Origin of the sequence: Klebsiella sp. GN_Kp190, from assembly GCF_040061795.1 — a bacterium.
In the GTDB taxonomy this organism is placed as follows: domain Bacteria; phylum Pseudomonadota; class Gammaproteobacteria; order Enterobacterales; family Enterobacteriaceae; genus Klebsiella; species Klebsiella michiganensis.
The window spans coordinates 171,886-228,706 of the sequence record NZ_JBEAFN010000028.1; the positions used below are offsets into that span (position 1 = coordinate 171,886).

Annotated in this window: 52 protein-coding genes and 2 riboswitches (1 of these 54 cut by a window edge); of the genes, 25 read left to right on the forward strand and 27 right to left on the reverse strand. The window is 58.8% G+C overall.

The window, feature by feature from the left end; translation table 11 throughout:
• Positions 1-123: 123 nt before the first annotated feature.
• Together ABLU67_RS17235 and ivy are read left to right on the forward strand one after the other, a co-directional pair.
• Positions 124-285, forward strand: coding sequence for a YqaE/Pmp3 family membrane protein (locus ABLU67_RS17235; protein WP_004102047.1), 162 nt, complete (start codon positions 124-126; stop codon positions 283-285).
• A 57-nt stretch (positions 286-342) separates the two neighbouring features.
• Positions 343-783 carry an Ivy family C-type lysozyme inhibitor gene (ivy, locus tag ABLU67_RS17240; RefSeq protein WP_348852412.1) on the forward strand — a complete coding sequence of 147 codons (441 nt, stop codon included), beginning with the start codon at positions 343-345 and terminating at the stop codon, positions 781-783.
• Between the two features lie 88 nt (positions 784-871).
• Here the strand turns inward: ivy and nqrE are convergent, their stop codons facing one another.
• Both nqrE and ABLU67_RS17250 read right to left on the reverse strand, forming a co-directional pair.
• Positions 872-1,483, reverse strand: coding sequence for an NADH:ubiquinone reductase (Na(+)-transporting) subunit E (gene nqrE / locus ABLU67_RS17245; RefSeq protein ID WP_009652200.1), 612 nt, complete (start codon positions 1,481-1,483; stop codon positions 872-874).
• Between the two features lie 120 nt (positions 1,484-1,603).
• A complete protein-coding gene (locus ABLU67_RS17250; RefSeq protein ID WP_046877562.1) occupies positions 1,604-3,139 on the reverse strand; it encodes a cyclic diguanylate phosphodiesterase in 1,536 nt (511 codons plus the stop codon).
• Positions 3,140-3,447: 308 nt separating this feature from the next.
• On the opposite strand from ABLU67_RS17250, the gene ABLU67_RS17255 reads away from it, so the two are divergent.
• From ABLU67_RS17255 to ABLU67_RS17275, 5 genes are all read left to right on the forward strand, one after another.
• The gene (locus tag ABLU67_RS17255; protein WP_162557345.1) at positions 3,448-4,737 is read left to right on the forward strand and encodes a glycoside hydrolase family 10 protein; all 1,290 of its coding nucleotides are present in this window, start codon (positions 3,448-3,450) and stop codon (positions 4,735-4,737) included.
• 51 nt (positions 4,738-4,788) lie between these two features.
• The gene (locus ABLU67_RS17260) at positions 4,789-5,241 is read left to right on the forward strand and encodes a nuclear transport factor 2 family protein (RefSeq protein ID WP_025108372.1); all 453 of its coding nucleotides are present in this window, start codon (positions 4,789-4,791) and stop codon (positions 5,239-5,241) included.
• Positions 5,242-5,367: 126 nt separating this feature from the next.
• Complete coding sequence (locus tag ABLU67_RS17265; protein ID WP_200913520.1) at positions 5,368-5,790, forward strand: hypothetical protein; 423 nt, start codon at positions 5,368-5,370, stop codon at positions 5,788-5,790.
• Between the two features lie 16 nt (positions 5,791-5,806).
• On the forward strand, positions 5,807-8,914 hold the full coding sequence (locus ABLU67_RS17270; protein WP_348852413.1) for a multidrug efflux RND transporter permease subunit: 3,108 nt from the start codon (positions 5,807-5,809) through the stop codon (positions 8,912-8,914).
• Between the two features lie 11 nt (positions 8,915-8,925).
• Entirely contained in the window at positions 8,926-9,543 is a 618-nt protein-coding gene (locus ABLU67_RS17275) for a TetR/AcrR family transcriptional regulator (protein ID WP_134897386.1), read from the forward strand.
• A 57-nt stretch (positions 9,544-9,600) separates the two neighbouring features.
• On the opposite strand, the gene ABLU67_RS17280 is transcribed toward ABLU67_RS17275, so the two are convergent.
• On the reverse strand, positions 9,601-10,161 hold the full coding sequence (locus tag ABLU67_RS17280) for an RNA polymerase sigma factor (protein ID WP_014229338.1): 561 nt from the start codon (positions 10,159-10,161) through the stop codon (positions 9,601-9,603).
• 5 nt (positions 10,162-10,166) lie between these two features.
• Positions 10,167-10,592 (reverse strand): hypothetical protein, encoded by a 426-nt coding sequence (locus tag ABLU67_RS17285; RefSeq protein ID WP_048263084.1) that lies wholly within the window; start codon positions 10,590-10,592, stop codon positions 10,167-10,169.
• A 200-nt stretch (positions 10,593-10,792) separates the two neighbouring features.
• Between ABLU67_RS17285 and ykgR the strand changes: the two genes are divergently transcribed.
• The gene (gene ykgR / locus ABLU67_RS17290; protein WP_004137159.1) at positions 10,793-10,894 is read left to right on the forward strand and encodes a small membrane protein YkgR; all 102 of its coding nucleotides are present in this window, start codon (positions 10,793-10,795) and stop codon (positions 10,892-10,894) included.
• Between the two features lie 60 nt (positions 10,895-10,954).
• On the opposite strand, the gene ABLU67_RS17295 is transcribed toward ykgR, so the two are convergent.
• Complete coding sequence (locus tag ABLU67_RS17295) at positions 10,955-12,097, reverse strand: alpha/beta hydrolase (RefSeq protein WP_049083673.1); 1,143 nt, start codon at positions 12,095-12,097, stop codon at positions 10,955-10,957.
• Between the two features lie 168 nt (positions 12,098-12,265).
• On the opposite strand from ABLU67_RS17295, the gene ABLU67_RS17300 reads away from it, so the two are divergent.
• The 9 genes from ABLU67_RS17300 (at position 12,266) to ABLU67_RS17340 (ending at position 22,220) form a co-directional block, all read left to right on the forward strand.
• Positions 12,266-13,300: a LacI family DNA-binding transcriptional regulator gene (locus ABLU67_RS17300; RefSeq protein WP_064404909.1), complete on the forward strand. Its 1,035-nt coding sequence runs from the start codon at positions 12,266-12,268 to the stop codon at positions 13,298-13,300.
• A gap of 184 nt (positions 13,301-13,484) precedes the next feature.
• Entirely contained in the window at positions 13,485-14,408 is a 924-nt protein-coding gene (locus ABLU67_RS17305; RefSeq protein WP_064404906.1) for a TIM barrel protein, read from the forward strand.
• A 14-nt stretch (positions 14,409-14,422) separates the two neighbouring features.
• Positions 14,423-15,595, forward strand: coding sequence for a Gfo/Idh/MocA family oxidoreductase (locus ABLU67_RS17310; RefSeq protein WP_025108379.1), 1,173 nt, complete (start codon positions 14,423-14,425; stop codon positions 15,593-15,595).
• Positions 15,596-15,747: 152 nt separating this feature from the next.
• A riboswitch (TPP riboswitch) is annotated at positions 15,748-15,849 on the forward strand.
• 69 nt (positions 15,850-15,918) lie between these two features.
• Positions 15,919-16,614 carry a TenA family protein gene (locus ABLU67_RS17315; RefSeq protein ID WP_186006195.1) on the forward strand — a complete coding sequence of 232 codons (696 nt, stop codon included), beginning with the start codon at positions 15,919-15,921 and terminating at the stop codon, positions 16,612-16,614.
• On the forward strand, positions 16,611-17,339 hold the full coding sequence (locus tag ABLU67_RS17320; RefSeq protein WP_025108381.1) for an ABC transporter ATP-binding protein: 729 nt from the start codon (positions 16,611-16,613) through the stop codon (positions 17,337-17,339). Before ABLU67_RS17315 ends, ABLU67_RS17320 begins: the two co-directional genes overlap by 4 nt.
• Positions 17,336-18,076 carry an ABC transporter permease gene (locus ABLU67_RS17325; protein WP_004850829.1) on the forward strand — a complete coding sequence of 247 codons (741 nt, stop codon included), beginning with the start codon at positions 17,336-17,338 and terminating at the stop codon, positions 18,074-18,076. Before ABLU67_RS17320 ends, ABLU67_RS17325 begins: the two co-directional genes overlap by 4 nt.
• Positions 18,077-18,100: 24 nt before the next feature.
• The gene (locus ABLU67_RS17330) at positions 18,101-19,036 is read left to right on the forward strand and encodes an ABC transporter substrate-binding protein (RefSeq protein ID WP_143439768.1); all 936 of its coding nucleotides are present in this window, start codon (positions 18,101-18,103) and stop codon (positions 19,034-19,036) included.
• Between the two features lie 307 nt (positions 19,037-19,343).
• Entirely contained in the window at positions 19,344-20,729 is a 1,386-nt protein-coding gene (locus ABLU67_RS17335; protein ID WP_009652210.1) for a diaminobutyrate--2-oxoglutarate transaminase, read from the forward strand.
• Between the two features lie 9 nt (positions 20,730-20,738).
• Entirely contained in the window at positions 20,739-22,220 is a 1,482-nt protein-coding gene (locus ABLU67_RS17340; protein ID WP_162557315.1) for an aspartate aminotransferase family protein, read from the forward strand.
• A gap of 342 nt (positions 22,221-22,562) precedes the next feature.
• Here ABLU67_RS17340 and ABLU67_RS17345 read toward each other — a convergent pair whose 3' ends face one another.
• Positions 22,563-23,351: an SDR family oxidoreductase gene (locus ABLU67_RS17345; RefSeq protein ID WP_032719072.1), complete on the reverse strand. Its 789-nt coding sequence runs from the start codon at positions 23,349-23,351 to the stop codon at positions 22,563-22,565.
• 116 nt (positions 23,352-23,467) lie between these two features.
• On the opposite strand from ABLU67_RS17345, the gene ABLU67_RS17350 reads away from it, so the two are divergent.
• Positions 23,468-24,016: a TetR/AcrR family transcriptional regulator gene (locus ABLU67_RS17350; RefSeq protein WP_025108286.1), complete on the forward strand. Its 549-nt coding sequence runs from the start codon at positions 23,468-23,470 to the stop codon at positions 24,014-24,016.
• Positions 24,017-24,018: 2 nt separating this feature from the next.
• Here ABLU67_RS17350 and ABLU67_RS17355 read toward each other — a convergent pair whose 3' ends face one another.
• The 10 genes from ABLU67_RS17355 to ABLU67_RS17400 all read right to left on the reverse strand — a co-directional run bounded on the left by ABLU67_RS17355 (position 24,019) and on the right by ABLU67_RS17400 (position 37,561).
• On the reverse strand, positions 24,019-24,762 hold the full coding sequence (locus ABLU67_RS17355) for a glutamine amidotransferase (protein ID WP_004850813.1): 744 nt from the start codon (positions 24,760-24,762) through the stop codon (positions 24,019-24,021).
• A gap of 104 nt (positions 24,763-24,866) precedes the next feature.
• A complete protein-coding gene (mrdA, locus tag ABLU67_RS17360) occupies positions 24,867-26,786 on the reverse strand; it encodes a penicillin-binding protein 2 (protein ID WP_049075896.1) in 1,920 nt (639 codons plus the stop codon).
• A 186-nt stretch (positions 26,787-26,972) separates the two neighbouring features.
• On the reverse strand, positions 26,973-28,769 hold the full coding sequence (atzF, locus tag ABLU67_RS17365) for an allophanate hydrolase (RefSeq protein ID WP_025108284.1): 1,797 nt from the start codon (positions 28,767-28,769) through the stop codon (positions 26,973-26,975).
• Positions 28,766-32,371: an urea carboxylase gene (gene uca, locus ABLU67_RS17370; RefSeq protein WP_348852414.1), complete on the reverse strand. Its 3,606-nt coding sequence runs from the start codon at positions 32,369-32,371 to the stop codon at positions 28,766-28,768. Before uca ends, atzF begins: the two co-directional genes overlap by 4 nt.
• A 168-nt stretch (positions 32,372-32,539) precedes the next feature.
• The gene (locus ABLU67_RS17375; RefSeq protein ID WP_009652130.1) at positions 32,540-33,175 is read right to left on the reverse strand and encodes an urea amidolyase associated protein UAAP2; all 636 of its coding nucleotides are present in this window, start codon (positions 33,173-33,175) and stop codon (positions 32,540-32,542) included.
• A 10-nt stretch (positions 33,176-33,185) separates the two neighbouring features.
• Positions 33,186-33,914, reverse strand: a complete 729-nt coding sequence (locus ABLU67_RS17380) for an urea amidolyase associated protein UAAP1 (protein WP_014838455.1) — start codon at positions 33,912-33,914, stop codon at positions 33,186-33,188.
• 4 nt (positions 33,915-33,918) lie between these two features.
• Positions 33,919-34,695, reverse strand: a complete 777-nt coding sequence (locus ABLU67_RS17385) for an ABC transporter ATP-binding protein (protein WP_009652163.1) — start codon at positions 34,693-34,695, stop codon at positions 33,919-33,921.
• Positions 34,692-35,507 (reverse strand): ABC transporter permease, encoded by an 816-nt coding sequence (locus tag ABLU67_RS17390; RefSeq protein WP_009652192.1) that lies wholly within the window; start codon positions 35,505-35,507, stop codon positions 34,692-34,694. The genes ABLU67_RS17385 and ABLU67_RS17390 overlap by 4 nt, the downstream gene beginning before the upstream one ends.
• A 24-nt stretch (positions 35,508-35,531) precedes the next feature.
• Positions 35,532-36,590, reverse strand: a complete 1,059-nt coding sequence (locus ABLU67_RS17395; protein WP_014838452.1) for a putative urea ABC transporter substrate-binding protein — start codon at positions 36,588-36,590, stop codon at positions 35,532-35,534.
• Positions 36,591-36,647: 57 nt separating this feature from the next.
• Positions 36,648-36,746: riboswitch (guanidine-I (ykkC/yxkD leader) on the reverse strand.
• A gap of 212 nt (positions 36,747-36,958) precedes the next feature.
• Positions 36,959-37,561, reverse strand: coding sequence for an XRE family transcriptional regulator (locus ABLU67_RS17400; RefSeq protein WP_014229319.1), 603 nt, complete (start codon positions 37,559-37,561; stop codon positions 36,959-36,961).
• A 43-nt stretch (positions 37,562-37,604) separates the two neighbouring features.
• Between ABLU67_RS17400 and ABLU67_RS17405 the strand changes: the two genes are divergently transcribed.
• Positions 37,605-38,297 (forward strand): B3/4 domain-containing protein, encoded by a 693-nt coding sequence (locus tag ABLU67_RS17405; protein ID WP_014229318.1) that lies wholly within the window; start codon positions 37,605-37,607, stop codon positions 38,295-38,297.
• Positions 38,298-38,342: 45 nt separating this feature from the next.
• Here the strand turns inward: ABLU67_RS17405 and ABLU67_RS17410 are convergent, their stop codons facing one another.
• From ABLU67_RS17410 to ABLU67_RS17420, 3 genes are all read right to left on the reverse strand, one after another.
• The gene (locus ABLU67_RS17410; RefSeq protein ID WP_014229317.1) at positions 38,343-38,975 is read right to left on the reverse strand and encodes a LysE family translocator; all 633 of its coding nucleotides are present in this window, start codon (positions 38,973-38,975) and stop codon (positions 38,343-38,345) included.
• 149 nt (positions 38,976-39,124) lie between these two features.
• The gene (locus tag ABLU67_RS17415; protein ID WP_025108281.1) at positions 39,125-39,592 is read right to left on the reverse strand and encodes a DMT family transporter; all 468 of its coding nucleotides are present in this window, start codon (positions 39,590-39,592) and stop codon (positions 39,125-39,127) included.
• A 9-nt stretch (positions 39,593-39,601) separates the two neighbouring features.
• Positions 39,602-40,036, reverse strand: a complete 435-nt coding sequence (locus ABLU67_RS17420) for a DMT family transporter (protein ID WP_004850792.1) — start codon at positions 40,034-40,036, stop codon at positions 39,602-39,604.
• A gap of 99 nt (positions 40,037-40,135) precedes the next feature.
• On the opposite strand from ABLU67_RS17420, the gene ABLU67_RS17425 reads away from it, so the two are divergent.
• Both ABLU67_RS17425 and katG read left to right on the forward strand, forming a co-directional pair.
• On the forward strand, positions 40,136-41,068 hold the full coding sequence (locus ABLU67_RS17425; RefSeq protein ID WP_038424490.1) for a LysR family transcriptional regulator: 933 nt from the start codon (positions 40,136-40,138) through the stop codon (positions 41,066-41,068).
• A gap of 265 nt (positions 41,069-41,333) precedes the next feature.
• Positions 41,334-43,517 carry a catalase/peroxidase HPI gene (gene katG, locus ABLU67_RS17430; protein ID WP_032695023.1) on the forward strand — a complete coding sequence of 728 codons (2,184 nt, stop codon included), beginning with the start codon at positions 41,334-41,336 and terminating at the stop codon, positions 43,515-43,517.
• A gap of 50 nt (positions 43,518-43,567) precedes the next feature.
• On the opposite strand, the gene mgtU is transcribed toward katG, so the two are convergent.
• From mgtU to ABLU67_RS17455, 5 genes are all read right to left on the reverse strand, one after another.
• Positions 43,568-43,654: a magnesium transporter protection protein MgtU gene (mgtU, locus tag ABLU67_RS17435; protein WP_251009858.1), complete on the reverse strand. Its 87-nt coding sequence runs from the start codon at positions 43,652-43,654 to the stop codon at positions 43,568-43,570.
• Positions 43,655-43,667: 13 nt separating this feature from the next.
• On the reverse strand, positions 43,668-43,760 hold the full coding sequence (gene mgtR / locus ABLU67_RS17440; protein ID WP_014229313.1) for a protein MgtR: 93 nt from the start codon (positions 43,758-43,760) through the stop codon (positions 43,668-43,670).
• An 18-nt stretch (positions 43,761-43,778) separates the two neighbouring features.
• Complete coding sequence (gene mgtA, locus ABLU67_RS17445; RefSeq protein ID WP_348852415.1) at positions 43,779-46,511, reverse strand: magnesium-translocating P-type ATPase; 2,733 nt, start codon at positions 46,509-46,511, stop codon at positions 43,779-43,781.
• 155 nt (positions 46,512-46,666) lie between these two features.
• On the reverse strand, positions 46,667-47,362 hold the full coding sequence (locus tag ABLU67_RS17450; RefSeq protein ID WP_025108277.1) for an MgtC family protein: 696 nt from the start codon (positions 47,360-47,362) through the stop codon (positions 46,667-46,669).
• 412 nt (positions 47,363-47,774) lie between these two features.
• On the reverse strand, positions 47,775-48,314 hold the full coding sequence (locus ABLU67_RS17455) for an anti-virulence regulator CigR family protein (RefSeq protein WP_032749146.1): 540 nt from the start codon (positions 48,312-48,314) through the stop codon (positions 47,775-47,777).
• Between the two features lie 288 nt (positions 48,315-48,602).
• On the opposite strand from ABLU67_RS17455, the gene ABLU67_RS17460 reads away from it, so the two are divergent.
• Positions 48,603-50,012 (forward strand): MFS transporter, encoded by a 1,410-nt coding sequence (locus ABLU67_RS17460; protein WP_009652270.1) that lies wholly within the window; start codon positions 48,603-48,605, stop codon positions 50,010-50,012.
• Between the two features lie 17 nt (positions 50,013-50,029).
• On the opposite strand, the gene ABLU67_RS17465 is transcribed toward ABLU67_RS17460, so the two are convergent.
• On the reverse strand, positions 50,030-51,193 hold the full coding sequence (locus ABLU67_RS17465; protein WP_348852416.1) for an MFS transporter: 1,164 nt from the start codon (positions 51,191-51,193) through the stop codon (positions 50,030-50,032).
• Positions 51,194-51,297: 104 nt separating this feature from the next.
• Between ABLU67_RS17465 and ABLU67_RS17470 the strand changes: the two genes are divergently transcribed.
• Entirely contained in the window at positions 51,298-52,197 is a 900-nt protein-coding gene (locus ABLU67_RS17470) for a LysR family transcriptional regulator (protein WP_232553323.1), read from the forward strand.
• On the opposite strand, the gene ABLU67_RS17475 is transcribed toward ABLU67_RS17470, so the two are convergent.
• Positions 52,194-53,099 (reverse strand): LysR family transcriptional regulator, encoded by a 906-nt coding sequence (locus tag ABLU67_RS17475; protein WP_014229305.1) that lies wholly within the window; start codon positions 53,097-53,099, stop codon positions 52,194-52,196. The two genes, ABLU67_RS17470 and ABLU67_RS17475, sit on opposite strands and share 4 nt — an antisense overlap.
• A 156-nt stretch (positions 53,100-53,255) precedes the next feature.
• Between ABLU67_RS17475 and ABLU67_RS17480 the strand changes: the two genes are divergently transcribed.
• The gene (locus ABLU67_RS17480) at positions 53,256-54,056 is read left to right on the forward strand and encodes an AraC family transcriptional regulator (protein ID WP_348852417.1); all 801 of its coding nucleotides are present in this window, start codon (positions 53,256-53,258) and stop codon (positions 54,054-54,056) included.
• A gap of 85 nt (positions 54,057-54,141) precedes the next feature.
• Complete coding sequence (locus ABLU67_RS17485) at positions 54,142-54,759, forward strand: LysE family translocator (protein ID WP_014229303.1); 618 nt, start codon at positions 54,142-54,144, stop codon at positions 54,757-54,759.
• 44 nt (positions 54,760-54,803) lie between these two features.
• Here the strand turns inward: ABLU67_RS17485 and ABLU67_RS17490 are convergent, their stop codons facing one another.
• Positions 54,804-56,821 carry the 3' portion of an FdhF/YdeP family oxidoreductase gene (locus ABLU67_RS17490; protein WP_109240337.1) on the reverse strand. Its footprint extends 283 nt past the window's final position, so 2,018 of the gene's 2,301 nt are visible here — the last part of the coding sequence; the start codon falls outside the window, past its right edge — the gene reads right to left on this strand; its stop codon occupies positions 54,804-54,806.

The window sequence follows — 56,821 nt, forward strand, 5'->3', positions numbered from 1 at the left end:
TAAATATGTAGTAACGAGGCGCGGGTAATATTAGCAGTCTTATTATTCAAAAAGTTAAAATTTGCAAAAACAGGCTCAACCGCTAAAATAATTATGAGCTAACTCACTAAACAGGGAGATATTATGGGTTTTTGGCGAATTGTGTTGACGATTATTCTACCCCCGCTTGGCGTACTGCTGGGTAAAGGCTTTGGTTGGGCGTTTATCCTCAATATTATTTTAACGATCCTCGGCTATATTCCAGGCCTTATCCACGCTTTTTGGGTTCAGACCAAAAACAGCTAATCAGAGCCATTATCACCGGCCATCAAACGGAATCAGAGAGTTCGCAGGAGCAATTTTATGCTTAAACACTTAACCGCTATCGCTTTTCTGGCTGCATCCACCCACGCCATGGCGCAAACCGATATGACGCTGGACGGTCTGGCCAAAAAGGAACCGGCAGCCTTTAGCCAGATGGTTAAAGGGCATACCCTGCCCGCCTGGATAAAGTCCGGCGGCACGGGCTCGCCTGCCCGGACGGTGAAGCTTGGCGCCGAGGTCTATCAGGTATTCAGCGTCTGCAAGCCCCACGACTGCGCAGCGGAGCGCTTCGCCGTGCTGTGGTCGGAAAAATCCGGAGAGATGTCCGGGCTTTATTCCGCCGTTGACGAAAAAACCGCCCTGGAGACACTGACCTGGCTGAATGTTAGCGATGAGCGCTCTATCGATGGCAAGACGGTGCTCTTTGCCGCCCTGAGCGGCAGCCTGGAGAACCATCCGGATGCGTTTAACTACCCGTAGTAAAACGCTGAGGCAATAATTTCGCGCCTTCTGCCGTACAACCCCAGGGTCTGGACGGCAGAATCACTCCCCCGACGTTCAGCGCAGCCTACAGCGAGATGCCGGCGAACGACATAAACCCCAGCGACATTAAGCCGGCGGTAATAAATACGCTACCTAAACCGCGTAAGCCTTTAGGCATATTGGCATATTTCAGCTTTTCACGAATGCCGGCCAGCGCCACAATCGCCAGCGCCCAGCCAATACCGCACCCGGTGCCATAAGTCAGTGATTCAAGAAAGCTGTATTCACGCTGCACCATAAAAATCGTCGCGCCGAAAATGGCGCAGTGGATAGTTAACAGCGGCAGGAACGGCCCCAGAGCATGGTTTAACGCGTGGAAATATTTGTCGATCACCATTTCGAGGATCTGCACCAGCGCCGCAAGAACGCCGATAAACGTGATGAAATCGAGGAAGCTCAGGTCAACCCCTTCGATCAGGGCGTTCTCTTTCAGCAGATAATGGTAAATCAGGTTGTTAATCGGCGTCGCAATGGCCAGCAGCGCCGTCACGGTTACCCCGAGGCGAAATGCGACATCGATTTTTTTGGAGATAGCGAGAAAAGTACACATCCCGAGGAAAAAATTGAGCGCCATATTTTCAACGAAAACCGCGCGGATAAAAATATTGAGATGAGATTCAAACAAGACAACCTCCATGTTGTTGAGTTGTTTCTCAATAATGCCAAATTTTCAGCTTGAACGGGTTATTATTACTCGGTTTTGCCGAGTCGATCACCTTTTAATTTCCTGTGTTTTGCGTGGGCAAGAGCGTCGCCTTTAGCGTCTTCCTGACTCGCTAAACGAGCGAGGAAGCATCTGAATAAACGCATCGACCGGCACCGGTTTAGAAAAGTAATAGCCCTGATAGAGGGTAATCCCCATATTTTTGAGCATCGCGAGCTGCTCCTTATCCTCGATGCCCTCAGCAATAATCTGGCAATGAAACTTCCTGGCCAGATTAACCATATTCTTCACCACCAGCGCGGAAGCCGTGTTGGTCACAATGTTGAGGGTAAAGACCTTATCGATTTTGATAATCTCAGGATTAAATTGCTGGATGTAGCTGTAGTTCGCGTAGCCGGTACCAAAATCATCCAGCGAAAACTGAACGCCGATACGCCTGAGTTTGTCCGTCACCGCTGATGTTTGCCGGGTATTTTCGATCGACTCCCGCTCGGTTATCTCCAGAACAAGGCGGACTTGCGCCTCTTTCATCTGCTGGATAAACGTCTGGCACAGGGTCACTATTTCGTCGTCCTGAAAGTTTACCGAACTGGTGTTAAAGCAAATAAACAGCCCTCCAGGGATAACGGATTGATGGCGCCGAAGCTGACGGATCACCTCGGCAAAGCAAATCGCCGTCACGTCTTTAATCAAGCCGGTCTGCTCTGCCACGGAAATAAATTTATCCGGCGCAATAAATCCCTGCTTCGGATGTTCCCAGCGCACCAGCACCTCACCGCCGATAACCGCTCCGCTGTCATTGTTGATAATTGGCTGAATATAGGGCTTGAGCTGCTTCAGTTCGATAGCCTTTCTGAGCTGATACTCAATCGTATTCCGGTAGCGGAGGTAGTTTCTGAATAAAAAGGTGAGCAGCAAGGAGGCCAGAATAATGGCGATAAGCGTGTGTTGCTCATAGCGGATAAACGCACCGACGCCAGAGGCGTAGCCGCGGTCGGCAATCACCGAATAGGTAAACAGCTCAGAGGCCAGGCGCACGGGAACCTTGATATCCGGCGTCGCCGTCACTTCCCCTTTGCGGGTCATTATCCGATCGCCAACCTGAAGATAGAGATGCGCATCGCCATCAAGAACGGTCAAAATGTTGTATAAATAATAGCCGTCAACGCCAACCAGAATCGTATTTCCCCGCTCATCCTGTTCGCTGTAAACCATCAAGGGATGAAATGGCGTGATTTCGCTGCCGCTCAGCAGGCGCAGAGCGCCATGCGTATACTGGCGGCGATCGAACTGAAATTTACGCCCGCCAAAAACCGAGGTGCAGTATATTTCGTTATCTTTACCTAAATTCACCGTGCGCACATCGGGAATGGTGGCCACCAGCGTGCGCAGCTCCGTCAGGACATTCTCGCTACAGCTTTTACCATAAAAAGGCTCAGCCAGATCGGCTGCCTGCTCCGCATGAGAGACGGTCACATCGAGGCTGGCTATCGCCTGCTGCAGGCGCGAATGGATATCTTGATCCACCTTTTTTTGCATTTGCCAGTAGCAAAGCCCGGTGCCCAGGCTCAGTAGCGCAAGCAGAAACAGGAGTATCCACAGACGATGGCGTGATGATGAGTAGTTCATTGTGCTAATCCAGTTTGACTCGCCGGAAAAGGCCAAAGGTCAATTGTTTGGCCAAATTTTAATAAATCCTGTTTATACTCGCCCTGAACCGATCAAGTTTTAATGCATATCAATGATATATCATGGCAAACCATTGCGCGGCGCAGGAGGCGTTTTCTGCGTCTGAGGTTTGCGTGCTTATGCCGCCGCATCTGTAGCTAAATGATTGACTTAAAGCCGAATAATATGAAAATGACTCTTTTGTGCGATGACCAGAAAAGCTGGCAAATATGATGACGATCCGCTCTCGTAAGTTTATTCTGAACAAGGTGAAAATATCCGCGGTAGCTATAGCTGCCGCGCTGCTGTTAGCCCACTGCGGTAGCAAACCGCCCGTTTCTCTTGTCACGCCCATGCCGCCCGCGGCCCGCCAGCCGACGTTGCCCAAAAGCCAGGAGCCGGTGCGCGGCGTCTGGCTGACGACCGTGTCGCGCCTCGACTGGCCGCCGCTGGAATCCGTCAATGGCGGCATTAGCGCCGAACGGCGCATCGCCCTGCAGCAGCAGGCGCTGGTTGCCAAGCTGGATAATTTAAAAAGCCTCGGCATTAACACCGTCTTCTTCCAGGTGAAACCGGATGGCACCGCGCTCTGGCCATCGAAGATTCTGCCGTGGTCCGATATGCTGACCGGCAAAATCGGTGAGGATCCGGGCTACGATCCGCTCAAGTTTATGCTGGATGAAGCCCATAAGCGCGGCATGCGCGTTCATGCCTGGTTTAACCCCTATCGCGTCTCGGTCAATACGCGGCCGAAAACCGTCACCGAACTGAACAGCACGCTGTCGCAGGTTCCCGCCAGCGTATACGTCCTGCACCCTGAGTGGATTCGCACCTCCGGCGATCGCTTCGTGCTCGATCCGGGCATTCCGGAAGTTCGCGACTGGATCACCAGCATCGTGGCCGAGGTTGTGGAGCATTACCCGGTTGACGGCGTCCAGTTCGACGATTACTTCTACACCGAATCACCGGGATCGGCCCTTAACGACAACCGGACGTTCCAGCAGTACGGCCAGGGCTTTGCCGCGAAAGCGGACTGGCGGCGGCACAACACGCAGCTGCTGATTGAGCAGGTTTCCCGCACCATCAAGCAGCTGAATCCCGATGTTGAATTTGGCGTCAGTCCGGCAGGCGTCTGGCGCAACCGCTCCCACGATCCGGCGGGTTCAGATACCCGCGGCGCAGCGGCCTACGATGAGTCGTATGCGGATACCCGCCTCTGGGTCCAGCAGGGATGGCTGGACTACATCGCGCCGCAGATTTACTGGCCTTTCGCCCGCGACGCGGCCCGCTACGATGTGCTGGCAAAGTGGTGGGCTGACGTGGTGAAACCCACCCATACCCGCCTCTATATCGGCGTGGCGCTGTACAAAGTTGGCGAGCCATCGAAGAACGAACCTGACTGGATGATTAGCGGCGGCGTGCCGGAGCTGAAAAAGCAGCTTGATTTGAATGAATCCATGCCGCAAATTCAGGGCACGATTTTATTCAGAGAGAATTACCTCAATCAGCCGCAAACCCAGCAGGCCGTTAACTACCTGAAAAGCCGCTGGGGAAGCTGATGCACTCACCTGACAGGCCAGGCGCCTGGTATCAACCCCACCGGAGGATGTATGTTGAAAAAATCGATCGTCGCCTTTTCCTTGTTCTGCGCTCTGACACCCGCCGTTTTTGCGGGCAACAGTGAAAATGAACAGCTGAATAAAAAGAATGTTATTGATTTTTATAATAAAGCGTTAAATGACAAAGACTTTGCCGCCGCCAGACCCTATCTGGGAGACCGCTACGTACAGCATAACCCGATGGCGAAAGACGGCGTTGCAGGCTTTGAGCAATTTATCGCCTTCCTGAAGAACAAATATCCCGACTCGCACAGCGAAATTAAGCAGGCGTTTGTCGACGGCGATCATGTGATCCTGCACGTTGAGGTCACCGGCCGCGAGCCGGGCGTGACGCGGGCGATTATCGATATCTTCCGCGTCGACGAGCAGCATAAAATCGTTGAACACTGGGACGTGACCCAGAACGTTCCGCAAAAAACCGCCAGCGGCAACGGCATGTTTTAAATCCTGAGCAGGCGTATCCTGCTCATCCCCCCTCGCTTTCCCCGTTTACTCTTCGTACAGATGAACGCTTGTTTAAACAGTTTATTTACTTTACTGTAAAGTAAATAAACTGGCGGAGTGAATCTGATGATTAACAAAGAAAAATGGGGAAAGCTTTTTTATTTCATTGCATTAGCCATTTTCCCCTGCGCGATGAACGCCGCTTTACCCAGCCTGCCCGCGCAGGGCGCCCCGCTCTATGACGCCTGCTCGCACCTACAAGAACCGTCCGAGGCCTGGCGCTGTCGCGCCCTGCTCATTAGCCAGCGCGTGGAACAGCGGCAACGCTATCTGCACTTTTTACTGCAGCAGAATATTTTCAGCATTCAAACCTACGACTATCTGTGGAGTGAGTACCAGCGTACGACGTCATGTTCTGAGATCGGCGCCTTCTTGATGAGCAAAGTCCACGATGAGGCATTCCATGGGCTGCCCTTTACCCCGCTTCCGCCCGACGATGCGATAAACGCGCCGCCCGCCGTGTTTGCTCTGCAAGCATCCCTTAACTGACCGAAGGTGCACCACGATGCTGGCTCGCTTTTTTGTGTTTCGCCCGGTTTTCGCCGTCGTCATCGCCATCTGTATTATGGCGGCCGGTGCCCTTGCCCTGCTGACCCTGCCGGTTGAACAGTATCCGGATATCGCCCCGCCCGGCGTCAACGTCACGGCAAACTACCCCGGCGCCTCGGCTGAAACCGTGGAAGACAGCGTGACGCAGGTGCTGGAGCAGCAGATTAAAGGCATCGACGGCCTGCTTTATTTTTCCTCCAGCAGCAGTTCAGCGGGCCAGGCGCGCATTAGCCTCAGTTTTGATCAGCGCATTAACCCTGACATGGCGCAGGTACAGGTGCAAAACGCCGTCAATCAGGCTATCACGCGCTTACCGCAGGAGGTGCAGCAGCAAGGGATCGCGGTGACCAAATCACAGGGAGACAGCCTGATGGTGGTGGCCCTGTATGACCAAAGCCGGTCGTTAACCAGCCTCGATATTAGCGACTTTCTCGTCAGTTCCCTGCAGGAGCCGCTGAGCCGGGTTGAAGGCGTCGGAGAAACCACCGTTTTCGGCGCCCAGTATGCAATGCGCATCTGGCTCAATCCGCTGCAGCTGACCAGCTATGGTCTGATGCCCTCCGACGTGCAGGCCGCCATCGAGGCGCAGAATTCGCAGGTCACCAGCGGTGAAATCGGCTCGCTGCCCACGCTGGAGGGGCAGTATCTGAATGCAACGGTCACCACCCAGTCCCGCCTTGAGCGTCCGGAACAGTTCGAAAACATTATCCTGCGCACCCACAACGACGGCTCGGTGGTCTATCTGCGCGATGTCGCCCGGGTGGAGATCGGCGCGGAAAACTATCAAAACCAAACCACGCTCAACGGTTTCCCCTCCGCCGGGATCTCAATTCAGCTGGCCTCGGGGGCTAACGCGCTGGCGACGGCGGAGAAGATCCGGGCGGAGGTCGAACGCCTGACGCCGCGCTTTCCGCAAGGCGTTGTCGCCGCTTACCCGCGCGACAGCACGCCGTTCGTGACGGTCTCTATTGAAAGCGTGGTGCGTACGCTGATAGAGGCGATTCTTTTTGTGGTGGCCGTCATGTACCTCTTTCTTCAGAGCTGGCGGGCTACGCTGATCCCGACGCTCACGGTGCCGGTGGTTCTGCTCGGCACCTTCGGCATCCTCAGCCTGCTGGGCTACAGCATTAATACCCTCACCCTGTTTGCGATGGTTCTGGCAATCGGTTTACTGGTTGATGACGCCATCGTGGTGGTGGAGAACGTTGAACGCCTGATGGCGGAGGAGGATCTTACCCCGCCTGAAGCCACCCTGCGCTCGATGAATGAGATCGCCGGCGCGCTGATTGGCATCGCGCTGGTTCTCTCTGCGGTATTTATCCCGATGGCGTTTTTCGGCGGCTCGGTGGGGATTATCTACCGCCAGTTCAGCGTCACCATCGTCTCGGCAATGGCGCTCTCTGCGCTGGTGGCGTTAACCCTGACGCCGACGCTGTGCGCCCATCTGCTTAAATCCGGGCACCTTAAAAAAGGGCGATTCTTCACCTGTTTCAACCGCGGCGTCGCCGCCAGCCAGAACCGTTACCTCGCCATACTCCGGCGGATAACCGTTCGCCCGCTCCGCTTTGTGCTGCTGGCCCTGACGCTGACGCTTTTGATGCTCTGGCAGTATCAGAAGCTGGCCAGCGGCTTTCTGCCCGAAGAGGATCAGGGCGCGGTGATGGTTCAGTTTACGCTCCCATCCGGTTCGCCGATGGCGATGACCGAGGCGGTCGGCGCGGACATTACCCGCTATTTCATGGCCGAGGAGGAGGATAACCTCAACGTCATCTTTATGGTCACCGGCAGAAACAACGCCGGCAGCGGGCAGAACGTCGGGATGGCCTTCGCCGAACTAAAGCACTGGGACGCGCGTCCCGGGGAACAGAACAGCGCGCAGGCGATTATCGCGCGGGCGAACCGGTACTTTTTAAAAAACGCCCGGCTGGCCACCATCAGCGTCATGTCGCCGCCTACCGTACGCGGACTCGGGCAGTCGAGCGGCTTTGAACTCTGGCTGCAGGACAGCGCGGAAAACGGCCGCCAGGCGCTCATCGAGGCGCAAACCACCCTCCTCACTGCCGCCAGGCAAACCCCGACGCTGGACGCCGTGCGAATTAATAGTCTGGAGGAGAAAGCGCAGCTGCAGGTGGATATCGACAGACAAAAAGCCCAGGCCCAGGGGCTGGATCAGGGCGCCATCAATAGCACCCTTTCTGCGGCCTGGGGCGGCGTGTACATCAACGATTTTATCGACCGCGGGCGCGTTAAGCGCGTGTATATGCAGGGGGATGCGGCCTGGCGTTCGACGCCGGATAATTTATCCGCCTGGTTTGTCCGCGGCGACAGCAACAACATGGCCTCCTTCGACAGCTTCTCATCATTCCGCTGGACCACCGGGCCGCAAATGCTCCAGCGGTTTAACGGACTGTCGGCCGTGCAGTTTCAGGGAAACGCGGCGCCGGGCGTCAGTTCCGGTGCGGCGATGGCGACGATGTCCGAACTGGTGGGCGAGCTGAGCGGGTTTGAAAGGCAATGGAGCGGTTTATCCTGGCAGGAGCAGACCTCCTCAGTGCAGACGTTATGGGTATACCTGGCGTCGCTGGCCTTTATGTTTTTGTGTCTCGCCGCCTTATATGAAAGCTGGTCGATTCCTGTCGCCGTACTGCTGATCGTCCCGTTAGGCATTCTTGGGGCCGTGAGCGCTTCGTTGCTCGCCGGATACGAAAACGATATCTACTTTCAGGTCGGTATGCTGACGACCATGGGGCTTTCCGCCAAAAACGCGATTCTGATCGTTGAGTTCGCCCTGGCGCGGTTTCAGCAAGGTAAAACGCTGGCCGACGCGGCGCTGGAGGGCGCTCGCCTGCGCTTGCGCCCCATCGTGATGACCTCACTTGCATTTGTTGTCGGCGTTATCCCTCTGGTACTCTCTACCGGCGCCGGCGCTTCCAGCCAGCGTGAGATTGGCGCCGCGGTGATCGGCGGTATGCTCACCGGGACGCTGCTGACCTTGCTCTTCGTTCCACTCTTTTTCCTGCTGGTACAGCAAGGAATGATGCGCCTTAAAGGGCGCAAACGGTAAGGACTCAATTGATGGGAAATCAACGCGGGCGGCCAATGAAAGCCCGCCCACGCATTTTACAAACCGCCCGTGAGCTGTTTCTCAGCCACGGGCTTGATGTGTCGCTGGATACCATTGCCGCCGAAGCGGGTACCACGCGCCCGACGCTGTACAGCCATTTTCCCGGCGGTAAAGACGCGCTGCTGCTGGAGACGTTCGCGTTTCTCAATGACACCATGCAGCCGCCCCTGCGCCAGCTTTTGCAGGATCGTCAGCAGGATCTTCCCGCGCTGCTGCGCGGGTTTGCGAAAGTGGTGCAACAACACTTTTATGCGCCGGAGAATATTCACTTTCAGCGCCTGCTGATCCAGGTGCTGGTGCAAAGGCCCGAGCTTTACGTCACGCTCGAACAGCGCCCTTCAGGCCGCGTACTGCAGGCGCTGAGCGATATCCTGGCGCAGAAACAAGACGAAGGTCTGCTGACCCTCAGCGAGCCGGAGCTAGAGGCGACGGCGTTTCTCGGCGCGATTATGGGCTATCCGCTGCCGGGGGCCTTAATTGCGCAAAAAGCGGTGGCGCCAGAGAGGCTGGAGCAGCTCGCCGAATGCGCGATTAGCGCCTTCCTCACGGCCTGGGGCTACAGGCAATAATTCAATCAGCGGTTTAAACGCACCTCTCCGGCCCCTGCAGCAGGAGCCGGAGAATGCCTAACTGGCCAGCAGTTCATCGTACAGCGCGCGCAGGCGGGTACGAAGGTAGAGTACCGCTTTATGCTTACGTGAGAGCAGCGCCTGTTCGCTGACGCCGGACTCCTCTGCCAGCTCCCGGTAGCTGTAGCCATGCAGTTCGGTTTTCTCAAAGGCTTCACGCTGGGCAGGCGGCAGCTCCGAGAGCGCCTGACTTAACTCCTCCCAGAGCAGCGCTTTCAGATACTCATCCTCCGGCGTTTGCGCAACGCCAAACAGCGTTTCGGCCAGCTCATCCTCGGGAAAATCGCCCTCCTCCTCGTCGCTGAAACCGCCCGCCAGCGGCAGCTCGCGCTTTTTTCTCGCCCTGTCGGTCATCTCGTTACGCGCCGCCCGGAACAACCAGGCGGCGATATTCTCCACCGGCTGCTCGACGCGAATGAGCTGATACGTCACTTCCTGCAGGATATCGTCCGCCTCATCGCGTAGCGGGGTCCGTCCGCGAATAAAAGCCTTCAGCCGCGAGCGGCAGGCATCGAGGGCGGAAACAAGCCGTGATGGCGCCACGATCCTGTTTTTCATTGTGCTCACTCGGGATCCGCGCTTTTAGCCGAACTCTCCTGCTGCGGAGCATGCTCGCTGCGGCGGTCGCGCCAGCCGCAGTGGCCGCGATGCCCGCGGTGGCCAAAGCGCTGCACAAACTCATCGCGCTGCTCCGGGCTCATGTTCATCCAGCGTTCATGCATCCGACGCCGGGCGTGCCCCATGCCAAACATGCCCGGGCGAAAACCGAGGCCGCCGAACAGGATCCGCGACAGCGCCAGCACACCTAACGCCTGCCAGAAGCCAATGCTCTTCACCCCAAGGATGGCCGGCAGCAGCGCATTCCACAGCGACATCACCAGCAGCCCAAGAATGGCGATTAGCGCCACGCCGATAAGAAGTGGCTTCGCCATTCTGTGGCGGCCAAAGCGGTGATGGTGGTGCTGACCGTGCATATCGATATCTCTCATCGTCTGTTTACCTCATTACGCTATTGAATAATTACCCTGTGCGGAGGTAGACGAATGAGCGGGCAAAATATTGCTGAGAAGAGTAAAAAAATTGACACACTTTATTTGTATGACAAATATTTTTTATGTGATCTCTATCACCTACATGCAGGCGCGACGGCGGTAACGTTACCCTGTGATTCATTGAAAAAGAGGAACTTATGAACGCGGTAAAATCACTAAAAGCCGACTGGGCGATTATTACGCTGATGATTGTTGTCGCCGTCGTTATGTATGGCTATCTGATCCCCAAATACTGGTAATCGACGCCATACCTGTACTGAACCGCCCCTTGCTCAGGGCGGCTCATCATCCCTTCGCCGCTACCGCTTATCGTTGAGCGTCTTAATCAAAAACGGCACCGAGTCGCGTAAAGACGGGTTAACCGTACCGCTATGATCCAGCCCCTCATAAATATGCACGTCCGCACGGGTTCCCGCGCTTTTCACCGCGTCCGCAAAGCGTTTTTGCATTGCCGTCGGCACGTTAATATCCGCGCTGCCAATACCGATAAACACCGGGTGATCGATTTTCAGCGTCGGGTAGAGCATGGCGCCCACGCTGGCGTTTAACAGCGAATCCACCCCCGGCTTCAGGGCATTAGCCGCATTCAGACCGGCCTTCATCACTTCATCGTTGAGCGGCGTAATGCATAAATTGCTCGCCTCTTTCAGCAGCGGCAGCGCTTTATCCTGGAAATAATCAGCCGGATTGAGCTGCGGGTTGCTATCGGCAGCCGAGAGGTAAATATAGAAAATATAGGGTATTTTCGGGTCGCCGCCGATCGGCGCTTTGCCGCCTGCCGGCGGAAGAATGTCGGCTGCGGTGGTCCCCTTCTCAAAATACGGCGTCCCGGTCAGCACCGTTGCGCGAACATTCAGCTCCGGCGCGTAGTGGGGTTGATATCCGGCGCTGGCGAACGCGGCGTGCGCGCCCTGCGACTGTCCGACCAGAATGAGTTCATTTTTCAGCGGGAACTGTTTCAGGGCGGCGCGAACGCTATCAAGCACGCTCCACGCTTCGCCGCGGGCATTAAGATAATGGTGCAGGCCAGACGAACCCAGACCGGCATAATCCGGCGCGACCACCGCGTAGCCCAGCGACAGCCAGGTGTTCAGGTACTGCTTATCGCGATCGCTGCGCGGGTTTAACGACGGCGCGCAGTGATTAGCCACGCCCACGGTACCGTGGGCCCAGACCACAACCGGCCATCCCCCTTCCGGGGTGGCGCCAAACGGAATAAAGACCGCGGCGGTATCTTCGCGGGCGGTTTTGCCGTCCACGCCGCTGCGGGAGGGATAGCGCAGGAGATACTGCTTTGCCGCTTCGCTTAAGCCATTTCCGGCGCTGAGCGGAGAGACCGCGTCGCTATTATCGGCGGCGGCGCTGGCCGGGACCGCGCTCATGGAGAGCAGTAGCAGCGCAGAGGTGGCGGCGAGGAATTTTTTTGAGAGGGAATACGTCATAACATCCTGTTCCTGAGTGGGGATGCACTTAGTGTAGACCCTGGCGGTTGAATATCAGGTCAATGAAGCCAGTGCGGCGAAATGATTTTCCTGAAGTCTGACCCGCCTCGCTGTTTGCCTGTCACAATAATGATAGCTTTTTATCATTACCCTCAAAGGAAGAGAATCATGTCAGCAAAAAAAGTCACCATGGCGGATATCGCCAAAGAGGCCAGAGTCGGTATCGCGACGGTGGACAGGGTGCTCAATAAACGCACGCCCGTGAAAGAGAGCACCGAACGTAAAGTGCTGGAATCCGCGCGGCGCTTAGGCTTCGCGCTGGAGCAATCCCGCTATCGGCTGGCGGCGGATCGGCCGGCGGTAGCCCTCAGAATGGGCTTCATTCTGCTACAGCAGTCACACTCGTTTTACCATCAGCTGGCGCAGGCGCTGGAGCAGGCGGCGTTACCGTGGCATAGCCCGGCGCAGGCCCCCGCTTTCCTGCATTATGATATTAACGCCATCGACGATATGGCCGCCGCGATCGCCCGTCTGAGCGATACGGTCGACGTTATCGGTATTGTCGCGCTGGATAATCCGCTTATCCGCCATGCGGTCGTGCAGGCCATCGAAAAAGGCGTCCGCGTCTTCACCCTGCTCTCCGATATGAGCATCCCGCAGCGTACCGGCTATATCGGGCTGGATAACCAGAAAGCGGGCCGCACCGCCGGTTGGGCGGTGGACAGGCTGTGCCACGACGACGGCGAAATTGGCATTATCGTCGGCGATAATCGGTTTATTTGTCAGGAAAGCTGCGAGATAAGTTTCCGCTCCTACCTGCGTGAACAGGGCAAAGGCGATCGGGTGCTTGAACCGGTGCGCAGCCACGAACGCGCCGATGTCGCGCGCCAGGTTACGGAAGAGATGCTGCAACAGTACCCCGATCTCAAGGCCATTTACGCGCCCTGCGGCGGCGTGGAAGGGATTGTCGCCGCCCTGCGCGCGCGCCAGCGCCAGCATCAGGTCACCCTGATTTGTCATGGCCCGGTGGATAGCGGCGAGCTGGCGCTAATTGACGGCACTATCGATCTCATGCTTACCCATCGGCTTGACGAATTTGCCGCCGCCACCATCAACGCGTTTGTCCACGCCGCCAGCCAGCCGCAGGTGGCGTTTATCAACGCTCTGCAGCCGTTTGACCTCCTCACTAAAGAAAACCTCTGATTGCCGCAGGCGCGGGTAAAGTCGCCGCGCCCCGCTTCAGCGCTGCATTTGATAAAAAACTATCATTTATGTTATCAAAATAAACCTTGAATACCATCAAAGAATTTAAATTTCATCATTGTTGGATATGAAATTTTCATTCAATACTGGTCATGTTTTCTCCTCATCTGAAAAGGAAGCCATCATGACCATACATATTGCCAACGCGCCGTGCAGCTGGGGCGTCGATGATCCCAAAAACCCTTATCTGCCGCCGTGGTCCAAGGTACTGGAAGAAGCGGCGACCGCCGGTTATAAAAGCATTGAACTGGGCCCGTGGAGCTATCTGCCGACCCGGGCCGATGAACTCAGCGCAGCGCTGAATAAACAGGGGCTGTCGCTGGTTGCCGGAACGATCTTCGACGATCTGGTCAGCGAAGAGAACTTCGCGAATATTGTCGAACTGACGCATAACCTCTGCCGCAACCTTTCGCAGGTGCCGTCGGCGGAAAAGACGCCGGGCAACCCCTTCCAGCCGCCTTATCTGGTCATTATTGATTTCGGCAATCCGCAGCGGGCGAAATATGCAGGGCGCGGCGAGCGGGCTCCCCGCCTGTCACCCGCCGACTGGCAGCGGATGGTCGACCACATTGTGACCATCAGCCGACTGGCGTGGCAGGAGTACGGCGTTCGCCCGGTTATCCATCCTCACGCCGGCGGCTGCATTGAGTTTGCCGATGAAATCGATCTGCTGGCGGCGCAAATCCCCCATGACGTAGCCGGTTTATGTCTCGACACCGGCCATCTCTTCTATTCGGGCATGGACCCCATCAGCTGGCTGGATCGCCATTTTGATCGCCTTGACTACCTGCACTTTAAAGATGTCGACCCGCAGGTGTTCAGGAGCGTGATTTCCCGCGGAATCGACTTCTTCTCCGCCTGCGCGGAGGGGGTGATGTGCCCGCTCGGCAGCGGCGCCATTGATTATCCGGCGGTGCGCGCCTTTCTCGACAAGCGGGGCTATCAGGGCTGGATCACCATTGAGCAAGAGCGCGATCCGCGCAACGTCGAGGGCAGCCTGCAGGCGGTCACGGAAAGCCTGCGCTACCTGCGCTCGGTTGGTTTTTAATCGGGAGAAAACACATGATTAACGGTATTAAACCTGTTGGCCGCTCCTTGCGCTGGGGCATGGTGGGCGGCGGCGGAAGCAGCCAGATTGGCTATATTCACCGCTCCGCGGCGCTGCGTGACGGATCGTTTACCCTGCTGGCCGGAGCCTTTGATATTGACCCACGGCGCGGGCGCGAGTTTGGCCAGCAGCTGGGCGTGGAGGCCGGGCGCTGTTACCCCGACTACGAAACGTTGTTTCGCGAAGAGGCGGCGCGGGAAGACGGCATTGAAGCGGTCTCCATCGCCACGCCAAACAACACCCACTACGCCATTTGCCGCGCGGCGCTGGAGGCCGGACTGCATGTGGTCTGCGAAAAACCGCTCTGTTTTACCGGCGAAGAGGCCGATGCGCTGGTGGCCCTGAGCGAAAAACAGCGCAAAATCATCGGTGTCACCTACGGCTATGCCGGGCATCAGCTGATTCTGCAGGCGCGGCAGATGATTGAACAGGGGCTGCTGGGCGAGATCCGCATCATCAATATGCAGTTCGCCCACGGTTTCCATAACCAGCCGGTAGAGCAGGATAACCCCAGCACCCGCTGGCGGGTGGACCCGAAATTCGTCGGCCCCAGCTACGTGCTGGGCGATCTGGCCACCCACCCGCTGTTCCTGGCGGAGACCATGGCGCCGAAGCTTAATATCACTCGCCTGATGTGCTCCCGCCAGAGCTTTGTCAAAAGCCGCGCGCCGCTGGAGGATAACGCGCATGTGCTGATGGAGTACGACAACGGCGCCGTAGGGTCGATGTGGTGCTCGGCGGTCAACAGCGGCTCAATGCACGGACAGAAAGTCCGCATCGTCGGGGAGAAAGCCAGCCTGGAGTGGTGGGATGAACAGCCGAACCAGCTGCGCTACGAAATTCAGGGCGAGCCGGTGCGCATCCTCGAACGCGGAATGTCCTATCTCGATCCGCTGGCCCTCCAGGACGACCGGATCGGCGGCGGCCATCCCGAAGGGCTGTTTGAGGCCTGGTCGAATCTGTATCGCCGCTTTGCCATCGCCATGGATGCCACCGACCGTCGCGACGCGGCTTTGCTGGAAAACTTCTGGTATCCGGATGCCAGAGCCGGGGCGCTCGGCGTGCACTGGGTCGAGAAGTGCGTACGTTCAGCAGACAGCGGCGCCAGCTGGGTAGAATTTCACTGATCCTTTGATAATACGCGCCCGGCAAGGCATCAGCCGCCGCCGGGCTGCCGCGATGTACAAAGCCCTTTCTCGCGACACTCACACGTGACAACGTCACCTTTCCTCATAAAATTCACAGCATTGTAATCAAAAAGGGAATGTCGTATAACAGGGGCCAAACCGAGGGGTGTCCCGTGAGGGCTGAGATGGCGTAAGCCGAACCCTTTGAACCTGATCTGGGTCATGCCAGCGAAGGGACGGGTCGGCATTTCCGCCAGTTTTGCGCCATTGCCTGTTCACACTTCTTTCAGCACGCCCGGATCTCCCTTTTTTCAGGAGGTCCTGTGATTCTTCCCGCGTTTACCCAGGGTATTTATGGTCGTCTGCGTCAGCAGGCCGGCGCCGACTGGCAGCACTACGTCGCCCACCCCTTCCTGCGCCAGCTCGCCAACGGTACCCTCCCCGAGCCCGCTTTTCGCCGCTATCTGACGCAGGACTATCTGTTTCTGATCCACTTCGCCCGCAGCTACGCCCTGCTGGTCAGCAAGCTGCGCACCCTGGCGGAAATGCGCGCTGCCGCCGCGTCGATGAACGCCATTCTCGACGAACTGCCGCTCCACGTTGGCTACTGCCGGGAATGGGGGCTGGATGAAGCGACGATGGCCGCCGCAACGGAAGCCGCGGAAACCGTCAACTACACCCGCTACGTACTGGACATTGGCCACTCCGGCGACGCCCTGGATCTGCTGGCGGCGCTGATGCCCTGCGTTGCCGGCTACGCGGAAATCGGCCTCGGCCTGCTGCACGATCCGGCGACCCGGCTGACCGCCAATCCTTATGACTCGTGGATCCGCAACTACGGCGATGAGGGTTACCTGAACGGCGTCAATAACGCCATCGGCCTGCTGGAAACCCTCTGGCGGCAGCGCGGCGGCGAGGCGCGTTTCGCTGAACTCAGCGCTATTTTCACCACCGCCACGCGTCTGGAGGCTAACTTCTGGCAGATGGGCCTTAACGCCGTCGCGGAGCGCCCGGCGTGACGGCTCCCGGAATTGAGGTGCACGGCCTGGGCCTGCGCTTTGGCTCGCGGCAGATCTTCGACAATCTGACGTTCACTATCCCCGGCGGCCAGTGGGTATCGCTGCTGGGGGCCAGCGGCGCCGGAAAGACCAGCCTGCTGCGTATTATCGCCGGGCTGGCAAAAGCCACCGCCGGTGAGGTTCGCGCCAGCGACGGGCAGCCAATAAACAAGCGGCTGGCGTGGATGGGGCAAAAAGATCTGCTGTATCCGTGGTTAAGCGTGCGCGACAACGTCTCGCTTGGCGCGCGTCTGCGCGGGGAGCGCGTGGACCATCGGCGGGTTGCCGAGCTGTTACAGCAGGTTGGCCTTGAACACTGCGCCGGCGACCGCCCGGCCGCCCTCTCAGGCGGCATGCGCCAGCGTGCGGCGCTGGCGCGTACGCTCTACGAAGACCGGCCCATCGTGCTGATGGACGAGCCCTTTTCCGCGCTCGACACGATTACCCGCACGCGCATTCAGACCCTTGCCGCCGGGCTGCTGGTAAACCGCACCGTCGTGCTGATCACCCACGACCCGATGGAAGCCTGCCGCCTGAGCCACCGTCTGCTGGTCCTTTCCCCCGCTCCCGGCGGGATTGACGACGGGCATCACCTCTCCGGCATGCCGCCGCGCGCGCCGGACGACCCGGCGCTGTTGGCCAGCCAGGCGGAGCTGCTGCAACAGCTCATAAGGGCTAACGGATGAGCGCAAAACTGTTTCGCGCCGCCGTGGTGTTCTGCGGCCTGCTGCTGCTCTGGTGGCTGGCGACCCGCAGCGGCATTCCCGCTTTCCTGCTGCCTTCACCCTCGGCGGTGGCAAGCGCTCTGTGGGTCAACCGCGCGTACCTCGGCGAACACACGCTGATCACATTAAGCGAGATCCTCAGCGGCCTCGCGCTCGGCGTTCTGCTCGGCGTGATCCTGGCGCTGTGCATGATTGTCTCGCCTCGCCTTCAGCGCTGGCTGATGCCGCTGGTGCTGACCAGTCAGGCGATCCCGGTTTTCGCCCTTGCCCCGCTGCTGGTGCTGTGGTTCGGTTTCGGCATGAGCGCCAAGGTCATGATGGCGGTGCTGGTGATTTTCTTTCCCGTCACCTCGGCGTTTTTTGACGGTCTGCGCCGGGTTAACCACGACTATCTCGATCTGGCGCGCACGATGGGGGCCTCTTTTGGCGCGCAGCTGCGCCACGTTCGCCTGATGGCCGCCCTTCCGGCCCTCGGTTCCGGCCTGCGGATGGCGGCCGCCGTCGCCCCCATCGGGGCGATCATCGGCGAATGGGTCGGTTCAGCCGAAGGATTGGGCTACGTGATGCTTAACGCCAACGCCCGTCTGCAAACCGATATCTGCTTTGCGGCCCTGTTTATTCTGGTGCTACTGACCGTCCTGCTCTGGCTGGCGGTGGATGCTTTCTTACACCGGCTGATTAACTGGACGCCGGAATAACGCTCTTAAATAAAAGGACTAACCATGCGTAAACGTGTTTATGCCGGTATGACGCTTGCCGCGCTGTTCAGCGGTCAGGCGCTGGCCAACGAGAAACTCACCCTGGTGCTGGACTGGTATATCAATCCCGACCACGCGCCGATCCTGGTGGCCGAACAGATTGGCGCCTTTAAAGACGCGGGGCTGGACGTCAACATTGTGCCGCCGTCCGACCCGGCGCTGCCGCCGCGGCTGGTCGCCGCCCGCCAGGCGGACCTGGCGATTACCTACCAGCCGCAGGTGCATTTTTTTGCTGATGAAGGGCTGCCGCTGGTCCGCGTCGGCACGCTGATTAATTCGCCGCTGAATACGGTGATCGCGCTGGATAAAAGCATTAAATCTCCCGCCGATCTGCAGGGCAAAAAAGTGGGGTATTCGGTGAGCGGCATCGAACAGGCGACGCTGGCCACCATGGCGCAGCATGCGAAAATCGATCCCAAAAGCATCAAGCTCATCAATGTTAACTTCCAGCTGACCAGCGCCCTGCTGGCCGGACAGGTCGACGCGGTCATTGGCGGCTATCGTAATATCGAAGCGCTGGAGCTGAAGCTGCAGGGGAAAGATCCGCAGGTGATGAACGTTGAGGATTACGGCGTACCGGCCTACGACGAGCTGGTGATTGTCGCCAACCGGGATGAAGTCCACGCGGCGAAAATCAGGGCCTTCCTCAAGGCGCTGCAAAAAGGCGTCGCTTACCTGCGCGCTCACCCGCAGGAAACCTGGCAGACGTTTGCCGCCGCGCATCCCGAGCTCAACACCGAACTGAACAAGCAGGCATGGCTGAAAACCCTTCCTCTGTTTGCCAGCGATCCGGCGGCGCTGGATAAACCACGGTATGAAGCTTATGAACAGTTTTTATATAACAATAAGTTGGTGAAAAAAGTCACACCTTTAACAAATTATGCGGTTGAGCTGCATTGAGTCATGCCATTGCTGGCGGAAACTTTTCGCCAGCAATGCCCGCGCGGCAGTATTAAAAAACGAGAAACTCCCTCACTAATAATTACAATTTTAAAGGTCTTTTATCCTTTAAAACACCTGATTTAAATCAAATGGTTACGTTGGTTTTTGCCAGTGTAAAAATAACGTAAATATACCTTAATCAATAAAACGTTGAATGCGTATCTAAAAAGCCATATATTGTGCCCGCTTTAATGCATGGCGATTCAATTTCTTACACCAATTTATTCAACCAGCGCTCAACCGTAACGCTGGTTGTGGGAGTGATATGATGACGGATAAAGTCCGTATTGATACTTTAGGCGCAGATTTATTAGATGCAAACAACGATACCTTTTTGGCCCGTCAGGCTGAATTCGAATCGAATGTCAGGAGCTACCCGCGCAAGCTGCCCCTTGCGATTACCAAAGCGGAAGGCGTCTGGCTGACCGATGCGGATAATAAACAGTATCTGGACTGCCTTGCCGGCGCAGGTACTCTGGCACTCGGCCACAACCACCCTGATGTGCTGCAGAGCATCCAAAGTGTCATTACCAGCGGCTTGCCGTTACATACTCTCGATCTGACCACTCCGTTAAAAGATCGCTTCTCTGAATACCTGCTTTCCCTGCTGCCGGGCGAAGGCAAAGAATACTGCCTGCAGTTCACCGGTCCGTCCGGCGCTGACGCCGTGGAAGCGGCGCTGAAGCTGGCGAAAAAATACACCGGCCGTTCTTCCGTGATCAGCTTCTCCGGCGGCTACCATGGAATGACCCACGGCGCGCTGTCCGTCACCGGCAACCTGTCGCCAAAAGCGGCGGTTAACGGCATGATGCCGGAAGTGCAGTTTATGCCTTACCCGCACCAGTACCGCTGCCCGCTGGGTATCGGCGGTGAAGCCGGCGTGAAAGCGCTGACTTACTACTTCGAAAACCTGATCAATGACGTCGAAAGCGGCGTGCGTAAACCGGCGGCGGTGATCCTGGAAGCCGTTCAGGGTGAAGGCGGCGTGAACCCGGCTCCGGTCGAGTGGCTGCAGCGCATCCGTAAAGTGACTCAGGAACACGGCATTCTGCTGATCATCGATGAAGTTCAGGCTGGCTTTGCGCGTACCGGTAAATTCTTCGCCTTCGAACACGCGGGCATCGAGCCGGACATTATCGTGATGTCGAAAGCCGTTGGCGGCGGTCTGCCGCTGGCCGTTCTCGGTATCAAAAAGCAGTTCGACGCCTGGGAACCGGGTCACCATACCGGCACCTTCCGCGGCAACCAGCTGGCGATGGCCACCGGCCTGACCACCCTGCGCCACCTGAAAGACAATAACATTGCGGATAAAACCGCCGCTCAGGGCGAATGGCTGAAAGGCAAGCTGGCCGAGATGCAGAAACGCTATCCGGTTATCGGCCACGTTCGCGGTCTGGGCCTGATGATCGGCATCGAGATCGTTAAACCGAACGAAGCGCCGGACCACATGGGCTGCTACCCGGCGGATGGCGAACTCTCCGCGCTGCTGCAGAAGAAATGCTTCGAAGCGGGTCTGATCCTCGAGCGCGGCGGTCGCCACGGCTGCGTGCTGCGTCTGCTGCCGTCCCTGCTGATCAGCAACGCTGAGCTGGAAATTTTCTTCGACAAATTTGAACAGGCCCTGCTGGCCGCCGGCGTAAAACCGGTCTGAGTGGAGTAAGTGACCGCAATGTCCAAGTTGAATCCGATTCTTGCTGGTTCCGCGCAAAGTATTGATGCCTACCAGCAAGCGATCGCCCAGACCAGCCAGGCGGTAGCGCAGTGGCTGCAGCAGCCTGAAATGTATCAGGGGAAAAGCGTTGACGAACTGCGTGAGCGCATCACCCTTGATTTCAACGAACAGGGTCTGGGCAACCAGGCGGCGATTGAACGTGCGATCGAGTACTTCCTTAAAGACAGCCTGTCGGTACATCACCCGCAGTGCGTGGCGCATCTGCACTGCCCGAGCCTGGTGATTAGCCAGGCGGCGGAAGTGCTGATTAACGCCACCAACCAGAGCATGGACTCCTGGGACCAAAGCCCGTCAGCCACCATCATCGAGATCAAGCTGATTGAATGGCTGCGCGCTCAGGTCGGCTACGGCGCCGGCGATGCGGGCGTTTTCACCAGCGGCGGCACCCAGAGCAACATGATGGGCCTGATGCTGGCGCGCGATGCCTTCTTTGCCCGCCGGGGTCATTCCATCCAGCAGGATGGTCTGCCGGGCGATATTCGTCAGTACAAAGTGCTGTGTTCAGAAAACGCCCACTTCTCGGTGCAGAAGAACATGGCGCTGATGGGCCTCGGCTACCGTTCCGTGACGCTGGTGAAAACCGACGAATTCGCGCGGATGGACGTGGCGGATCTGAAAGCGAAAATCGCCGAGGCGCAGGCTAACGGCGAACAGATTATGGCCATCGTTGCCACCGCCGGCACCACCGACGCGGGGGCAATCGACCCGCTGCGCGAGATTGCGGCCGTCGCGGCTGAGCACCAGATCTGGCTGCACGTTGACGCGGCCTGGGGCGGCGCCCTGCTGATGTCCGACAAGTATCGCGATCGTCTGGACGGCATTGACTTAGTGGACTCCATCACCCTGGATTTCCACAAGCAGTTCTTCCAGACCATCAGCTGCGGCGCGTTTCTGTTAAAAGAAGCCCGCCACTATGAGCTGATGCGCTATCAGGCGGCCTATCTGAACTCTGAGTTTGATGAAGAGCACGGCGTACCGAACCTGGTATCCAAATCGCTGCAGACCACCCGCCGCTTCGACGCGCTGAAGCTGTGGATGGGCCTGGAGGCGCTGGGCCAGAAGCAGTACGCGGAAATCATCGATCACGGCGTGACGATGGCGCTTAACGTGGCGGATTACGTCAAAACGCAGCCGACGCTGGAGCTGGTCATGCAGCCGCAGCTGGCGAGCGTGCTGTTCCGTTCCCGTCCGCAGCAGATGGCGGGCAGCGACGATGCCGCGATCGCCCTGCTCAACCAGCGGGTTGGCGATGCGCTGCTGGCTTCCGGTCGCGCTAACGTCGGCGTGACCGAGCACAACGGCGTCACCTGTCTGAAGCTGACGCTGCTGAACCCGATCGTGACGTTAGAGGACGTGAAGGTGCTGCTGAGTCTGGTAGAACGTACCGCCCAGGAGCTGCTGGCGCAGTAAATTTGTTTTCGCATTAACCTTGAAAGCCGATAACTCACCTTATCGGCTTTTTTATTGGTTTTTCGCCCTGAATTTGTGACGTTGTCACGATGTTGAGGCTACCGGCCTGAAGATGGCTGTGAACCTGTAGCCCGGACAGGTGCGCAGCACCGCCTCCGGGTATTCTGCCACTCAGCGCTCTTCTCCCGGGGGCGGCGCAAAGCGCCTGCCCGGGCTACCGGCCCGATGATAGCTGTGCGCAGCACCGCCTTCCAGAGGCGTTGTATCTGCGCCGGGCGTGACATGGCGGGATGTTGTCGCACCGTGTATCGACTCTCCTTTCCGATACACGGTGCGACAAACTCACGATCGCGACAGGTAACGGGCCGCGGGTTCAGATTGCGCAAAGCCGGGGAGCATGGCCTGACGCGTCGCGTTCAGCGTCTGCCACTGCGTTTCATCATGCAGCGGCGGTATGGTCACCGATTCGCGGCGGTCGAACCCCACCAGGGCGGCATCCACCAGTTTATCCACCTCCATGACGCCGGGAATGGTATCCACGTCTTTGCCGCTGTGCTGCCAAATCTCGGTGCGCGTTGCCGCCGGCAGTACCGCCTGAACGTATACGCCTTTCGCGCTCAGCTCAACGTCGAGTCCCTGCGAGAGAAACAGCACAAAGGCTTTCGTGGCGCCGTAGACGGTCAACCCCATTTCCGGACCCAGCCCAACGACCGACGCAATGTTGACAATCGCCCCCTCTCCGGCCTCGGCCAGACGCGGCGCAATCGCGTTCGCCAGGCGAGCCACTGAGGTCACGTTGAGGGTAATCAGGCGAGTGATATCGTCACTGCTCTGATGGAGGAAATCACCGGGAATCGAGGTGCCGGCATTGTTGACCAGAATCCTGATACGCGCGTCTTCCCGCAGCCGCTGCTCCACGGCGGCGATGTCGCTATCCTGGGTTAAGTCGGCCTGCAGGATGTCGACCTGAACGCCGGTTTCGTCGCGCAGCCGCTCGGCCAGCGCCGTCAGCCGCTCGTGATTACGCGCGACCAGCACCAGGTCATGGCCGCGGCGGGCAAAACGTTCGGCATAGACTGCGCCAATTCCGGTCGATGCGCCGGTTACCAGCACCGCTGATTCACTGCTCATAGGTGTACTCCTCAATTTATACATGATGGTCGTCATGTATAATGGCACGGGCTGGGTATGCTGTAAATAATGTTATATGATGGTCATCATAAATAATTTCGCAGCAGGACGACGCCATGAGAGTGAGCAGAAAACAGGTTGAAGAGAATAAGCAGACAATCCTGACCGCCGCCGGGCGGTTGTTTCGCGAGCGGGGTTTTGACGCGGTCACGGTCACCGATATTATGAAATCAGCCGGTCTGACCCACGGCGGATTCTACGGCTACTTCAAATCGAAGGATGACCTGATCGCCCAAACCCTCGCGGAACTGAAGATAGAGAACGACGCGGCGAAAAACGACGTCGTCGCGCAAATCGAGCGTTATCTTTCCCCCGAACATCGGGATAATTTTGCCAGCGGCTGCCCGCTGGCGGCGCTGGCGGCGGAAACCATCCGCCAGTCCGAACCCGCGCGTGACGAAATGAGTGCGCGGCTGCAGCAGCAGATAGCGCAGCTCAGTGAAGCGATGGATGATCGGGACGCTCAAGCCAGCCGCCGCGCGGCGATTGGCAGCTGGTCGGCCATGGTCGGCGCGTTAATTCTGGCGCGGATGACCGCGGATTCAACGTTTTCCGACGAAATCCTCGGTGAAACGGCGGCCTGGCTCGCGGAAAAACAGCGCTGAGGTTAAGCCGGGTTCAGGTCTGGCTGCAGGTAGCCTGCGACAAAGCGGGTCAGAATCGCCGAGGCCACCGGGCTCTCCACAACGTCACGACTCAGCCTGTCCGGGTCAACCCCCTCGTTGCGCAGCGCCGCCTGGCGGAACGCGATCAGCGAGCGGGCAATCGCCGGGGTGATCTCCGGATGAAACTGCGTAGAAACGGCATGCGCGCCGTAGCGTACAATCTGGTGAGGGTCGTGCTGCGACGAAGCCAGCACCTTCGCCCCTGGCGGTAATCGGGTGACCGTTTGCATATGCGTGAGGTGCGCGCTGAACGGCGCCGGGTGGTCAGCCAGCAGACGATCCGCCAGGCCGTGTGCGGACAGCGAAATGGTTTTACTTCCGGCTTCGCGTCCGGCTGGATGGTAGTCCACCTCACCCCCCAGAGCGTGCGCCATCAGCTGATGCCCGTAGCAAACGCCAAACAGCGGCATCTCTATCGCCATCGCCTCGCGGATCCAGGCCGCGGTCATTTCACTCCACGGCAGGCGTTCGGTCACCATATCCCAGGAGCCGGTAATCACCGCGATGGTCGCGTTATCCGGCGCGGGAAGCGGCTCTCCGGCATAGACGCGCGCCACGCTGATTTTTTTGCGCCACGGCGCCAGTAAATTGCCAAACCAGAGGGGAAGATCGCCGTGGTCGGAGACGATTTCATCCGGCGGAGTCCCGGTTTGTACAAGAAGAAGCGTATTTCGGCTTAACGACATCAGAGCGCCTTTTTTCACAGCAATACAGAACGCTACTATGAGCAAAAGCGCCGGCGGCGGCAAATAACCAATCCGCTAACGCTTATGCTCAGAGTGAATAACGTTTACTGCGCGTCGGCGCTCTCCACCTGCGGCACCGTCGACGTCGCGCCCTGTTCCGCCGGCGCGTTGGCCGGGTCGAAGATATGGTCGAGGATGGCGCGCGCCGTCGGTCCCGCAACCACGCCATCGCCGCCGCCGTTCTCCAGAATCAGCGCCATCGCCACCTTCGGATGCTGATAGGGGGCGAACAGGGTATAGAAGATATGGTCGCGCAGGCGCACCGGGATCATCTTCGCGTTGTAGGTCTGGTTCTCCTTCAGGCTGAAGACCTGGGACGTCCCGGATTTTGCGGCGATCTGGTACGGCGCGGTATGGAACAGCTTATAGCCGGTGCCGTTTGGCAGGTTCGCCATGCCGTACATGCCGTTGCGCACCACGCCCCAGTACGGCGAATGCGGATCGCCAACCTGCGGCAGATCCTGCGGCGGCTGATAGCGCTCGATCTTATTACCCTGCTTCATGGAGTAAAGCAGATGCGGATTTTGCACTTTGCCGTTATTAATCAGGGTCGTCAGCGCCTTGACCATCTGGATCGGCGTGGCAATCCAGTAGCCCTGACCGATACCGACGGAAATGGTATCCCCCTGATACCACGGTTTTTTATGTACCCGCTGTTTCCACTCCCGGCTCGGCAGCACCCCGGCATACTCTTCGTTAAGATCGATGCCGGTAGACTGACCGTAGCCAAACTTGCTTAGCCACTCGTGAATGCGGTCGATGCCCATCTCAAACGCCACCTGATAGAAGAAGGTATCCGCCGATTCTTCTATCGCTTTGGTGACGTTAAGCATGCCGTGGCCGCTCTTCAGCCAGTCGCGGTAGCGGCGCTGGGTCCCCGGCAGCGTCCAGGTCGGCGCGCCGAAGAAGGAGGTGGTTGGCGTGATCACGCCCGCCGACAGCGCCGACAGCGCCATGTAGGGCTTCACCGTCGACGCGGGCGGATAGAGGCCCTGGGTGACCCGGTTAATCAGCGGCCGGTCCGGGTTATCGAGCAGCGAACGGTAGGCCTGATAGCCGATGCCCCTGACAAAGGGATTGGGATCGTAGCTGGGGCTCGACACCATGGCCAGCACGCCGCCATCGCGCGGATCGACGGCCACTACCGCCGCGCGCTGCCCCTTCAGCACCGATTCGATATACTGCTGCAGGTGCAGATCCAGCGTCAGGTAGATGTTCTTCCCGGCCACCGGCGGGACCTCTTTTAGCAGACGCACGACCCGCCCGTGGTTATCCACTTCCACTTCCTGATAGCCGGTGGTGCCGTGCAGCGCTTTCTCGTAGTAGCCTTCAATGCCCTGCTTGCCGATATTGTGGTCGGCGGCGTAGTTCTCTTCTTCCCCGGCTTTGGCCAGCTTTTGCAGATCGCTGTCGTTGATCTTCGAGACATAGCCAACCACGTGCGCCAGTTCGGCGCCGTAGGGGTAAGCGCGCTGCTGATAGCTCTCCACCGTGACGCCGGGGAAGTGAAACTCATTGACCGCAAAACGCGCTACTTCAACATCGCTCAGGTCCGATTTTAACGTCACCTCTTTGTAGCGGCTGTTGTGGTGCATATCGTCGCGGAAGTCGGCGATATCCTGCGGGGTTAAATCAACGATCGGCGTCAGCTGCTGCAGCAGCGCCGTCATATCGGCGATTTTGCTCGGGATCACCTGCAAACGGTAGAGGGTAATATTTTGTACCAGCGGGATGCCGTTGCGGTCGAAAATCAGCCCCCGGCTCGGCGCGATGGGCAGCATTTTAATGTCGTTCTGGTTTGAACGCGTCTGATAAAAGTCGTGCTGATCCACCTGCAGGCGGTAAAGATTAAGGATCAGGATGGCGAAGCAAATCACCACCAGTAGAAACGCAATGACGGCACGGCGGATAAATAGCATCTTTTCCGCTGAATGGTCGCGAATTTCATCTCTCATTAGGGACATTAGCGGTCATTTACCTGGGTTACAAAGTGCCTGAAAAGGGAAAAGCGGGGAAGAATAGCGTTATCGCAGCGGGAGCCCTACCGAAAGGTTGCTAATGATCTGGCAGAAATGTTTCAGCATGTTAGAAATTTAAGGTGACACTGTCACTAACCCCCTCCATCGCTTCTTGATGTAGGGGGTTGTAGTTTAGCGTGCCAGCCAGGCGCGCCAGCCGCCGTAGGCGGTAATCTCCGTGGCTTCGCCTAATCCGTTGGCTTCGCAGATAAAGCCCGCTAACCGGCGTCCGTCGGCAAGCTCAACTTTTCCCAGGCCCAGCGGCGCGGGGATGGCCGCCAGCAGCGAACCGACCTCCGCGCTGGGTAGCTCCCACACTTCAACCGCGATCGACGCCCCGCCGCTATCGGCGCGAACCATCGCCGGGCGTTTGCCGTCCGCGAGAGCGTATAAACGATAGTGCGGCGCGCTGCGGGTCGCCTGCAGCAGCCTACCGCCCCGCGCCAGCAGCTGGCCGTTAAGCGGCAGGCCAGAGAGATGAGCGCCGCAAACAACCAGCGCCATTCGGTCATGCCCGGCGACGCGTTCAGGCGGCGGGGTCTCCAGCCGCGCTCCGCCCGCCAGCGGCAGCCGCTCAGCGCGCTGAAACGCATCGGCCAGGCCCAGTAAATACTGGTCGGTAAAGGCCCGGCCAAACAGCGTGACGCCCGAAGGCAATCCGTCCGGCATAAATCCGCATGGCACGCTCACCGCGGCATAGTCCAGCAGGTTCATAAAGTTGGTGTAGTACCCGAGATCGGCGTTGCGCGCGATCGGCTCCGCCTCCAGCTCGTCAAGCGTCACCGGGCGCGGATAGGTTGGCGTCAGCACGCAGTCCAGGGTCTCGAGTATCGCGTCGCACCGGGCTTTGTACTGCTGTAGCTGATAGATCGCCGTAAAAGTCGCCGTGGCATCGGTGCCCGGCGCTTTTGCCAGCACGTCGCGAATAACCGGCAGCACCGCCTCCGGCTGCCGCGCCATCAGCGGACCGACCACCGCGTAGCGTTCGGCGACCCACGGCCCGTCATACAGCAGCCGGGCTGCCGCCAGAAACGGCGTGAAATCAATCTCAACTGCCACCCCGCCCAGCGCCGTCAGCCGTTGCCGGGCCTGGGAAAACAGGCGTTCGCTTGCGCGGCAGCCGAGGAAATTGAGCTCGCGCGGAACGCCAAAACGAAACCCCGCGGACGGCCTGCCGAACGCCTGACGGCTGTTCCACTGAGGATTACGGCGGCTCCAGGCGTCCTGCGGATCGCACTGTGCGACGAGCGCCAGCAGCTGGCTGGCCTCGTCGGCGGTGGGGCTGAAAAAGGTCACGCAGTCTAACGTACGACAGGCGGGGACCACCCCTGCGGTGGATATCAGCCCTTTACTGGCCTTCAGACCCACCAGGTTATTCAGCCCTGCCGGGACGCGGCCGCTACCGGCGGTATCCGTGCCCAACGAGAAGCTGGCAACGCCCAGCGCCACCGCCAGCGCGGAACCGGCGCTGGAACCGCCGGAGGGATACTCCGCATGATAGCTATTGCGGCAGCGACCGTACGGCGATCGGGTACCGTTCAGGCCGGTAGCGAACTGATCGAGATTGGTTTTACCGACCGGCACGGCGCCCAGCGCAATCAGCTGAGCGACAATCGTCGCGCTCTGCTCCGCCCGATACGCAAACGCCGGACAGGCCGCGGTGGTGACAATCTCCGCCAGATCGATATTGTCTTTGATGGCGAACGGCACGCCGTACAGCGGCAGCGCGGCCGGCGAAAGGCCATCCAGCGCCGCCAGAAATGGCTCCTGCTCCTCTTCGCTCAGAATATGGATAAACAACCGGAACTCGGGGTTCAGCGCCTGCGCCCGCTGGCGGATGTCCGCCAGCACGCTGCGCGGTGTGGTTTTACCGGTGCGATAACGCTCCGCCAGGGTTGCCAGGCGTAAATCAAACGTCTGCTGCATCATGCCTTCTCCTCAATAATCACCGCCACCCGCTGCCCGGCGCGTACCGCGCTGCCCGGCTGCACGTGAACCTGTTGAATAACGCCATCGCAGGGGGCCAGCAGCGGGATCTCCATCTTCATCGACTCCAGCACGACCAGCACATCCCCCGCGCGGACCCGGCTGCCTGCCGCCGTTTGTACTTGCCACAGGTTTCCGGAAATCGGGCTTTCCACCCCCTGTTCGCCCTGCCGCAGCGGCGCGTCTCCGCCCTCATCCACGGCGCTCTCCTGACTGTCAAAATGGGCCTGACCGCTGGCTATCCAGCGATCGCGTTCGGCGTTAAACGCCTGCTGCTGATGCTCGCGAAACGCGCCGATGCTGTGCGCTTCACGGCGGAGAAACTGCTGGTATTCCGCCAGCCGCAGCGTGCTGTGCTCAATGCGCAGCGGGTAGCGTCCGAGCGGGAAATCGCGGCGAATCTGCAGCAGCTCTTCGGCCGAAACCGGATAGAAACGCAGTTGGTCGAAGAAACGCAGCAGCCAGGGTTTGCCGGCAAAATCCGCTACTTCGCGATAGCGATTCCACATCTGCAGGGTCCGGCCAACGAACTGATAGCCGCCGGGCCCCTCCATGCCGTAGACGCACAGATAGGCCCCGCCGATGCCGACCGAGTTTTCCGCCGTCCAGGTGCGCGCCGGGTTGTACTTGGTGGTAACCAGGCGATGGCGCGGGTCAAGCGGCGTCGCCACCGGCGCGCCGAGATAAACATCGCCCAGCCCCATCACCAGATAGCTGGCGTCAAATACCGTATTCCATACCGCCTGTTCATCGGGCAGATCGTTGATGCGACGTATAAATTCCAGATTACTCGGGCACCAGGGCGCGTCCTGGCGCACGGTGGTCATATATTTATCGATTGCCCTGCGGCAGGCCGGATCGTCCCAGGAGAGCGGCAGATGCACCACGCGCGTCGGCACCTGCAGATCGTCACTCAGGCAGACCGTGGACCACTCGCTGCGCACCCACGCCAGCAGCGTCTCAAGGGGCAACGTTTCCGGCTGAAAATGGATTTGCAGCGAGCGAATCCCCGGGGTGATATCGATCGCGCCGTCTCTTGATTGCGCTTCCAGGGCCTGCATCAGGGCGTGAATGCGGAAACGCAGAACCAGATCCAGCTCCGGCTCCCCGGCTTCCAGCAGCAGATGCGTATCGCCGGAGAGTCGCGCCACCAGGCGTTTGTCCGCCTCGCCGCAGGTCATCACGACAGGCGACGTCAGCGGCACGGGCTGCCAGGCTATCGCCTGGTGACTTAGGGTCGCCAGCTCGGCGCGCCGCCCTTCCGCCAGCCGCCGGGCGGTGGGTAAATCCACCGCCACGAAACGTACCTTATCCCCGGCCTTGAGCTGGCCTAACTGCCAGAGGTCGGCTTCAATCACCGTGACCGGGCAGACAAAACCGCCGAGGCTCGGCCCATCCGGTCCAAGGATCACCGGCATATCGCCGGTAAAATCGACCGCGCCCACCGCGTAAGGGTTATCGTGAATATTCGACGGATGCAGCCCCGCTTCGCCGCCGCTGTCGCGGGCCCACAGCGGCTTGGGGCCAATCAGGCGCACGCCGGTGCGGCTGGAGTTAAAGTGGACCGCCCACTCCGTGGCGAAGAACGTCGCAATATATTCCGGCGCAAAGAATTCCGGCGCGCCGTGGGGGCCGTAAATCACCCGCAGCGTCCGCACTTCAGCCAGCGCTGTGCGTAGCGCGGCGGGTAGTTGATCCCCGCATCTGGCGGCGGCGTGCGGCGCCAGATGCAGCACGTCGCCTCCGCGCAGCGCCCGTCCACCGTGGCCGCCAAACTGGCCGAGGGTAAAGGTGCTTTTACTCCCCAGATAGTCCGGTACCTGAATGCCGCCGCTCAGGCAGAGATAGCTTCTGACCCCCGCGCCGCTTATCGCGCCCAGCTTCAGAGTCGCCCCCGCCGGAATAGTCAATACGCAGTCCAGCGGCTGGTCTACGCCATCGAGCGTCACCGCCAATGGCGCGCCGCACACCACCGCCTGAACGTCGGTATTAAATTTCAGGGTCGGCCCGTTGAGGGTGATTTCCAGCGCGGCCGCTCCCTCGGCATTGCCCAGCAGGCGGTTGCCGAGACGCAGGGCGCGATCGTCCATCGGCCCCGACGGCGGTACGCCCACCGCCCAGTACCCCAAACGTCCCGGATAGTCCTGCACGCTGGTCTGGGTTCCGGCGCTCAGCACCTCCACGGTCGCCGCGCGGTAGCGCAGCTGCTCAAGGCAGCGGGTCCAGGGCTCGCCTTCGGTAAAGGGCGCAAAGCCAAGAATTTGTTGCAGGTACACGCGGTTAGTTTCTACGCCGTACAGGCGGGTCTCCGCCAGCGCCTGCGCCAGGCCGGCGATAGCCTCATCGCGGCTGGGGCGCCAGGCGATCGCTTTCGCCAGCATCGGGTCGAAGAACGGCGGGACTTCGCACCCGGCTTCCACCCAGCGGTCAATACGCAGGGCTGCGCCGTCCGCCGGCGGAAAGAAGACGTCCGTTAACAGGCCGGGAGAAGGCTGGAATTGCCGCCCCGGATCTTCGGCGTAAATTCGCGCCTGGATAGCGTGGCCCTGGGGCCGTAACCCGGCGGCCAGCTCAGGTAGCGGAGGCAGTTCCCCCGCCGCCAGTTCAATCATCCAGCGCACCAGGTCAACGCCCCACACCTGCTCCGTGACGCCGTGTTCGACCTGAAGCCGGGTATTTACCTCGAGGAAATAAAACTGCCGCGCCGCGCTGTCATAGACAAACTCCACCGTCCCGGCGCTGCGGTAGCTCACCGCTTTACCCAACGCGATAGCCGCCGCGCATAGCGCCTGCGCCATCCCGTCAGGCAGATTCGGCGCGGGCGTCTCTTCAATCACTTTCTGGTTACGCCGCTGGACTGAACAGTCGCGCACGCCGAGCGCGATGACCTCTCCCCGCCCGTCGCCGAAGATTTGTACCTCCAGATGGCGGGCGCGTTCGATATATTTTTCGAGAAATACCCCGCCGTCGCTGAAGTTGTTTTGTCCCAGCCGCTGCACCGCGGCAAACGCCTCAATCAGCTCACGGGCGTCGCGACAGACGCGCATGCCAATCCCGCCGCCGCCGGCGGTGCTTTTGAGCATGACCGGATAGCCCACCGCCTCAGCCGCCCGGCAGGCTTCGCGGCTATCGGCCAGCAGCTCGCTGCCTTCCAGCAGCGGCACGCCCTCGGCTTTGGCTAAGGCGCGAGCGGTATGCTTCAGGCCGAAGGTGCGCAGCTGTTGCGGAGTGGGGCCGACAAACGCCACCCCCGCCGCCTCGCAGGCCTCAGCGAAGGCCGCGTTTTCAGACAGAAAGCCGTAGCCGGGATGGATCGCTTTGGCGCCGCTCTGCTGCGCGGCGGCCAGGATCTTCTCCGTCACCAGATAGGTTTGCGCCGCCGGGCCGTCGCCGAGGCTTAACGCTTCATCCGCGTCGCGGATATGCAGACTACTCAGGTCGGCTTCGGAATAGACGGCGACGCCCTTCACCTGCATCGCGCGCAGGGTGCGCAGAATGCGGCAGGCGATGGCGCCGCGGTTGGCAATCAGTAAGGTATCAAACATAAGCGGAACTCACAGGGTCGCGGGTCGTCCCGCAATAATTCGATGTTCCCCTGAGGTCGTCCCCGGGGTGAACCGGCGCTTAAGGTTTGCGCGTCGGCGTACTGTTCAGGCGGTCTGCGCGGACGGCGAAGAGCCGAAAGGCCAGCAGACGCCAGCGCTGCCAGCGGGTCAGTTCCATACCAGCACCTCGGCGGGCGTGGGGTTCCAGCCGTTGCAGGGATTATTTAACTGCGGACAGTTGGAAATCAGCACCACGGCGTTGCACTCGGCGCGCAGCTCAACGTATTTCCCCGCCGCCGATATCCCGTCCTCAAAGGTCAGACCGCCTTCCGGCGTTACCGGGACGTTCATGAAAAAGTTAATGTTGGCGCCGATATCGCGTTTATGCAGGCGGCCATCGTGCAGGCAGGCGCAGAGGAAATTATCCCGACAGCTGTGCATATAGCGTTTATCCTGGGCGTAGCGCACGGTGTTGCTCTCCTGGGCACAGGCGCCGCCGAGGGTATCGTGGCGACCGCAGGTGTCGGCAACGATGGTCAGCAGTGGATTGCCCAGATTGGAATAGAGTACGCTGCCGGTGGTCAGATAGGCATTGCCCTGGCGGCGCAGCGTGCGCTGCGGATCGTAGCGTTCTCGGGGGTTATCGGCGTTGTAAAACAGGGTATCAATGGCCTGGTTGCCTTCGAGGTCAAGCAGGCGCAGGGTTTGCCCTTTTTGTACCTCAAACAGCCAGGGTTCCCCTGCCGGGATCACATGGCGATAGACGGCATCTTCGGGACGACGGTTACTGGCGATCAGGGTCATCGCAGCCTCCTTACAGGGCAAAAAGTTGGGTGTTGAGGAACGCGCGCTGGTTTTCATCGCGGGTAAAGAGCGCTTCCGCGGCCGCCTGCGCATCGTCAGCCTGGTACCAGCTCAGCTGGATCGGCCGCGGGGCGTACTCCGCGGCAGGGTCCTGAGGATGCGGCAGCGCGGTCAGCACCATGAGGACATCCATCGGCGCAAACAGCTCAACGTAATCTCCGGCGCGGCTGTTGGCGGAAATAAACTGAAAACGGCCATCCTCATCGACGGTGACTTTACTGAAGAAGTTAACCACCATCAGCAGGTCCTCCAGGCCCAGATCCCATTTACCCATTTCAACCAGCAGGTTATCGACGCCGTTGCGGTAGAAGCCGTTGCGCAGCTCCTGGTAGCGTCCTGCGCCATATTTTTCACGCGTCTCGTCGGCGTTGAGTATCCCGCCGAACGGGTCGTGCCAGCCGCAGCTGTCGGCAACAATCCCGGCCAGAACGCGCCCCATGTCGGAGTAGAAACAGTGCCCGGCGGTCAGGCGCGCGGTGTGCTGGCCCTTGAGGGTATCCGGCAGATTCAGGCGCTCACTCTTCTCATGGGGATTCAGCATCATCATGCTGACGTTGGCTCCGCCGTCGATATCGGTCAGGCGCAGGATCTGCCCTTTGCGCAAAATCAACGAGGTGTGCGCCCCGCCGGGTAGCCGCTCTTCGCGCAGGCTGGGGGATGAGTGAAAAAGTGCGGTCATCAAACTATCTCCTTAATGCGTAAACGTTATTGTCGCTGCCGGTGGTTATCTGCGACATTCGCGCTTCATTGAGCGGAATATCGTAGGTAACGCGCGCACCCCAGGCGTTGGGCGCCTGCGGATCGATGCGCACTTTGTCGAACACCAGCAGCCGGGTGCCAAGGTTGAAGCCCTCCGCGAGGTCGTGGGTGACCATAAATACCGTCATCCGCGTTTCGCTCCACAGCTGGAGCAGCAGCCCGTGCATATCCTTGCGAATACCGGGATCCAGCGCGCCGAAGGGTTCATCAAGCAGCAGTACGCGCGGCTGCATGACGAAAGCCTGGGCGATCGCCAGCCGCTGCTGCATCCCGCCGGAGAGCTGCGCCGGATATTTATTCAGCGCGTGCCCCAGCCCGACTTTCTCCAGCATCCGCTGCGCCCGTTCGCGCGCGTCGCGTTTCCTGCCGGCAAACAGCCGGCCAAACAGCGGTGACGCCGGGAGTTCGAGGCCAATGGCGACGTTATCCAGCACGTTGAGGTGCGGGAAAACCGAATAACGCTGAAACACCACGCCGCGGCTGCGGTCCGGCTCCGCCGCCAGCGGCTGGCCGTCGAGGGTGATTTCCCCGCGAGTCGGCTTTTCCTGGCCGAGCAGCAGGCGTAAAAACGTCGACTTCCCGCAACCGGACGCGCCGACCATCGAACAGAACTCGCCCTCTTTCACCTGCAAATTGATGCGCTCCAGCACCACGTGGTCGCCGTACTCCTGCCAGATATTTTTGATGTCGATAAAGCTCATGCCCGGCCTCCTTCCGCCCACGGGAAACAGGCTTTGTGCAGCTGGCGCAGAGCCAGATCCATCAGCCACGCCAGCAGGGTTATCCAGATGACGTAAGGAATAATCACGTCCATCGCCATATAGCGGCGGACGAGGAATATGCGATAGCCGAGACCGGCGGTGGCGGAAATGGCCTCGGCGGAGATCAAAAACAGCCATGCGGAGCCCAGCAGCAGGCGCAGGGAGGTTATCAGCCGCGACAGCAGCTGCGGCAGCACTACCCGCAGCACCACCGTCCAGCTATTGGCGCCGAGGGTTTGCGCTTTGATAAACAGCTCCGCCGGGATCTCCCGCGCCCGCTGTTCAAGGTCGCGCGCCAGCATCGGCGTAATGCCAATGACGATAAGCATCACTTTTGATAGCTCATCCAGGCCGAAGACGATAAACAGCACCGGCAGGATCGCCAGCGGCGGGATCATCGACACCACGGTCATCAGCGGCGACAGCGCCGCGCGGTACATCGGGAACACGCCGGCGGCGATGCCGATGCCCAGGCCAATCAGCGACGAGAGCGCCAGACCAATCAGCAGGCGGCTCATACTAATCAGCGTGTCGGCCCACAGCAGATACTCGCCGCTGCGTTTATCCGGGGTGAAGGCCATCCGATCGATGGCCGCGATCATCTGCGACAGGCCGGGCAGCAGCTTATCCTGCGGGTTGGCTTCCAGCCGCACCGCCGAACCGATAAACCAGGCGGCGATCATCAGGACGAAGGGCAATAGCATCAGCGTCAGGCGCATACCCTGCCGGGGATAGCGGTTAATGTGGCGCATGGCGTGGACTCCCAAGGTCAATCATTACAGCTGCCCCGCCGCGGCCAGCTTCAGATAGCTGTCGTCAAAGCGCAATTTGCTGTTGGCGGTATCGCCGACGGTGACGCCGCCGGGGAAGGTCATGCCGATAAAGTCAGCGCTCTGCGCCCCCTCTCCCAGCAGCCCTTTATCAAAAGAGAACTGCGCCACCCGCTGCATGGTTTTTGCCAGCGCCGGCGAGGAGATAAACGTCAGGGTATCGGCAGGCGTCCAGAAGAGATGGGTTGTTTTTAGCTGCGCCCGGTAGCCGGCGAGGTCGGTGCCGGAATCGGCGGCCATTGCGCTTAGCGCCTGCGTATCTCCGGCCTGCATTTTGGCCATCATCTCGAACCAGGCGCCGGTCAGGGCTTTACCCAGCGCCGGGTTATCTTTCAGGGTCTGAGTATTCACCACCATCATGTCGATCAGCTCGCCGGGAACCTGCGAAGAGCTAAAGACCTCCGTGGTTTGCGGCGTCTTTTTGATAACCGAAAGCTGCGGATTCCAGGCCACCGCCGCGCGTACGCCGCTGGTGCCAAAAGCCGAGACGATATCCGCATCCGAGGTATTGACCACTTTGACGTCTTTTTCCTGCAGCCCGGCTTTTTCCAGACCGCGAACCAGCAGGTAGTGCGATACCGAAAGCTCCGGGAGATACACCGCCATGCCTTTCAGATCGCTGAGCTTTTTATCCGCCCCCTTCAGCACCACGCCGTCGTTGCCGTCGGAGTAGCTGCCGGTAATGAGCGCCGTGGTATCCACGCCCCCCGCCGCCGGAATGGTCAGGGCATCCATGTTGGTCATGGTGCAGCCGTCAAACTGGCCCGCGGTGTACTGGTTAATGGATTCGATGTAGTCGTTCAGCTGAACGATATTGATTTTGATGCCGTATTTGCTGGCCCATTTATCGATGATCTTTTCGTTGCTGATGGTGCCCCAGGGCATCCATCCGGCATAGATAGTCCAGCAGATGTTGAACTCTTTTTTGACGGCGGCAAACGAGGGGACGCTGGCCAGCAGCGCCAGCGACAGGATAAGAGAGCGGAGGATCGGCGGTGTCTTCATGGTGGACCTCTGGTTAGCACGAGAAACGGGGGCAGCGCGACACCCAACGGTGCTGCTGTCTCCCGGGCTTTTGTCCCGCCGTGTAACCTCGCAGAGGTCGCCAGCTCTCGGACCAGACGTTCACCTGAGTGAACCGGAACCCTAGCCAGCTATTGTGTTATCTCAATTGTCTGTTGCGCTGCCTTCTGAACAGGAGTGTGCAAGGTCTATGCCAGGCGCGCAGCGCGCGTAAAATCAGCCCTACGGCGGCAGGCGCCGCCGCGGCTCCCAAAAATGGGGAGTGATGATGGGGCATTGCATGGATTTGGTGCGTATGGCGTGAAGGCGGCGAGCGGTCGGGACGATAGCCGCTCGCCGGGAAACGCTTGCTAGCGCGCTTTTTCGCTCACCGTCATGGTGAATCGCGCGATCTTATCCCCGGCGTTAGCGTAGCTATGCGGGGCGTCGGTACGCGCGACGGCGGAATCCCCCTCTCGAATCAGATAGACCCCGTCGTTAACCGTCAGGGTTAAGGCGCCCTCGGTCACGAAAAGCAGCTCAGTCGTCCCCTCCCCGTGCCCCGGCGATGTGAACATTTCTCCCGGATTGAGGCTCCACTGCCAGAGCTCAACCATATCCGGACCGCTGGTACCGGCAAGGAGCCGCGCCTTGCCGCCCTGCTCGCCCTGCCACAGCGTGGGAATCTCGCCTTCTGCAATCACCTTTACCGGCGGCGCGGTGGCGACATTGACAAAATCGGCCACGGAAACGCCCAGCGCCGAGGCCAGACGGCACAACAGCGCAATGCTGGGATTGGCCCTGCAGGCTTCAATGTCTACCAGCATACCTTTGCTGACGCCCGCGCGTCGCGACAGCTCATCCAGGGAGATCTTCTTTTCCGCCCGGTAGCGCTTAATGCGCGCCGCAACGGCTTCATTAATCATGGCGGCATCGGCGCCCGCGTCGGTCGTTATATTGACTTTATTGGTCATCGGTCGATATTATGCTTTAAAATGGTCGTTACAGGATTATCCAATGAATAGCGTATTACCGTCAATCAGCCCGCAGGTCTCCGCGCTGGCCCCCGGCTTTCGCGCCCTGAGCATTGATGTCGTTTCCGCCGCCGTACGCGCCCCCCTGGTCGGGTCCGATGCGCTACGCTCCGCCTGCCAGGCGGTTATCGCCGGCGAGCCGCAGTGGGCGGAGGCGCACCTGCAGGCCTGGAACGAGGTATTCCGCGCCTTTGGCGCAAAACCCAAGCGGACGCCCTGCTCGGCGGAAGCCTTGCGCAGGCGGGTGCTGCGCGATGGCGAGATGGCTGCGATCGATCCCATCGTCGATCTCTATAATGCGGTGAGCCTGCGCTACGCCGTGCCGGTCGGCGGCGAAAACCTGGCGGCTTACGTTGGCGCCCCGCACCTCAAGCTCGCGGACGGCAGCGAACCGTTCGATACCGTCAAAGAGGGGCAGATCGTTCACGAATATCCCGACGCGGGAGAAGTGGTCTGGGGCGACGATCGCGGCGTGACCTGCCGACGCTGGAACTGGCGACAGGGAGTACGTACTCGTCTGAGCGTGGAGAGTCCGCGGATGTGGTTTATTCTTGAAAGCCTGCCGGAAATGCCGCTTAGCGCGCTGCAGGAGGCGGGAGAGATGCTGAGCAACGGCCTGCTGGAGATGATGCCGGAGGCGACGATCCGCTCACAGCTGATAGGGCCAGGAGCCTAAAGCCATTCCTTGCGCCCGGCAGCGTAGCACCGTCGGGCGCAGCGATTACTTCCGCGCCTCGAAGGCAATTTTCACCGCCATCCCCGCCAGCACCGTCGCCATCAGCCAGCGCTGAAACTGCTGCCATAACGGGCGCCCCGCGAGAAACAGCGACACCTGCCCGGCCATCACCACAATCAGCGCATTAACCGCTACGCTAATGAGCGCCTGCGTCCCTCCCAGCACCAGCGACTGCGCAAGGATGCTGCCGTGTCCGGGAGAGATAAACTGCGGCAGCAGTGAGAGATACATGATGGCGATTTTAGGGTTCGCCAGGTTAGTAATAAAGCCCATCATAAACAGCTTACGGCCGCTATCGGCAGGCAGGTCGCGCACCGCAAAGACCGAGCGCCCGCCGGGCTTCACCGCCTGCCAGGCCAGATAAAGCAGATAGACCACGCCGCTGATGCGCAACGCGTCGTAAGCGTAGGGAACGGCGAAGATCAGTGCGGTAATACCGAACGCGGCGCACAGCATATAAAACACAAACCCCAGCGCCACCCCGCCGAGGGAGACCAGTCCGGCCCTTCTTCCCTGGCAAATCGAGCGCGAAATCAGATAGATCATATTCGGCCCCGGGGTCAATACCAGGCCAAGGGCAACAAGCGCGAAGGTCAGCAGCGACGGTATCTCAGGCATAGCGTATCTCCGGTAAAGTGATGTGATGCCCAGGCGCGCGGCGGCGATCCCCATGCTCCCCGACAGTACCTGTCTAAAGCGCCAGTCACAGGGTGACGAACAGTATGACCGCGGTTGGCGATGCGCGACAACTCACCTGAACAGGTGGGCTAACTCTCCTTATCTTCAGCTTTTGCCGCCGCGCTGGAGCGGTAAATAAAGAACAGCGCCAGCCCCAGACAGACGATGGCCCCCAGCCGCCCCGCTGAAAAGGCAATGGCGTCGTTACCCAGCCAGCCAAAATTATCGATCAGCAGACTCATGGCCAGTTGGCCAAAAATCACCGCCACCGTGGCCGTCGCGGTACCGATACGCTGCACCGCCACCACCATAATTACGATATAGGGAACCCCGCAAAATGCGCCCAGCAGCTGCCATTTCGGCACATCCAGCAGCGTTGTCGACTGATGGGGGGCAAAATAAAAAATCAGCAGCGCCGTGATCAAGGCGCCCACCGCAAACGTGAGAAACGCGCTGCGAAATACGCCCACCTGGCTGCCCAAACGGCCGTTAATCGCCGCCTGCATACTCAGCATCGCGCCGCCGACCAGCGCCAGCAAAATCATTATGCTACTCATGTTAACTCCTCAGCTTGTGGCGATCAGAATCAGGGCGACGATGATAAACAGCAGCGCGATAACCCGCCGTCCATCGATTTTACGTTTTGCCGAACCAAACAGACCGTAATGGTCAATCAGCAGGCTTTTGCATACCTGACCGGCCAGAATGCCGATCATCGTCATGGCGATACCGATAACCGGTACGGCAATGGTTAAGATGACGACGTAAATGGGCCCCAGTACGCCCCCGGTAAGCTGCCAGCCCGGTAAGGAGAAGAACGAGGGACCCTGCCTGGGGCCAAACAGCAGCATCAGCAGAAAGGTTAGCGCGCTCCCGACGCTAAAAATGCTGAAGGTGGCCCACAGGTCCCCTACCTGACCGGCAAGCGGCCCGAGTAGTCCGGCTTCCACGGATAACCCCATGCCGCCGGCAATCACAAGAAAAATAAGTAATAACTGCATCGTTGATATCCGATTATTGATTGGGTGGCTGAGCATAAAGCAGCGAAGTAATGTGAAAAACGATACAATCAGGGAAACACTTTTGCGGATATTGCATTAATGAGCGATGCGGGTAATGTGAATTTTCGGGCGCTACAGCTGTTTATCGCCGTCTATGACAGCCAGAGTTTCTCCGTGGTGGCGAGGCGGGAAGGCGTTTCGCCCTCGATGGTGTCGCGCGTCATTCACCAGCTTGAGGATGCGCTCGGCCAGCAGCTCTTTTATCGTAATACCCGGGCGGTGGTTCCCACCGAAGCGGGACGCCTGTTTGCCGAACATGCCAGAGGGCTCGGCGAACGGTTCAGCGTTGCCAGGCGCGACCTGCAGGACCGTCGTCTTGAGCCGGGTGGACTGGTGCGGATCAACGCCCCGGTCTATTTTGGCCAGCGCCATATCGCGCCGTGGCTGCCGGGGCTGACGCAGCGCTATCCACAGATGCAAATTGCGCTGGCGCTGACCGATGATTTTATCGATCCGCACCGCGAAGCGACCGACCTGATTTTCCGCATCGGCAGCCTGCCGGACTCCAGCGTTCATGCCAGAGTACTGGGTATGCAGCATCACTATCTGGTTGCGGCTCCAGACTATCTGCAGCGCTGCGGCACGCCGGAGAAACCGGAAGATCTTCGCCATCACAGCACGCTGGTCTACAGCGGTTCAAATGGACCTAACCGCTGGCTATTCCGCCTCGCGGAGGGAGAATGGGTTCACTATCCGCAAACGCCGCGGCTGGCATCAAATAACGCCGATGCGCTGCTGACCGCTGCGCTGGGAGGCATGGGGGTGGTGCTCTTTCCCGATTGGATGGTCAATGAAGCCATGGGGGCTGGAAGGCTGGTTCAGCTGATGCCTCACTACAGCGCGGCGATCGGCAGCAGCCCCTCGCCGGTGTCGGCGATCTACCCTCACGCCCGTCATCCTTCGTTAAACGTACGTGCGGTAATAGACTATTTTATCGACGTTTTTGGTACGCCTTTATACTGGCAGCGCTAAGCCGTTTTACGCACTAAAATTGTCGTAACTCAAACAATCGGTCTTCGCTGGCGGGGATGATGTCTTAACGATTCCTTTACGCGTATGTTACGACTATTGTGGTTGAGTCAATACTGAACAATCAATCATTGAACAATGATATATGTTCGGTTTTTACAAAGGCATTGAACGGAAATAACTATTAAATCCGTAGACTCATTCAAATATCGCTTATTGGTAGCAGTGTATATCGTAATGGCATTCACAAAAGCAAACGGAGCCTGATATGAGCACGTCAAACGATCCTTCGAATACCCCGTCGGCAGGGAAATGCCCTTTCCACGCCGAGACGGCGACGCCCACCCAGAGCGCGGGCGGTGGCACCGGCAACCGCGACTGGTGGCCAAATCAACTACGGGTGGATCTGCTGAATCAGCACTCCAATCGTTCAAACCCGCTGGGCGAACACTTTAACTACCGCGAAGAGTTTAAGAAGCTCGACTACTCGGCCCTGAAGGCCGATCTGCGCGCCCTGCTCACCGATTCTCAGGAGTGGTGGCCAGCGGACTGGGGTAGCTATATCGGGCTGTTTATTCGTATGGCGTGGCACGGCGCCGGTACCTATCGTACCGTTGACGGGCGCGGCGGCGCGGGCCGCGGCCAGCAGCGTTTCGCACCGCTCAACTCCTGGCCGGATAACGTCAGCCTCGACAAAGCCCGTCGCCTGCTGTGGCCGGTAAAACAAAAATACGGGCAAAAAATCTCCTGGGCCGACCTCTATATGCTGGCAGGCAACGTGGCGCTGGAAAATGCCGGTTTCCGTACGTTTGGCTTCGGTGCCGGTCGTGAAGACGTTTGGGAACCGGATCTGGACGTCGACTGGGGTAACGAAACCGAATGGCTGGCCCATCGTCATCCGGAAAGCCTGAATCAGCAGGCCATTGGCGCGACCGAAATGGGGCTGATTTACGTCAACCCTGAAGGCCCCAACGCCAGCGGCGACCCGCTCTCCGCCGCCTCCGCGATTCGCGCGACCTTCGGCAATATGGCAATGAATGATGAAGAGATCGTCGCGCTGATCGCCGGCGGTCATACGCTGGGCAAAACCCACGGTTCCGCGGTGACCAGCCACGTTGGCGCAGAGCCGGAAGCGGCGCCGATTGAAGCGCAGGGACTCGGCTGGGCGAACAGCTACGGCAGCGGCGCGGGCGCCGACGCGATCACCTCCGGTCTGGAAGTGGTCTGGACGCAAACGCCGACTCAGTGGAGCAACTACTTCTTCGAAAACCTGTACAAATATGAGTGGGTGCAAACCCGCAGCCCGGCAGGCGCGATTCAGTTCGAAGCGAAAGATGCGCCGGAGATCATTCCTGACCCGTTTAATCCGGAGAAAAAACGCAAGCCGACCATGCTGGTCACCGACCTGACGCTGCGCTTCGACCCGGAGTTCGACAAGATTTCCCGCCGCTTCCTTAACGACCCGCAGGCCTTTAACGAAGCCTTTGCCCGCGCGTGGTTTAAACTTATCCACCGCGATATGGGGCCGAAGTCCCGCTACATGGGCCCGGAAGTGCCGAAAGAAGATCTGATCTGGCAAGATCCGCTACCGGCGGCGGTCCACACCCCAACCGCAGAGGATATCGCGACGCTGAAAACCGCCATTGCCGACGCCGGCCTTTCGGTCAGCGAGCTGGTTTCCGTGGCCTGGGCATCGGCCTCCACCTTCCGCGGCGGCGATAAACGCGGCGGCGCCAACGGCGCGCGTCTGGCGCTGGAACCGCAGAAATCCTGGCCGGTAAACGCCATCGCGTCCCGCGTGCTGCCGACCCTGCAGGGGATTCAGCAGGCATCCGGTAAAGCGTCGCTGGCCGATATTATCGTTCTGGCCGGCGTGGTGGGCATTGAGCAGGCTGCCGCGGCGGCGGGCGTTCAGGTTAGCGTTCCCTTCGCCCCTGGCCGCGTCGATGCGCGTCAGGATCAGACCGATGTGGAAGCGATGGATCTGCTGCAGCCGCTGGCCGATGGTTTCCGCAACTATCGTCGCGTTGGCGGCGGCATCTCCACCGAAACGCTGCTGATTGATAAAGCGCAGCAGTTAACGCTGACGGCGCCGGAAATGACGGTACTGGTGGGCGGTCTGCGCGTGCTGGGCGCGAACTTCGACGGCAGCCGACACGGCGTGTTCACCGACCGCGTGGGGGTGTTGAGCAATGATTTCTTCGCTAACCTGCTCGATATGGGGACCGTCTGGAAAGCCGCTGACGAGCACGCTGAGCTGTTTATCGGCCGCGACCGTAAGAGCGGCGAAGAGAAATATACCGCGACCCGCGTTGACCTGGTGTTTGGCTCCAACTCCGTCCTGCGCGCCCTGGCTGAAGTGTATGCCTGCAGCGATGCGCGGCAGAAGTTCGTGAATGACTTCGTTGCCGCATGGACCAAGGTGATGAACCTCGACCGCTTCGATCTGTAATCCTTTCCCCGGCAGAAATGCTAAACCCGGGCCAATGGCCCGGGCTCCTCTTATCTAATCCAGATTGTCAGCAGAATAATGATGGCCGCAATAATCGCCACCTGAATAAAGACTTTATCCAGCGATCCTCTGCGCATCGCGCCCCCTTTTTCAGAACAGGATTTGCCAGATAGCCAGCAACAGCACCAGCAGACCCACCAGGAAAAATATCAGCGCGATGAGGGTGTCCGGAGAACGATTCATCTCTGCGCCTCCTTATCATCAGAACCACTGACCAAAGCGTTTGATATAGAAACGCTTCATGCCCTGCGCGACCAGGCAGTAGCTGAGCAGCGTCGCGATCAGCCACGGGAAGTAGCTCAGCGGCAGCGGCTCCAGCCCGACCATCGCCCCCAGCGGCGAGAACGGAATGTAGATGCCCATCGCCATAATGACCACGGTGGTGAGCAGCACCGGCAACGTCGCCCGACTCTGGATAAACGGAATTTTCTGCGTTCTCAGCATATGCACCACCAGCGTTTGCGACAGCAGCCCTTCAATAAACCACCCGGACTGGAACAGCGCCTGGGCTTCGACGTGATTCGCCGCAAACACGTACCACATCAGCGCGAAGGTGGTGATATCAAAAATGGACGACGTCGGGCCAATCCACAGCATAAAGCGGCCGATATTTTTCGCATCCCACTTGCGCGGCTTACGCAGGAATTCCTTATCCATCTTGTCCCACGGCAGCGAGAGCTGAGAGAGATCGTACATCAGGTTCTGGATCAGCAGATGAATCGCCAGCATCGGCAGAAACGGAATAAACGCGCTGGCCACCAGTACCGAGAAGACGTTGCCGAAGTTAGAGCTGGCGGTCATATTCAGATACTTAATGATATTGCCAAAGGTCTCACGCCCTTTGATCACCCCTTCTTCCAGCACCATCAAATTCTTTTCCAGCAGGATGATATCGGATGCCTCTTTGGCGATATCCGCCGCGCTGTCGACGGAAATACCGACGTCCGCATCGCGCAGCGCCGGCGCATCGTTGATGCCATCGCCGAGGAAGCCGACGGTGTGGCCGTTTTTCTGCAGCGTTTTCAGGATGCGCGACTTCTGCAGCGGCGTCAGTTTGGCGAATACCGAACGCGTTTCCACTTCGCGCTCCAGTTCGTTATCCGTCATCGCTTCAATCTGCGCGCCGGTCAGGATACCGTGGGCATCAATCCCCACTTCCAGGCAAATACGCGCCGTGACCACCGGGTTATCGCCGGTCAACACTTTGACCGCCACGCCGTTATCGCGCAGTGCGGTAATCGCTTTTCCCGCGCTCTCCTTCGGCGGATCGAGGAAGGTCAGCATCCCTTCGACCGTCAGCCCCTGCTCATCCGCGGCGCACAGCGGGGTTGTCAGGGCGGAGTCATCCAGCTTGCGGGTCGCGACCAGCAGCACGCGGAAACCCTGGGCGTTGTAATCCTGCGTTTTGGCTAACAGCAGATCGCGGCGGGTTTCATCCAGCGCAACCACGCGGTCGCCTTCGCGCAGATGCGTGGCCACCATCAGCATCTCTTCAACCGCGCCTTTGCAGATCAGGCTTTTATCGCCGTGGCGGACATCTTCCACCGACACCGAGACCCGACGGCGGACAAAATCAAACGGCAGTTCATCAAGCTTCACGAAGCGCTCTTTGGTCGCTGGCGCAATCCGCCCCTCGCCAAAGCGCAGCACCGCCCGGTCCATCAGGTTGCGCGCCCCGCTCTGGCTGCTGCTGTTGAGCCATGCCAGCGTCAGCACCCGGTCGCTCTCGCTGCCGCTGACGTCAAGATGATGCTCAAGAATGATATTGTCCTGCGTCAGCGTGCCGGTTTTATCGGTGCACAGCACGTCCATGGCGCCAAAGTTCTGAATGGCGTTCAGCCGCTTGACGATCACTTTGCGCCGCGACATGGCGATAGCGCCTTTCGCCAGGTTTGAGCTGACGATCATCGGCAGCATTTCCGGCGTCAGGCCCACCGCGACCGCCAGGGCAAACAGCGATGCCTCAACCCAGTCTCCTTTGCTGAAGCCGTTAATCAGCAGCACAATCGGCACCATCACCAGCATAAAACGGATCAGCAGCCAGCTGACGCTGTTTACCCCACGGTCGAACGCCGTCTGGGTGCGCGTACCGACAATGGACTTCGCCAGCGAACCAAACCAGGTGCGGTTTCCGGTAGCCACCACCACCGCCTGCGCCCTGCCGCTGGTCACGTTGGTGCCCATCAGACAGATATTGCCCATCTCCAGCAGGCTTTTATCTTTGTTCGGCTCGGGAAGCCTGTCGCACCCTTTGCCGGACACGCTGGCCAGAACGTCATACTTTTCCACCGGCAGCGATTCGCCGCTAAGTATCGACTGGCTGACGAACAGGTCCCGGGACTCCAGCAGGCGGACATCCGCCGGAACCAGATCCCCCGCCGCCAGGAAGATGATGTCACCGGGCACCAGTTCCTCAATGGCAATCTCCTCCTGCGCCGGCCCCATGTTACCAGGACCGCGACGCAGCACCGTCGCCGTAGTGCGAACCATGGATTTCAGCGCCTGCGCCGCTTTGTTGGTGCGAAACTCCTGCCAGAAACGCAATAACCCGCTCAGGCTGACCATCGTGACGATAATGATAATCCCGGTCAGATCGGTCTCTTCGCCGTTACGCAGCGGTAGCCAGTAATCGGTCACGAAGCTGACGGCGGCCAGCGCCATCAGGACATAGATAAACGGGTTATTGAATGCCTGCAAAAGCTGGATTAGCGCCGGCGGCGCCTGCTCGTGCGCGACTTCATTGCGGCCATATTCATTCAGCCGTTCAAGGGCATCTTCGGTGGTGAGCCCCTGACGGCTGCTGTTGAGCCGCGCCAGCGTATGATCCGGGCTGTTAAATGCCTCGGTTTCAATGGCGAAGCTTTTTTTATGCTGCTTATCATTTTCTGACGCAGACCGGTTTATTTTCCGGTTTTCTATTTTCATGTCAGTCATGATTATTCCTCAAATTTAAGACGTCGTTATCCCTGCATAATTGACTTATGCATAATTCATTTTTACGTTATTAAACGCTTATTACTTTAATTACCTGGGAATATCCATCATTCCCTCCTTAGACAAATCATTGCCAGAGTAGAATATCAGGGAGGCTAACTCCCCTCGACGCACCAGCGCACTGACGTAATGTTTTCGTCACCGCCAATTCTTGACATAATAAGGTCTCGCGCTTTGCGGGAGTCGGTATTACCAACCAGTTCGATGCGGATTTCTTTATGTCCTTGTTCTTTTGCTGCTATCGACACCAGCCCCTGCAAGCTGAGCGTCATCTCTTTACTGATATTAAGCAATAGCTGACGAATCGCGTTTTCATGTTCGCTATGACAGATAATATTCAGGACGTAGCATTTTTCTTCTTCTGTCGCGCCGGGGATCTGATTAATTCTCTGCGCCGCTTCGCGCAGTAGAATATTGGCGCACAGGATGATCAGCGTTGCCGCCGCCGCTTGCCAGAACTGGCCTAAGCCACACAGTACGCCAATCGCCGCAGAGCACCACAGGGTTGCCGCGGTATTCAGGCCGCGCACGTTCATGCCTTCCCGCATGATGACCCCGGCGCCGAGAAAACCAATTCCGGAAACCACCTGCGCGGCAATACGTCCCGGACTATCCGGCGATGTGGAGATAGAGCTCAGAATAAAAACCGCCGCGCCGGTGGCGACCAGCGCATTGGTGCGCAGGCCAGCCATCCGCTGACGCCACTGTCTTTCGGCGCCAATCAGCGCGCCCAACAGCATCGCGGCGAGTAAATTTGCGATATAAGGAAACATCAACATAGCTTCCTCCATTTTTGCTGGAAGAATTAACTACGTGCTTTATTAAGCACACGACAAATTGTCGCCAGAGAGGCGATTAACGTCGCGTTGACGGTGGAGGGAATAATGTATTTTTAAACATGAACATGACGATTATCCTCGCAGCTATGCTGCGTTATTTTTTATGGGATGCAATCGTCTGGATGAGGAGATTGCTGCCCGCCGGTTGGCAAGCAGCGCAGAAAAAATAGCGTCAGCTTGCCTTGATGTTTAAGTAAGGGTGACTGTCCAACATATTTCTCCTGTGTGAATTTGTGCTCATTATAGTCATTCAATTATTTGAGTAAAGTTAAAATCTCGCTTTAGTGACGATTTGTTTAGAATGACCTTAATGCGCTAAGCCTGCCCGCCAGGATTAACCCCGGCGCGAACCGGGGTTAATTCACTAGTCAAAGACGCCATTAATTATCGACGTCACGATCGCCGTACTCAGCGCGATCAGCACCAAATCCTGGCCCACCACGCGCCATTCATAGCCAGGATAGTAAGGCAGTTCGTTGAGCATCGATGCCGGAACCGCTTTTTTTGCAATCCCCGGAGGTAAGGGTTTACCGCGAGCCAGATTTTTGGCGATTCCCGGCGGCAGCGACTGATAGCCGGTTAAACCGTAGTTTACCGCCAGCGAACGCGCTCTGGAGAAGCTGATATCAGCGGAGACATGATCGGGTTTGCCGTAGTTTTTTCTCTGCCCCGAATTTCCTTCTTTATGACCCTGGTTGCCCTTATCAACGTTGTTTTTACCGCTATTGCCGTTGTTACCGTTATTGCCATGGTTACCGCTATTCCCACCACTGTTGCCATGGTTACCGCTATTTCCACCGCCGTTGCCACCGCCGTTACCGGGATTAGCGAAGACCGGCGTAGCCATCATTGACAGCGAAAGCGCCGCCGCCAGCGCTGCTTGTAAAATTTTCTTACTAGACATGATTATTTTCCTGAGTGGGAGTACTCGCTTTGAATGTAGGTGAATAACCTGAGCGCAACAATCTCTCGTTATCTTAAATTTATTTCAGGTCAAACTTAGCGGCCAGATGGTGAATTCCTTCAACCCGCGGTCGGGCCACAGGCGAAAACCAGCACACAACGCCAGCTAAACCACATTGGCATTATTTTATTCTGCAAATCTCTCTCCCCCGATGCGATTAAAAATTTAAAACCATTAACAATCAAATAACATTAGCAGGCAAACATTTTATCTGAGGAAAATAATAATATGTCTACCACCCAGGTTCTGGGCGACGCCGCGTTCGCCTCCCCAGGACATCCCCACTCCAGCCTGACCGCTCGCATCGATGCGCTCCCCGCCTCCGTTGGCCTGTGGTCTTTTATCACCCTCCTGGCGCTGGGCGGCTTCTTCGAGCTGTACGATCTTTTTCAGACCGGCTATATCAGCACCGGGCTGCTGGCAGAGGATATTTTCCATACCGGCGAGCAGGGTATCTTCGGTATCTCCGACCAGGCCGCCTTCGCGTCGTCCACCTTTATGGGGCTGTTTATTGGCGCCAGCCTGCTTGCGCCGCTGGCGGATAAACTGGGCCGCCGCCTGACGTTTATGTTTGCCCTCGCCTGGTACGGCGTATTTTCGCTGATGATGGCCCTGCAAAGCAGCGCCGAAGGGGTTATCTTCTGCCGCTTTCTGGTCGGAGTCGGTCTCGGCATTGAGCTGGTGACCATCGACACCTATTTAAGCGAATGGGTGCCGACGCATCTGCGCAATAAAGCCTTCGCTTTCGCCTTCTTTATTCAGTTTTTATCGGTCCCCGCCGTGGCGCTGATGTCGTGGCTGCTGGTGCCGATTACCCTTTTCGGCCTGACCGGCTGGCGCTGGGTGATCATCTTCGGCGCGCTCTGTTCGCTGATCATCTGGGTTATCCGCAAGAAGCTGCCGGAGTCGGCGCGCTGGCTGGATGAAAAAGGCCGCCACGAGGAAGCCCATAAGGTGATGTGCGAAATGGAACAGCGCTGCGGCGTTTCTCCCTCGCCACGCCACCAGGTTGAGACGCAGGATAACCCGCGCAGGCTGGGAAGCTTTAAAGCGATCTGGGCGCCGCAGTACCGCAAACGTACGATCATGCTGATGGTAATGAACTTCTTCCAGGCCATCGGCTTCTTTGGCTTCGGCAACTGGCTACCGGCCCTGCTTTCCGGTCAGGGGGCGAGCATCACCCACAGCCTGCTGTACGCGTTCTTTATTACCCTCGCCTATCCGATTGGCTGTCTGTTCTGCACCCGCTTCGTTCATCGTTTTGAAAACAAATGGCAAATTGTGCTTTCCGCGCTGATGACGGTGGTGTTTGGTACCCTGTTTGCCCTGCAGAACAGCCCGGTGCTGCTGGTGATTTGCGGGTTTATGATCACCTGGTCAAACGCCTGGCTGACCATTAGCTATCACGCCTACCAGGCCGAAGTTTTCCCGACCCACATTCGCGCGCGGGCGGTCGGCTTCTGCTACTCCTTTAGCCGGCTGTCGACGGCGATCACCAGCATTTTGATCGGCATTATTTTGCAATACGCCGGTACCCCAGGCGTGATTAGCTTTATCGTCGCCAGCATGCTGATGGTGATGCTGTCGGTGGGCATCTTTGGTCCGAAAACTCGCGGGATCAGCCTGGAGAATATTTGATGGTAGCCGCCGCCGGGTTAGCCGGCGGCGCGCGTGGCTAATCTTTTCTCCTGAACCCGCAGCAGCCACGGCAGCGGCAATGCGCTCAGGGCACAGAGCAGCAATATCCCCTGCATCGCCCGCTCGCCGTTGCCGTCAACCGAGAGCACCCACGACGAAAGCAGAAAGGCCGCTGCCGTACTTAATGACATCAGGGTATTCTGTAAAAGCGTAAACCCGGACCTGGCGCTATCCGCTGGAAAACGCATTGCCACAGCCGATGAGGCCACCAGACGACAGTAGGCGGCGGCCAGAAACAGCACCATAAACAGTGCGCCGCCGCGGTTGCAGGTAAAAGCGATGCTCAGGCTCAGTATAAACAGCAGACTGGCCAGCAGGCTGATGCGGTAGCCGCTGTAATGCTGGCATAGCTTGCCGGTGAGTTTAGTTGCGCATAGTCCGGCCACGCCTCCGCCGAAAAAGAGCCACGGCAATTCATCGCCGCTGGCCCCCATTTTCACCGTCAGTAACGGTATCAGCAGCGGAATGATTAACATCGGACTGAACTGCGCGAGCGCGTTGCCGGAGGCGTAAAACAGCACCGATGACGACCAGCGCAAACCCGCCTGACGGCTCGCCTCGATGGGTTGCTCCGGCAGCGCCAGTTGTATCAGCGGTAACGCGATTAAGCAGAGTCCGCCGATCGTCGCGGGGGCTATCTGCCAGCCGATTTTTGCACTGAGAAATAGCATCGTCGGCATACCGACAATACTGACCAGCGAGAATGCGGCAATCGTGGAGGCCAATGCCCGCGGGCGCAGGTGCGGCGGCATATTGTTGATTAACAGACTGCTGCCCACGCCCATTGTGGTCCCGCCAACCAGACCGGAAAGAAAACGCCAGAACAATAATACGTCAAACCGGGTGGTAGTCAGCGTCATCATCGTTAATCCCCCCAACAGGGCCATATTGCAGAGCAAAAAGCGCCGCGGTTTAACGTTACCGACCCATCGCCAGACGCTTACCCCAGCAATGACGGAAGCCAGCGTATAAACGCCGGTGACGTAACCCGCCTGGCTTACCGGCACCTGAAACGTCGGCGCCATCCAGGTAAATAAGGGATTAAAAATCATATATTCGAGGGCGTTGATGAATTGAACAAAGGCCACGATCAACGTTATTCGTACCAGATATCCGGGCATGTAAGACTCCTGACTATGTAATGCGGAGAGTCTAGCGTCTGGCAAAACCGGGCATAAGACGGTAAAAATGACGTTGTTAATTATCAAAATCGGGATAATCGTGAGTGAAAAAATTGGATCTCAACGCCCTGCGGGTCTTCGTCACCGTGGCGGAAAATGGCTCCTTTCGCGGCGGAGCAAAAGCGCTGCAGATGCCCTCATCGAACGTGAGCCGACAGATTTCGCAGCTTGAGGAGAGCCTTCAGCTACGCCTGATACAGCGCAGTACCCGGCACATGAAGCTGACCCCTGCCGGTCAGACGCTGGTCGCCAGTATGCGCCCGGTGCTGGAGCAACTTGCCGCTACGGAAGCTGAACTGACGCAGCAGCAGGCCGAACCCGAAGGGCCGCTACGCCTGTGTCTTCCGAACGAAATTGGCCCCTCGCTGTTTGCGCCGCTGATGGCGCAATTTGCCATGCGCTATCCAAAAATAATCGTCAGCTGTACCACGAATCTGGCGGGAATGGAGGTGTTAAAAGAGGATGTGGATATTGCGGTGATTATCACCCGCGGCAAAATGGAAGACGCCAGCGTCATTGCGCGCCCGCTCTTTTCGTTTCCCTGCTGCGTGGTCGCTTCTCCGCAGCTGATTGCCAGAACGGGTATGCCGACACACAGCGAGCAATTAACCGCGCTGCCCTGCATTACCACCGTCAGCGCCCTCGCGGGGCAAGCCTGGCAATTTGCCGCGGCGGACGGTAGCTTTAAAAAGGTTAACGTCAACGGGCACTATCGCGTCAACAGCGGCGAAATGGCGTTGCATGCCGCGCTTGCCGGCGTTGGCTTCGCTATTCTGGGGGAGAAACCCTGCCGCCCGTTTATCGATCGCGGTGAACTCCAGGAAGTCGCGCTGGAGCTGCCGCCGGCGCCGTTACAGCTCTCCGCCCTCTATCGGGAGCGCCACTTTATGCCCGCCAGAACGCGCGTCTGGCTTGAATTTATCCAGTCGCAGATGGCCAGCTAAGCGCCGTCAGCCGACTGGCGTTCGCTAAAAATCACCTGCGCATCGGCGAAGCATTTTTCCGCCAGCGACGACACCGGCTCTTTGTTGCGCATGATCAGCGCCAGCATCGAGTCGACCTCCGTCTCGGGGATCGGCCTGATTTCCAGATTATCGCTTAGCGCTTCGAGGCCGTTGTTCAGCGGCATAATCGCACAGCAGATCCCGGCCTGCACCGCCTGGATGATCTGAAACGTAGAGTCGCTTTCAAAAACGTATTTTGGCGCCAGCCCCTTGGCCTTAAAGCTCATCTCAATCGATTCACGGTAGTACATGCCCTTGGTCAGAAAGCCCAGCGGCAGCGCGGCCAGGGTATCCCACTCAGGCGTCGCGTCGGCAAACTGATAATGACGCCTATCGTGCAGCAGCCCCATGCGGGTATTCGGCAGCCAGACCACGTTGAACAGTTGGCTATCGACGTGGTGCAGATAGCAGATCCCCAGATCCAGCTGGTTGCGGCTAACGCCGTCGATAATCTGTTCCGAGGTCATGGACAGCAGACTGAACTGCAGCTCCGGGTATTTATCCGCCAGCGGCTTGATCAGCTGCATCGGATTCAGGCTGGCTAAAGGCACCATCCCGACTCTTAGCTGGCCGACCATCTGCCCGCGACAGATAGCCGCCTCCGCCTCCAGCCCGTCGTGCGCCGCCAGCAGCGCTCGCGCCCAGGCCAGAATACGCTCGCCCTCTGGGGTAAACCCTTCAAACCGCTGCCCGCGCTGAATCAGCGTCAGATTAAGTTCTTCTTCAAGATTGCGGATACGCATCGATAGCGTGGGCTGGGTGATATGGCAGGCCGCCGCGGCCTGGCCGAAATGTCGTGTTCTGTCGAGCGCAATCAGGTACTTAAGCTGTTTAATATCCATTATCATCCACTGTTTGCGCAATCTGCTGGCAGCGCAGCAGGCAAAATGTTAGCTAAATGTTATGTTCTGCGTTGATGAAATTCAAGCGCCGGTCGACCGTTGCTCGTCCCGCGTGCCTGAGGCTACACTCATGCTATGCCCCGGCAGGAGAAACCGTTGAAAACTCGCCTTCATCACGTTCAGCAGCACCGGCTCACCATGCCGGGACTGGAAGCCATGTCGTTAGTCACGGAACAGAGTTTTCCGCGCCATTCCCACGACCAGTTCGGCATCGGGATTTTCACTCAGGGCGCGCAGCGTTCGTGGAGCCATCTGGGCAAAATTGAGGCCGCCGCCGGAAATATCATTATGGTTAATCCGGGGGAGATGCACGACGGTATCCCGCTGAATGGCCCGCGCAGCTGGCAGATGATCTATCTCGATCCCGAGCGGGTTGCCGCTGAATTTCAGGGGGCGATAAAGGCCGAAGATATTCTCCTGCGCCCGGTGGTCGAGGACCCGCAGCTGCGCGGACTGATGCTGCGGCTGTTTAGCGAGATTGTCGCCAGCGCCCCCGAGAATACCGCCGTAGAAGAGGCGCTACTGCTCTGCCTGATGCGGATGAGCCGATACCATCTCTGCGCACGGCGGCCTGATAAAAGCGGTACCCCCTCCATCGCGCTGGCCAGGCAATATCTCGATGATGCCCCCGAAGAGAAAATCTCTCTCGAGGAGCTTGCTACCCTCTGCGGTCTCAGCCGCTTTCAGCTGATCCGCGGCTTCGCTCGCGAAACCGGCATCACGCCGCACGCTTATCTGGTACAGGCCCGCCTGCGCCTGGCGCGCCGCCTGCTCGCCGAAGGTCACTCCCCCGCCGATACCGCCTTCATGGCCGGCTTTGCCGATCAAAGCCATCTGACCCGCGCGTTTCAAAGGCAGTTCGCCATGACCCCAGGCAGCTATCAGGCGAGCCGCTAGCCGACGTTGTGCAATTTTGTTCAATACCGGCGCGCGGCTTTTTGAAATACTCAGGGCCTCGATTCTCTGCAACAGGAATGACATCATGGCGTTCATCACCCCTGAGTTTCTTTTGACTTCGCTGATTGTGGTCATCGCCCCCGGCACCGGGACGCTTTACACCATTGCCACCGGCCTGGCGGCGGGCAGAGGCATGAGTTTTGCCGCGGCCTTCGGCTGCACGCTGGGCATTATTCCGCATATGCTGGCGGCGATAACCGGGCTGGCGGCTATCCTCCACAGTACCCCCGGCGCCTTCGAGCTGGTGAAGTACGCCGGCGTCGCCTGGCTGCTGTACCTCGCATGGGCCACCCTGACCCAGCGCGGCAGCCTGAACGTGGAGGGCGTCGAGCAACGCAACCCGCGCCAGGTCATCAGCCACGCGATTCTGATTAATTTGCTTAACCCTAAGCTGCCGCTCTTCTTTCTCGCCTTTCTGCCGCAGTTTATCCAGCGCGGCTCGGCTTCGCCGATCGGGGAAATGCTGATCCTGAGCGCCGTTTTTATGCTGATGACGCTGCTGGTTTTTATGCTCTATGGCGCCTTTTCGGCGGCGATGCGCGGATACGTGCTGTCGCGTCCGCGGGTGTTACAGGGGCTGAGAGCCTGCTTTGCCGCCGGTTTTGTCGGGCTGGGGATTAAGCTGATTCTGGCGCAGAGGTAGCGATTTTGCCCACGACGCGACGATCGCTGCGGGCAAACGGCGCTTTAGCGAAGCCCCGCCAGCGCGCGGATCTCTTTCGAGCGCAGCGTTAAACGGACGGGCGCCGATTTATACGACGGCGTGCCGCTCTCTTTATCGAGATAATCCAGAGGGACCAGCACGTTGGCTTCGGGGTAATAAGCGGCAACGGTGCCCGGCGCGATGCTGTAGGCGACCAGCGTGATATCTTCCAACCGCTGATGGTGGCCCGGCAGCGCGGAGCTGATATCCACCCGATCGCCGTGTTCGAATCCCTGCTCAGCCATATCCTGCTCGTTCATAAACAACACGTCGCGACGGCCAAACACGCCGCGGTAGCGGTCGTCCATGGCGTAAATGGTGGTGTTGTACTGATCGTGGCTGCGCAGCGTCACCAGGCGCATCACGTCATGCCCTGCTACCTGCTGGTTTTCGTGCACCCCGTGAAAAACGGAAAACATCGCTTTGCCGGTCGGCGTCGGCCAGATACGCTCCGTCGGCGGCAGCGGCATGCGAAAACCGCCGGGATGGCGAATACGCTGGTTGTACTGGTCAAAGCCGGGAATGGTCTGCTCGATCAGATCGCGAATGCGATCGTAGTCGGCGACCAGCGACAGCCAGTCAACCTTGCTTTCCGGCAGCGTCGCCATGGCCATCGCCGCGACAATCGCCGGCTCCGATCGCAGCTCTGGCGAACCGGGTTTCAGCTTGCCCGACGACGCGTGCACCATCGACATCGAATCTTCCACGGTGATTGACTGGCGTCCCGTCTCCTGAATATCGAGTTCGGTTCGGCCAAGGCACGGCAGGATAAAGGTCTCATTGGCCACCAGAAGATGCGAGCGATTCAGCTTGGTGCCAATATGCACGCTCAGATCCAGCCCCCGCATCGCCGGAAAAGCCCGTTCGCTATCCGGCATAGCCACCGCGAAGTTCCCGCCAAGGCAGAGCAGCGCTTTCGATTCGCCGTCGATCATCGCCTGTAGCGCTTTTACCGCATCGTGACCATGCTCCTGCGGCGGCGTAAAACCAAACACCCGCTGCAGGTTGGCGAGAAACTGGGGGCTCGGCTTTTCCGTGATGCCGACGGTACGGTTGCCCTGTACGTTGGAGTGCCCGCGCAGCGGGCAGATCCCGGCTCCCGGCTTGCCGATATTCCCGCGCATCAGCAGCAGGTCGGCTATCAGGCGTACATTAGAGGTGCCCTTATTGTGCTGGGTGATGCCCATACCGTAGGTGATAATCGTGGCGTTAGATTTAGCGTAAGCCGCCGCTACCCGTTCAAGATCGCCGCGCGTCAGGCCGGACTCGCGTTCAATATCCGGCCACGGCGTCGCGTCCACATCCTGCGCAAATTTGGTAAAGCCCAGCGTATGCTCATCGATAAACGCCCGATCCAGCACCTCGCCCTGCTCTGCTTCCAGCCGGAGCAGCGCCTTCGCGATACCCTTAAGCGCCGCCGCGTCGCCGCCCGCTTTGACCTGGAAATAGGTCGACGCGATGTTGGTTGAGCCGTAGGTCGCCATCTCAATGACGTTCTGCGGATCGGCGAAACGCTCCAGCGCCCGCTCTTTTAGCGGGTTGAAGACGATAATCGGCACCCCCCGGCGCGCCAGTTCGTGCAGCGTGCCCATCATGCGCGGATGGTTGGTTCCGGGATTGTGGCCGATAGAGATAACCAGCTCGGTCTTATCAAAGTCATCGAGGGAGACCGTCCCTTTACCGATGCCGATGGACTGCGGCAGGCCGACGCTGGTCGACTCGTGGCACATATTGGAGCAGTCCGGAAAGTTGTTGGTGCCATATTCGCGGGCAAACAGCTGGAACAGGAAGGCCACTTCGTTAGAGGCGCGCCCGGAGGTATAAAACTCGACTTCATTGGGCTGCAGCGTACGAAGAATGGCGCCGATGCGGGTAAACGCCGCGTCCCATGAGACCGGACGCAGGGTATCGCTGGCCTTATCGTAGGCCAGGGGCTGGGTTAAGCGCCCGTAGCCTTCCAGCTCAAAATCGCTGCGCGCCAGCAGCGACGTCACGGTGTTAG

Coding starts and splice junctions, on each gene's coding strand:
- ABLU67_RS17250 (WP_046877562.1), bottom strand. CDS start 3,139: ATGAACTACTCATCATCACGCCATCGTCTGTGGATACTCCTGTTTCTG.
- ABLU67_RS17375 (WP_009652130.1), bottom strand. CDS start 33,175: ATGACCCTGATCGCCAGTAACCGTCGTCCCGAAGATGCCGTCTATCGC.
- ABLU67_RS17260 (WP_025108372.1), top strand. CDS start 4,789: ATGTTGAAAAAATCGATCGTCGCCTTTTCCTTGTTCTGCGCTCTGACA.
- ABLU67_RS17335 (WP_009652210.1), top strand. CDS start 19,344: ATGATGACGGATAAAGTCCGTATTGATACTTTAGGCGCAGATTTATTA.
- ABLU67_RS17460 (WP_009652270.1), top strand. CDS start 48,603: ATGTCTACCACCCAGGTTCTGGGCGACGCCGCGTTCGCCTCCCCAGGA.
- mgtA (WP_348852415.1), bottom strand. CDS start 46,511: ATGACTGACATGAAAATAGAAAACCGGAAAATAAACCGGTCTGCGTCA.
- ABLU67_RS17235 (WP_004102047.1), top strand. CDS start 124: ATGGGTTTTTGGCGAATTGTGTTGACGATTATTCTACCCCCGCTTGGC.
- ABLU67_RS17355 (WP_004850813.1), bottom strand. CDS start 24,762: ATGTCGTTAAGCCGAAATACGCTTCTTCTTGTACAAACCGGGACTCCG.
- ABLU67_RS17400 (WP_014229319.1), bottom strand. CDS start 37,561: ATGACCAATAAAGTCAATATAACGACCGACGCGGGCGCCGATGCCGCC.
- ABLU67_RS17425 (WP_038424490.1), top strand. CDS start 40,136: ATGAGCGATGCGGGTAATGTGAATTTTCGGGCGCTACAGCTGTTTATC.
- ABLU67_RS17395 (WP_014838452.1), bottom strand. CDS start 36,590: ATGAAGACACCGCCGATCCTCCGCTCTCTTATCCTGTCGCTGGCGCTG.
- ABLU67_RS17310 (WP_025108379.1), top strand. CDS start 14,423: ATGATTAACGGTATTAAACCTGTTGGCCGCTCCTTGCGCTGGGGCATG.
- ABLU67_RS17385 (WP_009652163.1), bottom strand. CDS start 34,695: ATGAGCTTTATCGACATCAAAAATATCTGGCAGGAGTACGGCGACCAC.
- ABLU67_RS17455 (WP_032749146.1), bottom strand. CDS start 48,314: ATGTCTAGTAAGAAAATTTTACAAGCAGCGCTGGCGGCGGCGCTTTCG.
- ABLU67_RS17270 (WP_348852413.1), top strand. CDS start 5,807: ATGCTGGCTCGCTTTTTTGTGTTTCGCCCGGTTTTCGCCGTCGTCATC.
- ABLU67_RS17330 (WP_143439768.1), top strand. CDS start 18,101: ATGCGTAAACGTGTTTATGCCGGTATGACGCTTGCCGCGCTGTTCAGC.
- ABLU67_RS17285 (WP_048263084.1), bottom strand. CDS start 10,592: ATGAGAGATATCGATATGCACGGTCAGCACCACCATCACCGCTTTGGC.
- ABLU67_RS17380 (WP_014838455.1), bottom strand. CDS start 33,914: ATGACCGCACTTTTTCACTCATCCCCCAGCCTGCGCGAAGAGCGGCTA.
- mrdA (WP_049075896.1), bottom strand. CDS start 26,786: ATGTCCCTAATGAGAGATGAAATTCGCGACCATTCAGCGGAAAAGATG.
- ABLU67_RS17265 (WP_200913520.1), top strand. CDS start 5,368: ATGATTAACAAAGAAAAATGGGGAAAGCTTTTTTATTTCATTGCATTA.
- uca (WP_348852414.1), bottom strand. CDS start 32,371: ATGTTTGATACCTTACTGATTGCCAACCGCGGCGCCATCGCCTGCCGC.
- ABLU67_RS17275 (WP_134897386.1), top strand. CDS start 8,926: ATGGGAAATCAACGCGGGCGGCCAATGAAAGCCCGCCCACGCATTTTA.
- ABLU67_RS17465 (WP_348852416.1), bottom strand. CDS start 51,193: ATGCCCGGATATCTGGTACGAATAACGTTGATCGTGGCCTTTGTTCAA.
- ABLU67_RS17420 (WP_004850792.1), bottom strand. CDS start 40,036: ATGCAGTTATTACTTATTTTTCTTGTGATTGCCGGCGGCATGGGGTTA.
- ABLU67_RS17450 (WP_025108277.1), bottom strand. CDS start 47,362: ATGGAGGAAGCTATGTTGATGTTTCCTTATATCGCAAATTTACTCGCC.
- ivy (WP_348852412.1), top strand. CDS start 343: ATGCTTAAACACTTAACCGCTATCGCTTTTCTGGCTGCATCCACCCAC.
- nqrE (WP_009652200.1), bottom strand. CDS start 1,483: ATGGAGGTTGTCTTGTTTGAATCTCATCTCAATATTTTTATCCGCGCG.
- ABLU67_RS17305 (WP_064404906.1), top strand. CDS start 13,485: ATGACCATACATATTGCCAACGCGCCGTGCAGCTGGGGCGTCGATGAT.
- atzF (WP_025108284.1), bottom strand. CDS start 28,769: ATGATGCAGCAGACGTTTGATTTACGCCTGGCAACCCTGGCGGAGCGT.
- ABLU67_RS17300 (WP_064404909.1), top strand. CDS start 12,266: ATGTCAGCAAAAAAAGTCACCATGGCGGATATCGCCAAAGAGGCCAGA.
- ABLU67_RS17295 (WP_049083673.1), bottom strand. CDS start 12,097: ATGACGTATTCCCTCTCAAAAAAATTCCTCGCCGCCACCTCTGCGCTG.
- ABLU67_RS17280 (WP_014229338.1), bottom strand. CDS start 10,161: ATGAAAAACAGGATCGTGGCGCCATCACGGCTTGTTTCCGCCCTCGAT.
- ABLU67_RS17390 (WP_009652192.1), bottom strand. CDS start 35,507: ATGCGCCACATTAACCGCTATCCCCGGCAGGGTATGCGCCTGACGCTG.
- mgtR (WP_014229313.1), bottom strand. CDS start 43,760: ATGAATCGTTCTCCGGACACCCTCATCGCGCTGATATTTTTCCTGGTG.
- ABLU67_RS17475 (WP_014229305.1), bottom strand. CDS start 53,099: ATGGATATTAAACAGCTTAAGTACCTGATTGCGCTCGACAGAACACGA.
- mgtU (WP_251009858.1), bottom strand. CDS start 43,654: ATGCGCAGAGGATCGCTGGATAAAGTCTTTATTCAGGTGGCGATTATT.
- ABLU67_RS17325 (WP_004850829.1), top strand. CDS start 17,336: ATGAGCGCAAAACTGTTTCGCGCCGCCGTGGTGTTCTGCGGCCTGCTG.
- katG (WP_032695023.1), top strand. CDS start 41,334: ATGAGCACGTCAAACGATCCTTCGAATACCCCGTCGGCAGGGAAATGC.
- ABLU67_RS17405 (WP_014229318.1), top strand. CDS start 37,605: ATGAATAGCGTATTACCGTCAATCAGCCCGCAGGTCTCCGCGCTGGCC.
- ABLU67_RS17350 (WP_025108286.1), top strand. CDS start 23,468: ATGAGAGTGAGCAGAAAACAGGTTGAAGAGAATAAGCAGACAATCCTG.
- ABLU67_RS17345 (WP_032719072.1), bottom strand. CDS start 23,351: ATGAGCAGTGAATCAGCGGTGCTGGTAACCGGCGCATCGACCGGAATT.
- ABLU67_RS17415 (WP_025108281.1), bottom strand. CDS start 39,592: ATGAGTAGCATAATGATTTTGCTGGCGCTGGTCGGCGGCGCGATGCTG.
- ykgR (WP_004137159.1), top strand. CDS start 10,793: ATGAACGCGGTAAAATCACTAAAAGCCGACTGGGCGATTATTACGCTG.
- ABLU67_RS17485 (WP_014229303.1), top strand. CDS start 54,142: ATGGCGTTCATCACCCCTGAGTTTCTTTTGACTTCGCTGATTGTGGTC.
- ABLU67_RS17410 (WP_014229317.1), bottom strand. CDS start 38,975: ATGCCTGAGATACCGTCGCTGCTGACCTTCGCGCTTGTTGCCCTTGGC.